Annotated in this window: 53 protein-coding genes and 1 riboswitch (2 of these 54 only partly in view); all 53 genes read left to right on the forward strand. The window is 42.9% G+C overall.

Annotation, left to right across the window (positions count from 1 at the left end; all coding sequences use genetic code 11):
• Positions 1 to 81: the 3' portion of a low molecular weight protein arginine phosphatase gene (locus ACWPWY_RS20810; RefSeq protein WP_454193502.1), read on the forward strand. Its footprint begins 489 nt before the window's first position; 81 of the gene's 570 nt are visible here — the last part of the coding sequence; its start codon lies off the left edge, out of view; its stop codon occupies positions 79 to 81.
• An 89-nt stretch (positions 82 to 170) separates the two neighbouring features.
• Positions 171 to 253: riboswitch (ZMP/ZTP riboswitch) on the forward strand.
• Positions 254 to 424: 171 nt separating this feature from the next.
• On the forward strand, positions 425 to 1021 hold the full coding sequence (locus ACWPWY_RS20815) for a TIGR01440 family protein (protein ID WP_454193503.1): 597 nt from the start codon (positions 425 to 427) through the stop codon (positions 1019 to 1021).
• Positions 1022 to 1059: 38 nt separating this feature from the next.
• A complete protein-coding gene (locus tag ACWPWY_RS20820) occupies positions 1060 to 2310 on the forward strand; it encodes a serine hydroxymethyltransferase (RefSeq protein ID WP_454193908.1) in 1251 nt (416 codons plus the stop codon).
• 242 nt (positions 2311 to 2552) lie between these two features.
• Positions 2553 to 3182 (forward strand): uracil phosphoribosyltransferase, encoded by a 630-nt coding sequence (upp, locus tag ACWPWY_RS20825; RefSeq protein ID WP_160032709.1) that lies wholly within the window; start codon positions 2553 to 2555, stop codon positions 3180 to 3182.
• Between the two features lie 30 nt (positions 3183 to 3212).
• A complete protein-coding gene (wecB, locus tag ACWPWY_RS20830; RefSeq protein ID WP_454193504.1) occupies positions 3213 to 4367 on the forward strand; it encodes a non-hydrolyzing UDP-N-acetylglucosamine 2-epimerase in 1155 nt (384 codons plus the stop codon).
• A gap of 283 nt (positions 4368 to 4650) precedes the next feature.
• Entirely contained in the window at positions 4651 to 4872 is a 222-nt protein-coding gene (locus tag ACWPWY_RS20835) for an AtpZ/AtpI family protein (RefSeq protein ID WP_454193505.1), read from the forward strand.
• Positions 4865 to 5242: an ATP synthase subunit I gene (locus ACWPWY_RS20840; RefSeq protein WP_454193506.1), complete on the forward strand. Its 378-nt coding sequence runs from the start codon at positions 4865 to 4867 to the stop codon at positions 5240 to 5242. Before ACWPWY_RS20835 ends, ACWPWY_RS20840 begins: the two co-directional genes overlap by 8 nt.
• 33 nt (positions 5243 to 5275) lie before the next feature.
• A complete protein-coding gene (gene atpB, locus ACWPWY_RS20845; RefSeq protein WP_191800563.1) occupies positions 5276 to 6037 on the forward strand; it encodes a F0F1 ATP synthase subunit A in 762 nt (253 codons plus the stop codon).
• 113 nt (positions 6038 to 6150) lie between these two features.
• Positions 6151 to 6363, forward strand: coding sequence for a F0F1 ATP synthase subunit C (gene atpE / locus ACWPWY_RS20850; RefSeq protein ID WP_091160819.1), 213 nt, complete (start codon positions 6151 to 6153; stop codon positions 6361 to 6363).
• 91 nt (positions 6364 to 6454) lie between these two features.
• Entirely contained in the window at positions 6455 to 6943 is a 489-nt protein-coding gene (atpF, locus tag ACWPWY_RS20855; RefSeq protein WP_454193507.1) for a F0F1 ATP synthase subunit B, read from the forward strand.
• The gene (locus tag ACWPWY_RS20860) at positions 6940 to 7488 is read left to right on the forward strand and encodes a F0F1 ATP synthase subunit delta (protein ID WP_454193508.1); all 549 of its coding nucleotides are present in this window, start codon (positions 6940 to 6942) and stop codon (positions 7486 to 7488) included. Before atpF ends, ACWPWY_RS20860 begins: the two co-directional genes overlap by 4 nt.
• A gap of 16 nt (positions 7489 to 7504) precedes the next feature.
• Complete coding sequence (gene atpA, locus ACWPWY_RS20865) at positions 7505 to 9022, forward strand: F0F1 ATP synthase subunit alpha (RefSeq protein WP_191800557.1); 1518 nt, start codon at positions 7505 to 7507, stop codon at positions 9020 to 9022.
• A gap of 222 nt (positions 9023 to 9244) precedes the next feature.
• Positions 9245 to 10111: an ATP synthase F1 subunit gamma gene (atpG, locus tag ACWPWY_RS20870; RefSeq protein WP_191800555.1), complete on the forward strand. Its 867-nt coding sequence runs from the start codon at positions 9245 to 9247 to the stop codon at positions 10109 to 10111.
• A gap of 112 nt (positions 10112 to 10223) precedes the next feature.
• Complete coding sequence (gene atpD, locus ACWPWY_RS20875; protein WP_454193509.1) at positions 10224 to 11627, forward strand: F0F1 ATP synthase subunit beta; 1404 nt, start codon at positions 10224 to 10226, stop codon at positions 11625 to 11627.
• 74 nt (positions 11628 to 11701) lie between these two features.
• The gene (locus ACWPWY_RS20880; protein WP_454193510.1) at positions 11702 to 12109 is read left to right on the forward strand and encodes a F0F1 ATP synthase subunit epsilon; all 408 of its coding nucleotides are present in this window, start codon (positions 11702 to 11704) and stop codon (positions 12107 to 12109) included.
• Positions 12110 to 12341: 232 nt separating this feature from the next.
• Complete coding sequence (locus tag ACWPWY_RS20885) at positions 12342 to 12599, forward strand: DUF1146 family protein (protein WP_454193511.1); 258 nt, start codon at positions 12342 to 12344, stop codon at positions 12597 to 12599.
• Positions 12600 to 13089: 490 nt separating this feature from the next.
• Complete coding sequence (gene murA, locus ACWPWY_RS20890) at positions 13090 to 14436, forward strand: UDP-N-acetylglucosamine 1-carboxyvinyltransferase (RefSeq protein ID WP_454193512.1); 1347 nt, start codon at positions 13090 to 13092, stop codon at positions 14434 to 14436.
• A gap of 385 nt (positions 14437 to 14821) precedes the next feature.
• Complete coding sequence (spoIID, locus tag ACWPWY_RS20895) at positions 14822 to 16336, forward strand: stage II sporulation protein D (RefSeq protein ID WP_454193513.1); 1515 nt, start codon at positions 14822 to 14824, stop codon at positions 16334 to 16336.
• A gap of 86 nt (positions 16337 to 16422) precedes the next feature.
• Entirely contained in the window at positions 16423 to 17157 is a 735-nt protein-coding gene (locus tag ACWPWY_RS20900; protein WP_454193514.1) for a peptidoglycan DD-metalloendopeptidase family protein, read from the forward strand.
• A gap of 204 nt (positions 17158 to 17361) precedes the next feature.
• Entirely contained in the window at positions 17362 to 17649 is a 288-nt protein-coding gene (gene spoIIID / locus ACWPWY_RS20905; protein WP_160032722.1) for a sporulation transcriptional regulator SpoIIID, read from the forward strand.
• A 217-nt stretch (positions 17650 to 17866) separates the two neighbouring features.
• On the forward strand, positions 17867 to 18865 hold the full coding sequence (mreB, locus tag ACWPWY_RS20910) for a rod shape-determining protein MreB (RefSeq protein WP_454193515.1): 999 nt from the start codon (positions 17867 to 17869) through the stop codon (positions 18863 to 18865).
• A gap of 45 nt (positions 18866 to 18910) precedes the next feature.
• Complete coding sequence (locus ACWPWY_RS20915) at positions 18911 to 19792, forward strand: flagellar hook-basal body protein (protein WP_454193516.1); 882 nt, start codon at positions 18911 to 18913, stop codon at positions 19790 to 19792.
• A gap of 34 nt (positions 19793 to 19826) precedes the next feature.
• On the forward strand, positions 19827 to 20663 hold the full coding sequence (locus ACWPWY_RS20920; RefSeq protein WP_454193517.1) for a flagellar hook-basal body protein: 837 nt from the start codon (positions 19827 to 19829) through the stop codon (positions 20661 to 20663).
• Between the two features lie 9 nt (positions 20664 to 20672).
• Complete coding sequence (locus ACWPWY_RS20925) at positions 20673 to 20873, forward strand: DNA-directed RNA polymerase subunit beta (protein ID WP_454193909.1); 201 nt, start codon at positions 20673 to 20675, stop codon at positions 20871 to 20873.
• Positions 20874 to 21157: 284 nt separating this feature from the next.
• Positions 21158 to 21589, forward strand: coding sequence for a 3-hydroxyacyl-ACP dehydratase FabZ (gene fabZ, locus ACWPWY_RS20930; protein WP_160032726.1), 432 nt, complete (start codon positions 21158 to 21160; stop codon positions 21587 to 21589).
• Between the two features lie 101 nt (positions 21590 to 21690).
• Positions 21691 to 23400, forward strand: a complete 1710-nt coding sequence (locus tag ACWPWY_RS20935; protein WP_454193518.1) for a phospho-sugar mutase — start codon at positions 21691 to 21693, stop codon at positions 23398 to 23400.
• A gap of 201 nt (positions 23401 to 23601) precedes the next feature.
• Positions 23602 to 25617, forward strand: coding sequence for a DUF5693 family protein (locus tag ACWPWY_RS20940; RefSeq protein ID WP_454193519.1), 2016 nt, complete (start codon positions 23602 to 23604; stop codon positions 25615 to 25617).
• Entirely contained in the window at positions 25593 to 26762 is a 1170-nt protein-coding gene (gene csaB, locus ACWPWY_RS20945; protein WP_454193520.1) for a polysaccharide pyruvyl transferase CsaB, read from the forward strand. Before ACWPWY_RS20940 ends, csaB begins: the two co-directional genes overlap by 25 nt.
• Before the next feature lie 7 nt (positions 26763 to 26769).
• On the forward strand, positions 26770 to 27546 hold the full coding sequence (locus ACWPWY_RS20950) for a WecB/TagA/CpsF family glycosyltransferase (RefSeq protein ID WP_454193521.1): 777 nt from the start codon (positions 26770 to 26772) through the stop codon (positions 27544 to 27546).
• 118 nt (positions 27547 to 27664) lie between these two features.
• On the forward strand, positions 27665 to 28789 hold the full coding sequence (locus ACWPWY_RS20955) for a glycosyltransferase family 4 protein (protein ID WP_454193910.1): 1125 nt from the start codon (positions 27665 to 27667) through the stop codon (positions 28787 to 28789).
• A gap of 161 nt (positions 28790 to 28950) precedes the next feature.
• Positions 28951 to 32844, forward strand: a complete 3894-nt coding sequence (locus ACWPWY_RS20960; protein ID WP_454193522.1) for an S-layer homology domain-containing protein — start codon at positions 28951 to 28953, stop codon at positions 32842 to 32844.
• 145 nt (positions 32845 to 32989) lie between these two features.
• On the forward strand, positions 32990 to 33331 hold the full coding sequence (locus ACWPWY_RS20965) for a hypothetical protein (protein ID WP_454193523.1): 342 nt from the start codon (positions 32990 to 32992) through the stop codon (positions 33329 to 33331).
• A 494-nt stretch (positions 33332 to 33825) separates the two neighbouring features.
• A complete protein-coding gene (locus ACWPWY_RS20970) occupies positions 33826 to 36867 on the forward strand; it encodes a hypothetical protein (RefSeq protein ID WP_454193524.1) in 3042 nt (1013 codons plus the stop codon).
• Positions 36868 to 37424: 557 nt separating this feature from the next.
• Positions 37425 to 39797, forward strand: coding sequence for a hypothetical protein (locus ACWPWY_RS20975; RefSeq protein WP_454193525.1), 2373 nt, complete (start codon positions 37425 to 37427; stop codon positions 39795 to 39797).
• A gap of 134 nt (positions 39798 to 39931) precedes the next feature.
• Complete coding sequence (locus ACWPWY_RS20980) at positions 39932 to 40441, forward strand: hypothetical protein (RefSeq protein ID WP_454193526.1); 510 nt, start codon at positions 39932 to 39934, stop codon at positions 40439 to 40441.
• Between the two features lie 327 nt (positions 40442 to 40768).
• Positions 40769 to 41044: a small, acid-soluble spore protein, alpha/beta type gene (locus tag ACWPWY_RS20985; RefSeq protein WP_454193527.1), complete on the forward strand. Its 276-nt coding sequence runs from the start codon at positions 40769 to 40771 to the stop codon at positions 41042 to 41044.
• 237 nt (positions 41045 to 41281) lie between these two features.
• Complete coding sequence (gene metK, locus ACWPWY_RS20990; RefSeq protein WP_454193528.1) at positions 41282 to 42484, forward strand: methionine adenosyltransferase; 1203 nt, start codon at positions 41282 to 41284, stop codon at positions 42482 to 42484.
• Between the two features lie 302 nt (positions 42485 to 42786).
• Positions 42787 to 45498: a stalk domain-containing protein gene (locus ACWPWY_RS20995; RefSeq protein WP_454193529.1), complete on the forward strand. Its 2712-nt coding sequence runs from the start codon at positions 42787 to 42789 to the stop codon at positions 45496 to 45498.
• A gap of 47 nt (positions 45499 to 45545) precedes the next feature.
• A complete protein-coding gene (locus ACWPWY_RS21000; protein ID WP_191800518.1) occupies positions 45546 to 46706 on the forward strand; it encodes a sensor histidine kinase in 1161 nt (386 codons plus the stop codon).
• 4 nt (positions 46707 to 46710) lie between these two features.
• A complete protein-coding gene (locus ACWPWY_RS21005; protein ID WP_454193530.1) occupies positions 46711 to 47433 on the forward strand; it encodes a response regulator in 723 nt (240 codons plus the stop codon).
• Between the two features lie 284 nt (positions 47434 to 47717).
• The gene (locus ACWPWY_RS21010) at positions 47718 to 48134 is read left to right on the forward strand and encodes a hypothetical protein (RefSeq protein ID WP_454193531.1); all 417 of its coding nucleotides are present in this window, start codon (positions 47718 to 47720) and stop codon (positions 48132 to 48134) included.
• A gap of 168 nt (positions 48135 to 48302) precedes the next feature.
• On the forward strand, positions 48303 to 50219 hold the full coding sequence (locus ACWPWY_RS21015) for a DEAD/DEAH box helicase (protein ID WP_454193532.1): 1917 nt from the start codon (positions 48303 to 48305) through the stop codon (positions 50217 to 50219).
• On the forward strand, positions 50212 to 51015 hold the full coding sequence (locus ACWPWY_RS21020; RefSeq protein WP_454193533.1) for a ComF family protein: 804 nt from the start codon (positions 50212 to 50214) through the stop codon (positions 51013 to 51015). The genes ACWPWY_RS21015 and ACWPWY_RS21020 overlap by 8 nt, the downstream gene beginning before the upstream one ends.
• A gap of 216 nt (positions 51016 to 51231) precedes the next feature.
• A complete protein-coding gene (locus ACWPWY_RS21025; protein ID WP_454193534.1) occupies positions 51232 to 51639 on the forward strand; it encodes a flagellar protein in 408 nt (135 codons plus the stop codon).
• A 148-nt stretch (positions 51640 to 51787) separates the two neighbouring features.
• On the forward strand, positions 51788 to 52072 hold the full coding sequence (gene flgM / locus ACWPWY_RS21030; RefSeq protein ID WP_454193535.1) for a flagellar biosynthesis anti-sigma factor FlgM: 285 nt from the start codon (positions 51788 to 51790) through the stop codon (positions 52070 to 52072).
• A 9-nt stretch (positions 52073 to 52081) separates the two neighbouring features.
• A complete protein-coding gene (locus ACWPWY_RS21035; protein WP_454193536.1) occupies positions 52082 to 52582 on the forward strand; it encodes a flagellar protein FlgN in 501 nt (166 codons plus the stop codon).
• An 18-nt stretch (positions 52583 to 52600) separates the two neighbouring features.
• Complete coding sequence (gene flgK, locus ACWPWY_RS21040) at positions 52601 to 54184, forward strand: flagellar hook-associated protein FlgK (RefSeq protein WP_454193537.1); 1584 nt, start codon at positions 52601 to 52603, stop codon at positions 54182 to 54184.
• A gap of 21 nt (positions 54185 to 54205) precedes the next feature.
• Positions 54206 to 55129, forward strand: coding sequence for a flagellar hook-associated protein FlgL (gene flgL, locus ACWPWY_RS21045; protein ID WP_454193538.1), 924 nt, complete (start codon positions 54206 to 54208; stop codon positions 55127 to 55129).
• Positions 55130 to 55153: 24 nt separating this feature from the next.
• A complete protein-coding gene (locus ACWPWY_RS21050) occupies positions 55154 to 55723 on the forward strand; it encodes a DUF6470 family protein (RefSeq protein ID WP_454193539.1) in 570 nt (189 codons plus the stop codon).
• 86 nt (positions 55724 to 55809) lie between these two features.
• Complete coding sequence (fliW, locus tag ACWPWY_RS21055) at positions 55810 to 56262, forward strand: flagellar assembly protein FliW (protein ID WP_454193540.1); 453 nt, start codon at positions 55810 to 55812, stop codon at positions 56260 to 56262.
• Between the two features lie 2 nt (positions 56263 to 56264).
• Positions 56265 to 56510 carry a carbon storage regulator CsrA gene (gene csrA / locus ACWPWY_RS21060; RefSeq protein ID WP_454193541.1) on the forward strand — a complete coding sequence of 82 codons (246 nt, stop codon included), beginning with the start codon at positions 56265 to 56267 and terminating at the stop codon, positions 56508 to 56510.
• 148 nt (positions 56511 to 56658) lie between these two features.
• Positions 56659 to 57501 (forward strand): flagellin Hag, encoded by an 843-nt coding sequence (hag, locus tag ACWPWY_RS21065; protein WP_454193542.1) that lies wholly within the window; start codon positions 56659 to 56661, stop codon positions 57499 to 57501.
• 167 nt (positions 57502 to 57668) lie between these two features.
• Positions 57669 to 57671 carry the start of a flagellar protein FlaG gene (locus ACWPWY_RS21070; RefSeq protein ID WP_454193543.1) on the forward strand. Its footprint extends 345 nt past the window's final position, so only the first 3 of its 348 coding nucleotides appear in the window; it begins with the start codon at positions 57669 to 57671; its stop codon lies beyond the right edge, outside the window.

Consider the following 57671-nt stretch of genomic DNA (forward strand, 5'->3'; position numbering starts at 1 on the left):
TTTGGCGGCAGTAAGGAAGATTATGATGTTACAGCGGCAGAAATTCGTTTAGCAGTAGAGCGACTTCTGGATAAGCTGTGATGTACAATATATAAATTTTTTACAGTAAGCAATCATAAATGGTTGATTTCTGCCATCTGATGCTCTATGATGAGATGGAATGTAAGAATAGATTCCAGTGTAACTGGCGACAAGTGTGGATTAAACCACGATGGAGCACTGGAAATATCGGCCGGTCGCCTGGGCAAAAGAGCATTTCTGTGCGTATCTTTACGTACAGACTGCTCTTTTTTCGTCTTTCGTCATTTTTTTCGCTATAATAAATGAAAAAAGGGCGAGGCGAACACATCATTAGTGTTTGTTCACTTGAGTTATGCCCTTACCTTTTGGTTATGCTCGTCATAGAAGGGAAGGATGGAAGGCAATGGAACAACATAAGTCTGCTTCAGAATGGCATGAGCTTGTCCAGCATACTGCAGAGATTCTAAGAGAACTTGCTGAAGCTGGGGATTTAGGTCCTGGAAAAGTCGTTGTTGTCGGAACGAGCACAAGCGAAGTAGCTGGCAAACATATTGGTACAGGCGGTGCTTTAGAAATTGCCCAGTCCTTGCTTAATGGGATCAACGAGATAAAGGAATCTTTTGGTTTTGAAGTTGTATTTCAATGTTGTGAGCACCTTAACCGGGCACTCGTAATGGAAAGGCATTTACTCGAACGCTTAGGTCTTACCGAGGTTTCTGCAGTACCGATTCCAACAGCCGGCGGCTCTATGGCAGCAGCAGCTTATCGTTCTTTGGCAGAGCCTTGCCTCGCGGAGACGGTCGAAGCTCATGCAGGGATGGATATTGGAGAGACGCTCATAGGAATGCATCTTCGCAGAGTGGCCGTACCCTATCGTACAAAAAGACGGTATATTGGCGAGGCTCGTGTGACAACAGCGATAACAAGACCGAAACTTATCGGGGGTCAGCGCGCAGTGTATCAGATGGAGACATCAAGTAATACCTCAAACTGTGATTAACTTTTTTTATATTATATTATTACTTAGGAGGAATTATCATTATGGAACAATTGCGTAAAAGTGACCCTGCAGTACTGGAAGCTATGAATTTGGAACTGAAACGTCAGCAAAATAACATCGAATTAATTGCATCCGAGAATATCGTATCTGAAGCGGTTATCGAAGCTATGGGTTCTGTTCTGACGAACAAATATGCAGAAGGATACCCAGGCAAACGCTATTATGGCGGTTGTGAACATGTGGATATCGTAGAAGATATCGCTCGTGATCGTGCAAAAGAATTGTTCGGAGCAGAACACGTGAATGTTCAGCCTCACTCTGGTGCACAAGCAAACATGGCGGTTTATCTTGCAGCGCTAAAACCAGGCGATACTGTTCTTGGTATGAACCTTGCACATGGCGGTCATTTAACGCACGGCAGCCCGGTGAATGCTTCCGGTCTTTTGTACAACTTTGTTTCTTACGGTGTACAAGAAGATACGTTCCGTATTGATTATGATGATCTCCGTAAAGCAGCATTTAAACATCGCCCTAAAATGATTGTAGCAGGTGCGAGTGCTTACCCGCGTACGATTGATTTTGAAGCGATTGCTAAAATTGCACATGATGTTGGTGCGTTGTTCATGGTAGATATGGCTCACATCGCGGGTCTAGTAGCTGCTGGCCTTCATCCAAGTCCTGTTCCTCATGCACACTTTGTTACTACAACAACACACAAAACGCTTCGCGGACCACGTGGTGGTATGATTATGACCACAAAAGCATGGGCAGCAGCGATTGATAAAGCAGTATTCCCTGGTTCACAAGGCGGTCCTTTGATGCATGTGATCGCGGCAAAAGCAGTAGCTTTGGGTGAGGCATTACAACCATCATTCAAAACTTATGCCGAGAACGTCGTGAAAAATGCGCAAGTATTAGCAGAAACGCTGATCGCTGAAGGTCTCAATATCATATCTGGCGGAACAGATAACCACTTGATGCTTATTGATACACGTAGTGTAAACATTACGGGAAAAGAGGCAGAACATGTCCTTGATTCCATCGGGATCACAGTAAACAAAAATGCAATTCCATTTGATCCTACCAGTCCTTTTGTAACGAGCGGTATTCGTATCGGTACACCTGCAGCTACTTCCCGCGGTATGGATGAAGCGGCTATGGTCGAGATTGGTAAGATCATCGCTAAGACACTGAAAAACACGAAAGATGCGGCTGTTCTTGAAGAAGCAAAACGTCAAGTTACAGAGCTTACAGATAAATTCCCACTTTATCCTGATTTGAAGTACTAAAATCGAGTATGATTACCCATACTAATAAATAGCTTTCGCAAGCTATTTATTTCAAGTAGACCGAAGCTGCTTTATGTAGTTTCGGTCTTTTTTGATTGATGTCCGGAAGCTGTCACGGTTTATAGTGTAATTTGCGGATAGGGAATGATATAATATACAGGATTTATCGACAGGTTTTGTTTCTGTGAGCAGGAACTGCCCGGAGTTGATAATGGAAGATGAAACTACCGGAGGGACAAACAATGGGAAAATTGGTGGTATGTGATCACCCGTTGATTCAACACAAATTGACAATTATTCGTGACATGCGCACGAACACAAAGGATTTTCGCGAACTTGTAGATGAAGTAGCAACTTTAATGGCTTACGAAATTACACGTGATATTCCACTCGAAACAATAACAGTACAAACTCCTGTTGCAGAGACAGAAGGAAAAGTGATTTCGGGCCGTATGCTCGGACTTATTCCGATTCTTCGTGCAGGACTGGGTATGCTTGATGGCGTAGTGAAACTCATTCCGGCAGCAAAAGTAGGACACGTAGGACTTTTCCGTGATCCTGAAACATTGCAGCCTGTTGAATACTATACGAAGCTTCCAACCGATGTAACAGAGCGTGAGCTCATCGTAATTGACCCGATGCTCGCAACGGGCGGATCTGCTATTGAAGCGATCAATGTACTTAAGAAACGCGGCTGTACTCAGATTAAAATGATGAACCTGATTGCTGCGCCAGAAGGTGTGAAAGCAGTTCAAGAGGCACATCCTGACGTAGACATTTATGTTGCGGCAATGGACGAGCGTCTTGATGAGCATGGTTACATCATTCCGGGTCTTGGAGATGCGGGAGACAGACTGTACGGCACCAAATAAACAAAATTGGTATAAAAGGGGCTCTTGGCAATGTCTAAAATTAAAGTGATGACGGTATTCGGAGTGCGCCCTGAAGCAATCAAGATGGCTCCACTCATTTTGGAGCTGGAACGTCACTCCGAAGAAATCGAATCCATAGTATGTGTAACGGCCCAGCATCGTCAGATGCTGGACCAAGTACTTGAAGTTTTTAACATTACACCGGATTACGATCTGGATGTCATGAAAGAGCGTCAAACTCTGAATGAAGTTACCGTTCGTGTACTGGAAGGACTGGAACCCGTTCTGCGGGAAGCGAAGCCTGACATCGTTCTGGTTCATGGAGATACCCTGACAACGTTCCTGGCAAGTTATGCTGCCTTCTTACAGCAGATCAAGGTAGGTCATGTGGAAGCGGGGCTCCGTACCTGGAATAAACTCTCTCCATACCCAGAAGAAATGAACAGACAACTGACAGGAGTTTTGGCAGATTTACACTTTGCTCCAACAGATATGTCCGGAAGCAATTTACTACGAGAAAATAAATCAGAATCAAGTGTATTTGTCACAGGCAACACCGTTACAGATGTGTTTCAATATACAGTACGCGAAGATTATACCCACCCTGTGCTGGAGTTTGCTAAAGGAAAAAGATTGATTTTGATGACGGCGCATCGCAGAGAATCACAAGGTGAACCGCATCGAAATATATTCAAGGCGGTAAAACGCATTGCGGATGAATTCGAGGATATTGCAATTGTTTATCCAGTACATCCAAGCCCAGCCGTTAAAGAACCAGCTTATGAGCTGCTAGGAAACCATCCGCGCATTAAGCTGATTGATCCACTTGACGTGGTAGATTTCCATAACATATATCCACACACGCATCTGATCCTAACGGATTCCGGTGGAATGCAGGAAGAGGCTCCTTCCTTCGGAGTACCTGTTCTTGTTCTTCGTGATACAACGGAAAGACCAGAAGGGATTGAGGCAGGAACACTGGAGCTAGTTGGTACAGATGAGGAAAATGTATATGCAAGAACAAAAGCATTATTGACTGATTCAGAACTGTACGCTTCGATGAGTGAAGCAGCTAATCCTTACGGTGATGGACATGCTTCAGAGCGTATTGTCAGTGCGATTTTGCACTATTTCGGTAAAAAAAGCGAACGTCCTGAGACTTTTCACAGAAAGTTCAAAAAATAATTCAACACTTCAACTTCTAGTATAGACAGTAGAGCGTACAGTTAAACTGTACGGTTTATAAGGGTTTGAAAGATTTTCTGATTTTCTTTCAGGATTTTTCAGTGTTTCTTACAGCCAGAACAGGTTGTTCTACCGATTGACAAACGCTTTAACCATTCAGTAAGATAATTGGGATTGGACAAACTTGACACATTTTTCATCTTTTTCTCTCGAACTCAGGGGGAAAAGAATATTAACTCATTTTCCATATACAGCGCTTTCTAGGGATGGGTTGTGTCTTATTATGAATCAGGATAAACCGTGGTTGATTGCTTTGAGTATCGGTGGTTCAGGCATCCTGCTGGCTGCTTACATAACGATCGGATACTTTATAGGAAAGTGGCTCATGAATGCTGTGAACGGACCGAATTACTGGATTGCTATTGGCTGTCTAATAGGTCTCGTTTTAGGTGTTCTAAATATAGCCCTTTTTATTAAGAAGTTTTTGGGGGAACAAAATGAATGATTTGTCTTCCATTGTAAATGCTGTTACAAGAGTGACGTTCTTCCTTTTATCTGGATCACTTCTCGTATGGGTGATATTCCCTGAACAACGTCCTTTGTTTTTAGGCCTCATCATCGGTCTGGCAGCAGGGTTGTTTAATTTTAGATATCTGTACATCAAAATTCACCAGGTTTCAGAGAGTGTGGTAACTCCTGGAAGCAAATATGTGAGTTTTGGTTTCTTGTCACGGATGTGTATCTCTCTTCTGGCTATCATGCTGGCTGTGAGATTTGACCAGATATCAGTGGGTTTTACAGTGATGGGTCTTTTCACGGTACAGATTTTGGCAATTCCAATTAGTATATTGGTGAACGCTAGATCAAGAAAATAACATTACTATGGGGAAAGGGGTGAATAAATCAATATGCATGACTCACCGATTATCGAACTCGGAGGATTGAACATTGACCTTTCCGCTGTTTTAATGCTCACAGTGACGGTGCTATTCGTGTTCATACTTGTTCGTTTGTGTGTTCGGAATCTATCTGTAGAGAATCCTTCGAAAGTACAAAATTTCATGGAATGGGTCGTTGAATTCGTTCAGAACATTGTGGCAAGTGCCATGCCTTTAAGTAAAGGTAAGCCTTACATAACTTTGGGATTGACACTGATTCTGTTTATTTTCGTATCCAACATGCTTGGTTTGCCGTTCTCTATTATCTCGGAACATCATGAGCCAGCAAGTATATTTGGACACGTAATTGAAGCGACCAGAACTCTTGGTAATGGAGAACATTCAGAAATTCTATGGTGGAAATCTCCTACCGCAGACATTTCAATCACAGCAGGACTTGCGATTATTATCTTCATTCTGATGAATTATCTTGGATTGAGATACAACCGTAAGCATTACCTGAGACACTACATCGAACCGTTTCCAGTGTTTCTGCCGCTGAATATTATTGAGAACTTGGCGAAGCCGATCGCCCTTGCGATTCGTTTGTTTGCCAATATTTTTGCGGGAGAGATTCTGATCTCTACCATTCTCAAAATGGGATGGATTGGTATACCAGCCATGATGGCATGGCAAGGATTCAGTATTTTCGTAGGTGCATTGCAGGCCTTCATCTTCACGATCTTGTCGATGGTGTACATCGCTCAGACGACAATTCACGAAGAACACTAGGTTTATTGTCACAATAATAGTAACTCCAAAACTGTTTGTAAGTAGAAGGAGATTATTATATTAAGTTAGATCAACAAAAAAATGTATATATATTTCGAGGAGGAAATTTAAAAATGGAAATGTTAGCAGCAGCTATCGCAGTAGGTTTGGGTGCACTTGGTGCAGGTCTTGGTAACGGTATGATCGTAAGTAGAACAGTTGAGTCCATCGCTCGTCAACCAGAAGCTCGTGGACCATTGCAAACAACAATGTTTATCGGTGTGGGTATCGTAGAGGTAGTACCTTTGGCAGCTACAGTTATCGCGTTCTTGATTATGTTTTCATAATATCAGAAGTAACGGTTTGGCGGGGAGGGCGATGCCATCCGCGCCTTCGTTTTTGTTACGATACAGGAATGAACGGAAAGGAGTGACGTGAGTGCACATTTTATGGGAAAACATTGCTATTACCATTGTTGCGTTCTTGATCCTTTATTGGCTTTTGTCCAAGTATGCATTTAACAAATTGTTCGCTATTATGGAGCAGCGTCGTGAGCTTGTTGCTTCACAACTTAATGAAGCAAAACAAACTCGTGAGCAGGCTATCCAATATGTAGAAGAGCAAAAAGCAGCTTTGCAAGAAGCGCGTAATGAAGCTCAAAGTATTATTGAACAATCTCGCAAAACAAGTGTAAACCAAACAGAGCAAATGCTGAGTGAAGCAAAACAAGAAGCAGAGCGTCTGAAAGTGGAAGCTGTTCGTGCGATTGAGAGCGAGAAAAATAAAGCGGTTGAATCCCTCCGCAGTGAACTTGGAGCGGTATCTGTACAAATCGCATCCAAAATTTTGGATAAAGAAGTTAAGCAAGACAACGTTCAGGAAGAGCTTGTTGAAAAGTATCTGAATGAAGTAGGAGGCAGACCATGAGTAAGGATTCGGTAATCGCCAAGAGATATGCAAAAGCGTTGTTTGAAGTGGCGATCAAAAATCAATCCGTACTGGAAGTCGAAGCCGAGCTTCACGCGGTTGCAACCTCTATTACAGGAGATCGCGACATCGTTAAATTTATCTCTTCTCCAAACGTCAGTGTTGCTTCGAAACTGAGTGTTGTAGACAACAGTCTGCAAGGCAAAGTATCGGAGCCGGTCTTAAATACAATTAAACTGCTTATCGAACGTAACCGAATCCATGCACTGGAATCCGTCGTGGAAAGTTACATGAAATTCGAATCCGATTCACTTGGAATGGTTACTGCGCGTGTGTATTCGACATATGAGCTTAGCCAGGAAGAGAAAGATACAGTTGCTAAAGATTTTAGTGCTCGTATTAGTAAACAAATTCGCATTGAAAATGTGATTGATAAAAGCTTGATTGGCGGACTTAAAGTTGCCATCGGCGATACAATTTATGACGGAAGTCTGGCAGGCCAGCTGAAACGTCTAGAACAGTCTTTTACAAGACGAGTAAAGTAGTGAGGGGTGAGGACGCTTGAGTATCAGACCTGAGGAAATTAGTACTATTATTAAAAATCAGATCGAACAATACAAAACGGACATCGAAGTCAGCGAAGTTGGTTCTGTAATCGAAGTCGGTGACGGGATTGCCCGTGTTTATGGACTCGAGAACGTAATGTCCGGTGAGCTCGTAGAGTTTTCTACAGGCGTTTTGGGCCTAGCGCTCAACGTTGAAGAAAGCAACGTAGGTATCGTTATCATGGGACCTTACACAGACATTCGTGAAGGAGACCAAGTAAAACGTACTGGACAAATCATGCAAGTTCCTGTAGGGGAAGCTTTGATCGGCCGTGTCGTTAATGCAATGGGACAACCCGTTGATGGCAAGGGTCCGCTTGCAACAGATGAATTCCGCCCGGTAGAGAACCAGGCACCTGGCGTTATGGCCCGTAAATCGGTTCATGAGCCAATGCAAACCGGAATTAAAGCGATTGACGCCATGGTACCGATTGGCCGCGGACAACGTGAGCTTATCATCGGTGACCGTCAAACAGGTAAAACAGCGATTGCGATTGATGCGATCCTTAACCAAAAAGGCAGCGGAATGAAATGTATCTACGTTGCTATTGGACAAAAACAATCTACCGTTGCACAAGTAGTTGAAACACTTCGCCGTAATGGTGCGATGGAGTATACAACGGTTGTAACTGCATCTGCTTCTGAGCCTTCACCACTTCTCTACATAGCTCCTTATGCTGGTTGTGCAATGGGTGAGTACTTTATGTACAAAGGTGAGCATGTGCTCGTAGTGTATGATGACTTGACTAAACAAGCATCTGCATACCGTGAACTTTCCTTGCTGCTTCGTCGTCCTCCGGGCCGGGAAGCTTACCCGGGTGACGTTTTCTATCTGCATTCCCGTTTGCTCGAACGTGCAGCGAAACTGAATGACGAACTTGGTGGTGGTTCATTAACCGCACTGCCATTTATTGAAACGCAGGCATCTGACGTTTCTGCATACATCCCAACGAACGTAATCTCGATTACCGATGGTCAGATCTTCTTGGAAGCAGACTTGTTTAACTCAGGTCAACGTCCAGCGATCAACGTAGGTATCTCGGTATCCCGTGTTGGTGGTTCCGCTCAGATTAAAGCAATGAAAAAGGTAGCAGGTTCCCTGCGTCTGGATCTTGCTCAATATCGTGAGCTTCAAGCGTTCTCCCAATTCGGATCCGATCTTGATAAATCAACACAAGCTCGTCTGAATCGTGGTGCGCGGATGATGGAAATTCTGAAGCAAGATGTGCATAAGCCACTTCCTGTTGAACAACAGGTTGTCAGCTTGTACACAGCGACTAAAGGATATCTGGATGAAATCCCAGTAGGTGATGTGACCCGTTTTGAGAGAGAATATCTTTCATTCATGGAAAGTAATCACCCTGAGATTCTTGAATCCATCCGTACAACGAAAGAGCTTACTGCAGATAATGAAGCCGCTCTGAAAAACTCAATCGAGAAATTCAGAAACAGCTTCTCTAGATCATCGAACTAAGCCGCATCGTATTCCATATCAAAGAACCAAAGAAGGGCTGCGCGAACACAACGTACGCCGCAGTCCCTCTTTCTTATATGAAGTAAATGCTTTCGAAGATCGTTTTGACTTCGTCAAAACTTTAAGTAAATGCTTTCGAAGTTAGTTTTGACTTCGTCAAAACTTTAAGTAACGCTTTCGAAGTTAGTTTTGACTTCGTCAAAACTTTAAGGTGGTGAAAACATGGCAAAAGGTATGCGCGAAATCAAGCGTCAAATCAAAAGTGTTCAGAGCACGAAGCAAATTACCAAGGCAATGGAGATGGTTGCTGCCTCCAAGCTTAGAAAAGCGCAGGAGAAAGCAGAAGCTGCTAAACCATATTCCGAGAAGTTGAAGGAAGTGGTAACTAGCATCGCATCCTCTTCTTCTGAGGTTACTCATCCCATGCTGGTGACTCGTCCTGTCAAAAAGACGGCTTACCTCGTAATTACTTCAGATCGTGGTCTTGCAGGTGGATACAATGCCAACGTTCTTCGTCAGGTAACCCTGACACTTAAGGAACGCCACACCTCTAAAGACGAATATGTTCTGTTTGTAATTGGACGGAAAGGTCGCGATTTCTTCAGACGCCGTGAGCAACCGATTGGTATGGATGTTACAGATTTGTCGGACTCCCCAACATTTGCTGATATTAAATCCATTGCGAACGAAACCGTTTCGGGGTTTGAAGCAGGAAAGTATGATGAGATCTATATCTGTTACAGCCAATTTGTAAATGCAATTACCCAAATTCCTACGGTTGAAAAACTTCTTCCAATGGAGAGACCGGAGAATAAAAAGACGGAAGCTTCTGCTCAATATGAGTACGAACCTTCAGCAGAGGCAGTACTGGAAGCTCTTTTGCCTCGCTATGCCGAGACTTTGATCTATGGTGCACTTCTGAACGGTAAAGCAAGTGAACTTGGAGCGAAAATGACAGCAATGGGCAGTGCAACGAAAAATGCATCGAAGCTCATTGGAGAATTGTCGCTTACTTATAACAGAGCACGTCAAGCTGCGATTACGCAGGAAATCACAGAAATTGTGGCTGGAGCAAGCGCACAGTCTTAATTTAATTAAGTACGGATAAACAATGAAGCTGGTCAGAATAATGCTCGCTCACATTTATATGAAATGGTGACAGGAGGTTATTACTGCTATAGCTTGTAGGAGGGAACTGAAGATGAACAAAGGACGCGTTGTCAGCATTACGGGTGCGGTTGTTGACGTTGAGTTCGACCGTGACGGACTTCCCGATATTAATAATGCAGTTACAATCAACACAAAGACAAGCGGTGGTAAAGAAATCAACCTTACGCTTGAAACAGCGAAACATCTAGGCGATAACCGTGTACGCTGTATTGCAATGTCTTCTACAGATGGTCTCGTTCGTGGTGCAGAAGCAATCAATACAGGTGCACCTATTTCTGTACCTGTAGGGGAAGCAACTTTGGGCCGGGTATTTAACGTACTGGGTAACCCAATCGATAATGGCGGTGCAATTGAAACGGCTGTTCGTAATCCGATTCACCGTTTGGCACCTACTTTCGATGAGTTGTCTACACAAGCAGAAATGCTAGAGACAGGAATCAAAGTTATTGACTTGCTTGCTCCATACGCAAAAGGCGGTAAAATCGGTCTTTTCGGTGGTGCGGGTGTAGGTAAAACAGTAACGATTCAGGAACTTATCAACAACATCGCTCAAGAACATGGCGGTATCTCTGTATTTGCCGGTGTTGGTGAGCGTACTCGTGAAGGTAATGACTTGTACCATGAGATGACGGATTCCGGCGTTATTAAAAAGACAGCAATGGTGTTCGGTCAAATGAATGAACCTCCAGGTGCACGTCTTCGCGTAGCCCTGACAGGTCTTACTATGGCTGAGTATTTCCGTGATCAAGAAGGGAAAGACGTTCTTCTCTTCATCGATAACATCTTCCGCTTTACTCAAGCAGGTTCTGAGGTTTCTGCTCTTATGGGACGTATGCCATCAGCGGTAGGTTACCAGCCTACGCTTGCAACGGAGATGGGTCAACTTCAAGAACGTATTACTTCTACGAAAACAGGCTCAGTAACTTCCATTCAGGCGATCTATGTACCTGCGGATGACTACACTGACCCTGCGCCGGCAACTACATTTGCTCACTTGGATGCAACAACGAACCTTGAGCGTAAAATCTCTGAAATGGGTATCTACCCTGCGGTAGATCCACTTGCATCCAGTTCCCGTATCCTTACTCCAGATGTAGTAGGGGAAGAGCATTATAACGTAGCTCAAGGGGTTAAACGTATCCTTGCTCGTTACAATGAACTTCAAGATATTATTGCGATCTTGGGTATGGATGAGCTGAGCGAAGAAGATAAAATGCTCGTAGCTCGTGCTCGTAAAATCCAACGTTTCTTATCCCAACCGTTCCACGTAGCAGAAGCATTTAACGGATTCCCGGGTAAATATGTTCCTGTTAAAGATACAGTTCGCAGTTTCAGAGAAATTCTAGATGGTAAGTATGATCATCTTCCAGAAGCAGCATTCCTGTACGTAGGAACCATTGAAGAAGCGGTAGAAAAAGCAAAATCAATGGAATAGTCAATTAATCCTAAGGATTACTGACCCAAAGATGAGTTGAACTATCCTTCGGATAGAGTTCAGGAGGGATGACAATGAGTACCTTTTTATTGGAAATTGTAACTCCGGAGCGACTCATCTTCTCTGAACAGGTAAATAGCTTGGTTGTACGTGGATTGGAAGGTGAACTGGGAATTCTCCCTGGTCACGTTCCGTTCGTAACTCCCTTGCAAATTGCACCTGTATCCATTAAAGCCGATGGAAAGGAACTGAAAATCGCTGTTGCAGGCGGTTTTGTAGAGGTTCGCAAAGAGAAGGTAGTCATTTTGGCTGAGAGTGCTGAACTTGCTTCTGAGATCGATGTAATTCGTGCCAAAGCAGCTCTCGAGCGTGCAGAGACTCGTCTAACATCTAGCGGAAGCCGAGATCAATACGATCACCGTCGTGCTGAAATTGCATTACAAAAAGCAATGAACCGACTTAAAGTATCCGGCAACCTATAGAAAAAAGAACCTGACCCTTCGTCAGGTTCTTTTTGTTTTCGAGATTATTTCCGAGGAAATGACAGAAGAAAGACGGATTAGATATGTTTTTGTCTAAAATATAACAATTCCGAGCTAAATTAAGGATTAGGTGTTCCAATATTGTAAGATTTGGTTGACAATAAAGGGCGATCCGAATATGATTTCACAGTATGTGAAATAAATCGTTAATGAAGAAAGACGGAGGCTGGACATGGATCAACTGTTGAATGATCAAGTTAATCAGGCCATTAGTACAAATAGTCTTGTAGCTATGATTATCTCACTTTCCTGTATCGCTATCGCTTGGTGGTCCTTACAGCACTTGAAAATCGACTTGATTGTGAAGCATCCAAAGAGTGCTCAAGCAAGAATGCTACAGCTGCTTTTGGCTATTGTTCTGGGACATTTTGTGTCTAAATTCGTACTTGAATATCTCTCTTGGGCACAAATGCTTAAATATCTGTTTTAAAGCTTTCCAGGCTGGTTATATCACTCTTAGGCTAAAATAGGTTAAGACAGCTTTTGTCGAATAACATTATGTTTTTATGTGAACAATGGAATTAAAGATGTTCATTTGATAACAATGTAATATCGTTCGTTTTATACGTTGATCCGTATGAAATTGTAAAAAACAATGTAAAATGAAAAATCGCTTGTCTCCCATGAACTTTTAATGTTATGATGGAAGTTAGGGGATTAGCAGAATGACTGCTATTTCTTTGTTTTTAATCACAGTTTCAAATGATTTCGAATAGAAATGGTCTTATATGATGGAAATCATGGTTTAAATCACTAACTAATTCAAAAATGAAAAGTGCAAACTATTCTTTTCTGAAATACGGCATCTTGACGAATGTTGAATAATGATGTCGAATTTTCCGACGGGATCGGACGACAAGTGAAAGAGGAATCTCCACTCGTAAGCAGAAAAAGAAAAATAACGCGCGGAGGGAAACAAGATGAGCAAATTTATCGTCCGCGGAGGCAAGAGATTGACCGGAAGTGTCAAAGTCAGCGGCGCTAAAAATTCAGTTCTTCCGATCATCGCCGCCTCTCTCTTAGGGGAAGAAGGAGTAAGCATTATTACAGATGCACCTCCTTTAGACGATGTGATGACAATTAACAAAGTACTGGAATCGCTAGGAGCGGAAGTTACATACCAAAATGAAGTAATTACCGTAGACGCAACGAATCTTACTTCGTGCGAAGCCCCTTACGAATGGGTTACAAAAATGCGGGCGTCTTTCTTGGTTATGGGTCCTCTGCTAACACGTATGGGTTATACAAAAATATCTCTTCCAGGCGGATGTGCGATTGGTACACGCCCGATTGATCAACACCTTAAAGGTTTTGAAGCAATGGGTGCAGAAATCAGCCTAGGACATGGTTATATAGAAGCACGGTCAAATGGAAAATTGCGCGGAGCTAAAATATATTTGGATGTTGCGAGTGTTGGTGCAACTGAAAATATTATGATGGCTGCTGTACTAGCAGAAGGAACAACGACTCTTGAGAATGCAGCAAAAGAACCGGAAATTGTGGATCTTGCAAACTACCTGAATGGGATGGGTGCAAAAGTACGCGGTGCTGGCACTGGCGTGATTCGAATTGAAGGAGTGGAAAAACTTCACGGTGTACAACATGCTGTCATTCCAGATCGAATTGAAGCAGGGACGTATATGGCTGCTGCAGCTATTACAGGTGGAGACGTTTATGTCGAAGGTGCAATTTCCGATCACCTTGGCCCTGTTATCTCCAAGATGGAAGAAATGGGAGTAAAGATCATCCCAGACGAAAATGGAGTACGTGTCATTGCTGAAGGTCCTCTGAAAGCTGTGGATATCAAGACACTTCCATACCCAGGATTCCCGACAGACATGCAATCGCAAATGATGGCATTGTTGCTCAAATCCGAAGGTACAAGTGTTGTAACGGAAACGGTATTCGAGAATCGATTTATGCATGTGGATGAGTTCAACCTGATGAATGCAGAAATCAAAGTAGAAGGTCGTTCCTCGATTATTACTGGAGGGGCTAAACTTACCGGAGCAAAAGTAACAGCTACGGACTTGCGTGCAGGTGCTGCTTTGATTCTTGCTGGTTTGATCGCTGACGGCACAACAGAAGTAGGCGGTGTTCATCATATTGACCGCGGTTATGTGCACCTTGCAGAGAAGCTGAACGGTCTGGGAGCAGACATCTATCGTGTATCGGTAGAAGAGCCTAAGCGTGAAGCGAAATCGACAGAATCAGTTGTAACGGAAACAGAAACAGCAAGATTTAAGGTTCAGCCTACCTTAGCTTAAGCTAAAGGATAGAATTGAACCCTAGGCAACATTGTGTAAGAAAGAATAAAAAACACAGCTGCTCGAGGCTGTGTTTAGACTGAAGACAAATTAGCTTAGGCTAGTTTGTCTTCAGTCTTTTTTTGTTTTACATAAATAATCTTATATTGCAGGGCATTCAATGGAGATGATAGAAAGGCTATCTCCTATCTTTATATCTTATATATAGAGAGAAAATACATCATTAGTTACTACTATAGTGTGGTCTTAATACTAGGCATCCTCTCATTTATATTCTCTTAATTTGGTTCTATCAGAAGCGAGATCTCCATATGTATGACATATAAGGTCTATCTGATCTACCGAGCTAGAGCAGCTACCAAATGAGATGTTGGGAGGAGTATAAATGAAGGCGACACGAGGTTCTTCCATACCAAAAGAAGAGCTTAAGAATAGAAGAGTCCGAATGAAAAGGAAGAAGATTGTCAACATTCCTTGGGATGAGGTAACTGAGACTTCCTATGGTCCAGCGGAAATTTTAATAGAGCGGGATGAACAGGGAATCTTGAAAGTTAGAAACTCAAAACAAACGTCTCTTTCTATAGTAAATGGAGTCGGCAGCAAGGAGCAGCTGGGCGGTGAAAATGAAAGATACGGGCGGGGAGAGGCTCCGCTTTCTCCCGCGGCTGAACCCGCTGTGCCTCATACCGGGCACAGCCAGCCCGTGCATGCACCACAGCTGCATGCACAAAACCCAGCGGGCGGCGCCTACAAAGCCGCCCGATCCTGGGGCCGCGGCTCTGCACCGCGGCGCCCCCGGCGGCCTGGCCCTGCCGCCGCCCTCGCGGGACTAGCCATTGCGGCACTGCTGATTCCAGCAGTGCTTGCCTGGCCCCGCGAGGAAGCACCGCCGAGCTCTGCGCCGGCGGTGCAAGGGCAGACCGCTCCCGCTGCGCAGAATCCTGCCGCAGCAGAACCGCCTGCCCTTGTCCCTGACACCACACCGGCACCAAAGCCGGCAGTGGTGTATCCCGAGCCCGAGGTGCGCGTCTATCTGTCGAAGACCGGCACCATTGATACGGTGACGATGGAACAATACGTCACCGGGGTTGTCGCAGCCGAGATGCCTTCGGACTTCGGCATCGAAGCACTCAAAGCGCAGGCCATTGCCGCGCGCACTTTTGTAACGAAGCGGATGGCTGCAGGTGATCAAAGCGGAATACCGGTGGACGGTGCGGATGTGAAGGATACGGTCGAGCATCAAGTATACATTCCTTACGATAAGCTCGAAGCTCATTTTAAAGAAGCAGGTAAAGAAAAAGAATGGGCCAAGCTTAAGCAGGCGGTGCGGGAGAGTAAGGATACCATTATGACCTATAAAGGACAGCCGATCACAGCGGCGTTTTTCTCCACCAGTAACGGGTATACCGAGAACTCGGAAGATGTATGGCAGCAGGCTGTACCGTATTTACGAAGTGTAGAAAGTCCGTGGGATGCCAAGATTGCTCCGGGTTATGAGGGAAGCGTAACGATGTCCCGAATTGATTTTCTGAATAAACTGAATGTAACATCTGATGCGATTCCCGTATCTGTTGGTGGCAAGACGGCAAAGCCTTTTATTCAGATTCTGTCTAAAACAGCAGGAAACCGGATTAAAGAGATTCAGATCGGAAAGAAAGTATTTTCGGGAATAGAGATAAGAGAGAAACTTGGACTGCGATCTAGTGAATTTACGTGGGAAACAAGCGGGGATGAGATTACGATTACAACCCATGGATTCGGTCATGGAGTAGGAATGAGTCAGTATGGAGCCAATGGAATGGCGCAAGAAGGTTATACCGCAACCCAGATTCTAAAACACTACTATAATGGAGTCGCGTTTGGTCAAGCTTCCAAGTTACTATATAAAGGTAAATCATAGTCTCCTTAAAAATCTTTCAAATAATTTTAATAGTACGAGTATAAAAGAGTTGCACTCGGTAACACTTGTTACTGAGGTGATAGAAAATGAATGAACAAAACAAAAATCAAAACCAAGAAAATGCTCCAAAAACAAGTAATGGAGCACCTGAATCACAATCTTCATCCTGGAAGAAGCTGTTGTCTAAACGGTGGGTATACCCGGCAGCTTACATCGCCGCAGCAGCTATTATACTAACTTTAGTGTGGGCCTACCAGGACGCTAGCATGCAGTCTGCTGTGAAAGAAACAACAAAGCAAGTGTCTGAGAAGGGTGAAGCTGTTCCTACCACTGGAGTTTTGGAAGAAGGACCTGTTGCAAGTGAAGTAGAAGGCAAGTCTGAAAATCTAGCATGGCCGGTAGCTGTTGCATCTGAAGTAAATGTAGTGAAACCTTTTTATGACTCTGCAGCAACTACAGATGAAAAAGCACTTGCTTTACTAGAGTACGATCAAACTTTTATTGCCAACGCCGGGATTGATTTAGCAAGAGCTGATGACCAAACGTTTGAAGTTCAAGCTGCACTGAGTGGTAAAGTGACTCGTGTAGAGCAACATCCGCTGAATGGAATGGTTGTAGAAATTACGCATGACAATGATCTCAAAACGGTATACCAAAGTGTCGCTGATGTAAAAGTAAAACAAAGCGATGAAGTAAAACAAGGTGACATCATTGCGATCTCAGGCAAGAGTGAACTTGGCAAGGATCTTGGCAACCACGTACATTTTGAAGTGTACGAAGCAGGGAAGCCTGTAAATCCAGAGCAATTCCTGAAAAAATAAAATAGGTAGGTAAAACAAAGAAGCAGTGGGACATGCCCGCTGTTTCTTTTATTTTATAGAAGGAATTCGTTTTGGGACAAACCTGTGGATAACAAAATAGAAAATAATTGATCGTTGCAAAGCTTGTCACCCCGTGAAACCGTGAATATCTAAGCATGCCTCTCATATAATGTACCAAACTATCCACAGTAGGGAGGCGGGAGCGTGCACGATTACATTAAAGAACGGACCATAAAAATCGGACGCTGTATCGTTGAGACGAGGAATACAGTCCGTACCATCGCTAAGGAATTTGGGGTTTCAAAGAGCACGGTGCATAAGGATTTGACCGAACGACTGCCGGAAATCAATCCTGATCTTGCAGATCAGGTAAAACACATTCTCGAGTACCATAAATCGATTCGCCATTTAAGGGGAGGCGAGGCAACCAAGATTAAATATAAAAAAACGAATGGAAAAAATCGAGAGGTACTCGCTTCCGGAAAGTCGTAATTCCCATAAAGCTCACGTAGGCCAATAAGCATACAAATACGTTGAAGACCTCCCCTGAAGTATGATATGTTAAAAGATGGTATAAGCTTAAACACAAGACTTCTTATCTGCAGGATCCGACAGAGAATGTAGCTAATAGCGAGCAATGTATGAAGTACATAGGTAAGAAATAAGAAATAATTATACGATCAAAAATATCTCTTTGGGGGCTCTTTATATGCTAAGCAAGGACATCGGAATTGATCTTGGTACGGCCAACGTGTTGATTCATGTAAAAGGGAGTGGCGTTGTTCTCGACGAACCTTCGGTAGTTGCGATTGAGAGTGGATCAAAGAAAGTTCTTGCTGTGGGAGAAGATGCACGCCGTATGGTCGGCAGAACGCCAGGTAACATTATTGCAATTAGACCTTTGCGCGACGGTGTCATTGCCGACTTTGATATTACAGAAGTGATGCTGAAGTATTTTATTAACCGGGTTGGCGGCAAAAGTTGGTACAGCCGTCCCCGTATTTTAATTTGTGCACCGACAAATATCACCTCTGTAGAACAGAAAGCCATTCGTGAAGCAGCGGAACGCAGTGGTGCCAAAGAGGTATTTCTTGAAGAAGAGCCCAAAGCCGCAGCGATTGGAGCGGGAATGGATATTTATGAACCTAGTGGGAATATGGTCATTGATATTGGCGGAGGAACGACCGATGTGGCCGTACTATCTATGGGCGAGATTGTTACCGCTTCTTCTATTAAAATGGCAGGGGATAAGTTTGACCAAGCGATTTTGAAATATATAAAAAATAAGTACAAGCTATTGATTGGGGAACGGACTTCGGAAAATATTAAAGTAGCGATCGGAACCGTAAAACCGGGAGGTCAGCAGGAAGAACTCGATATTCGTGGACGTGATATGGTAAGCGGCTTACCTAAAACAGTGACGGTCACTTCAAGTGAAGTGCAAGAGGCACTCGCTGATTCGGTAGCTTCGATTGTAGCTTCGGCTAAGTTTGTCCTCGAACAGACACCGCCGGAATTATCCGCGGATATTATTGATCGGGGTGTTATTTTAACAGGTGGGGGCGCTTTGCTTAAAGGATTGGACGAGCTTTTAACAGAAGAACTTCGGGTACCTGTACTCGTCGCGGATGATCCGATGCACTGTGTTGTCAAGGGAACGGGACTGATGCTTAATCATTTGGATCGTTCCCTTAAGAAAAAGTTCTAAGGTACCGATATAGGTAGTAGTTGTAATAATAAGGAGGGACCTAGTGTGATTCGAGGTCTTTATACGGCAGCAGCGGGAATGGTTGCTCAACAGCGTAAACATGATACGGTAACACAGAATATGGCTAATCTTAATACGAACGGTTACAAGCAGGTGGAGAGTCTGGTTCGTTCCTTTCCGGAAATGCAGCTTAGCAGAAGTGGTGACTCATCTTCCGGTAGTAAGTTGATTGGCAGCTTAAATACAGGTGTGTTTGCAGAAGAAAGCATGTCTATGAATGTGCAGGGAGATCTTACACCCTCAGATAAAATAACAGATTTTGCGTTATATTCAGATCTTAGCGTTATTAATCCCAATACAGGCGAAGCTATTCCCTTTGATGCTTCTGGTAAGTTTATTAGTGATAATGGTGATGTAATTTATAAGCCGCAGGCTTATTTTACCGTACAGGATAATGAAGGAAACGTTAAATATACCCGGGACGGTAGTTTTCAAGTGGATGCGGAAGGCAGGCTGCTAAGTTCAACGGGCTATGAGGTATTGTCAGATAATGGTGAACCTATTCGATTGACAGGGGCCATGAATCAATTTAAAGTGGACGAGCAAGGACAGCTAGTGAATCCTCTGACAGGAGAAATCACAGGTGAGAGACTTGGAATTACCATCGTGGATGACCCTTATCAGTTAGTCAGAGAGGGTAATGGGAATTATATACTAAACTCGGAAAGTGCGGGATCAGTGCGATTGCTTGGTGCAGAAGACCGGGTTCAAGTGAAGCAGGGATTCTTGGAACGTTCGACAGTGGATTCAGCTCAGTCGATGGTTGATTTAACTGCAGCTCTTCGAGCCTATGAAGCCAATCAGAAAGTAATTCAATTTTACGATAAAAGTTTGGAAAAAGCCGTAAATGAAATCGGGCGTGTGTAGAGGTACTACATAATTTTGAAGTTTGGGGGATTATATGAACAATTCAATGATCAGTGCTCTCGTTTCCATGACGAGTTTGCAGCAACGATTAGATGTAATCGCAAATAACGTTGCGAATGTAGATACGGCAGGTTACAAGAGCAAACAAGCTTCATTTGAAGATGTACTGACAGGTGTTCAGCAGCAGGCTTCCTCATTGTCGCGGGATGGCAGAGCAACTCCGCTCGGTTTTAATGTAGGCTATGGTGTGAAGATGACATCGATTACTCAAGATATGGCTCAAGGTGAACTGAACGAGACAGGGAATCCTACAGATTTGGCTATTGAAGGAAATGCACTGTTTACTGTAGAAGTGAATGGTCAAAAAGCATGGACAAGAGCAGGTGATTTCCGTTTTGTACCGGATGAGTCGGTTCAGGACCCAAATGCAGCACCTCGGGTGAGACTCGTAACGAGTGATGGTTATGCTGTGCTTGGAAGAGATAATCAGCCTATTACTGCACCGGCAAATGCTATCGTAGCATTTGATTCAAGCGGTAACTTATTAGTGCGCGACAGTAACTCTTCTGATGCTAGGATTGCGGGACAACTTCAACTTGTTGAACCGATGCGTCCTGAAGGACTCGCTGCTAGCTCAGATAACATGTTCAGCTTAATTTCTGGAGCCAGCGAAGACATGGTTTTTGGAGAAAATGCGGCAACTACCATTCCTGAGGCAACCATCCGGGCAGGATATGTAGAGAATTCCAATGTAGATCTAACGAGTGAAATGACGAAAATGCTTGAAGTACAGCGCACTTACCAGCTGGCTGCCCGCGCACTGAGTTCAAGTGACACGATGATGAATCTTGCGAATACAATGAGGGCATAGGTGAAAGTTATGAATGAAGAAGAAAAAGTAGAGAAGAAGAAGGGATCTTCACGGAAGATCTTACGCCGGCTTCTGATTCCGCTGCTTTTGATAGTTGCTTTAATCGGAGGTATGTTAGTCGGTTATGTTGTCGTTGGTGGACGAGATATCGGATCTGCCTTTGATTACCGGACATGGAAACATATATTTGATCTTGTTTTTGCACCTTAACTTGGATAGGTAGAGCATAGTAATGTGGATCATTTGAAAAACGAAACTCCTGTGAAGCAGGAGTTTTCTTTTTGTTCCCGAAAAATGTATAATGATGGGGGACTTTGCGGTGTAAACTGCAAACACAAAAAGGGCTGATTCCCTTAGACCGTCAGTACGAACTGTGCGGCACAAAGGAACAAGCCCCTTATCTTAACCTTCACTACTGCAGATGATGAAGGATATAATCAGTATGGACAAAGAATGAGTTGTTTATGCATCGTAAGGAAGGGGTTTATAAACATATGTTAGATATTAATCAAATTCAAGAAATCATTCCTCACCGACCTCCCTTTTTATTGGTCGATAAGATCGTGGAGATCGAGGAAGGTAAACGGGCAGTTGGAATTAAGAATGTAACCATCAATGAACCGTTCTTCACAGGTCATTTTCCAGGCTATCCGGTTATGCCGGGCGTACTGATCACAGAGGCACTCGCTCAAGTAGGTGCGGTCGCTATTCTTAAAGTGGAAAGTAACCGGGGAAAGATTGGTTTCCTTGCGGGTCTTGATAATTTCCGTTTCCGCGGACAGGTTGTACCTGGTGATACCCTAGAGCTGGAAGTGGAGATCACACGTCTGAAAGGTTCTATTGGAAAAGGAAAAGCAACAGCTCGTGTCGGCGATAAAGTAGTAGCAGAAGGCGAGATTATGTTTGCTCTATCTGATCCGCAGTAGGACAAATGGTACGGAACGAGATGAATGGATTAGCTTACAATCATGAAATAACCACATAGAGAACCCTAATTACATATGGGATAAAGGAGAATGGTGACGACATGTTAAGTGAAACTGCGAAACAAGCTTTGGAACAATGGCTTAAGGATCCATCTATTGATGAGGAAACAAAACAGGAACTGACGAGCTTGTCTGGAGATACGAACGAGCTTGAAGATCGTTTTTACCGGGAGCTTGAGTTCGGTACAGGTGGTCTGCGCGGAGTCATTGGAGCTGGCAGCAACCGGATCAACCGTTATACGGTAGGAAAAGCAACACAAGGTTTTGCACGCTACATTATTGAAGGCCATAACGGAGAAGGCAAGCCTTCTGTTGTTATTGCTCATGATTCTCGCCATTTTTCGCCGGAGTTTGCCCTCGAGGCTGCTTTAGTACTGGCTGCGAACGGTATTGTGGCTAAACTGTTTACCTCCCTGCGTACTACACCTCAGTTGTCCTTTAGTGTACGTCATTTGCAGGCAACAGGTGGAATCGTTATCACGGCAAGTCATAACCCTCCAGAATATAATGGATACAAAGTATATAATGCTTCTGGCGGACAACTTGTGCCGGATGAAGCAGAACGCGTAATTTCGTATATTCAGGATGTGGCTTCTCTTGCTGACGTGAAGAAGCTTACACAGGCTGATGCAGAAGCACAAGGACTGCTGGTATGGCTTGGTGAAGCAGAGGATGAAGCATTCATTGAAACCGTTGCTGCAGAAAGTTTGAACCGGGACCGTATCGTTGCTGAGTATAGCAAAGATTTCAATATCGTCTATACACCGCTGCACGGTACAGGAAACATACCTGTAACAAAAGTGCTGGAGCGTATTGGTTTTAGTAATCTGCATGTTGTTCCTGAACAAGCAGAGCCGGATGCGAATTTCACTACAGTGAAGTCACCTAATCCAGAAGAGCGTGAAGCTTTCACACTTGCCATGAAACTCGGTGAAAAAGTGAATGCAGATATTATCATTGGTACAGATCCGGATGCGGATCGTATGGGTGCAGTTGTAAAAGATAAAGAAGGTAAGTATTTTGTACTCTCAGGTAACCAGTCCGGTGCGATTATGACGAATTATCTCCTCGGTCAGTTAAAAGAGCGCGGACAGCTTCCTACGAACGGCGCAGTGGTAAAAACCATTGTAACCAGTGAAATGGGTGCCGTGATTGCCAAACATTATGGAGCGGAAGTGTTTAATACACTAACGGGCTTTAAATATATTGGCGAGAAGATGAATGCTTTTGAAGAGACAGGAAGTCATACCTATCTATTTGGATACGAAGAAAGCTACGGCTATCTCGCAGGTAATTATGCAAGAGATAAAGATGCCGTACTCGCTGCTATGCTGATTTGTGAAGCGGCTGCTTATTATAAGAGTGTAGGCAAAACCTTATATGATGTTCTTCAAGAACTGTATGAGCAGTTTGGTTATTTCTTAGAGAACTTGCAGTCCCGCACATTAAAAGGGAAAGATGGCGTGGCACAAATTCAGGGCATTATGACCGAGTGGCGTACTTCTGCTCCAGAAGAGATCGCTGGCATTAAGATTCAAGAAGTGCTGGATTATTCCACAGGTATTGATGATCTTCCTAAAGAGAATGTGCTTAAATTTATTCTTGAAGATGGTTCTTGGTTCTGCTTGCGCCCTTCAGGTACGGAACCGAAGATTAAAATTTACTTTGCCGTTCAAGGCGAAAATAATGAAGATGCTCATATAAGAATTCAGCGTCTGACGGATGCGGTTATGGGCCATATTGATCGCTAGTTAAGAGCTTGTTTGATTTCTTTTTATAAGAAATGTTAAGTTAAATTCAGGAGCCTTTCCGCACCGTTTCGGGTTGTTTGGCGGAAAGGCTTTTGTGTTGGAATGAAGTTACAGAATCGTTTATATGCTGAGCTGTTAAATATTTGCGTGCTGGGCATGATATGGCTTGAAAAAGGTATAAAATTTAGGAGGTACACATCGGTGCGTCAAAAATGGCAATATTGGAACACGGTTTCTCGTAAGTGGCTATGGATTATTGTAATTATTGGACTTATTGCTACTATTCCTGTCATCTACGACCGTGTCACAACAGAATCCAGTTCCAAAAATGTAGAATTGGTATTCGATTATCGGGATCTTGTGGATGTCGCTGCATATCAGGTTCACCCGCAGGACTTTATTGATGAAAAATTAACGGAACTTAAAAATGCAGGCGTTACTACAATGGCGTTGTATGAGAGTACGCTGGATGAATTCCGTAAATCTCGTCGTATCATGATCTATAACAGTCTTGATGTGGCAAATATGTCCGGTGAAATTTTACCGGAGAATGAGAACTATACCTATATTCTGTTTACGAATGAAGAGAATAAAGAAGTCTTATCTCCCGTTATTGAGGACACATTCCGTAGACTGGAAATTCCAGTACGTACATGGACTCATGAGGATAAAGAAGGGTTGGTTATTGAAACACCTGTAGAAAATGCCAACCTTAAGCCGATGACGCCGGATCCAATTACGATGAGTGATCTAGTGGATCGTGGTTTTAGCATTATGCCCCGGTTAGGTGATTCACTTCCTTATGATCAGCAGTCTGTAGCTCAGTTAATGGATGTGTTTGAACAGTTCGGTGTCAAACGAATTCTGTTTGAGGGAGACAAGGTTAAGGGATATAACGATAATGAAGAGCTGAGAAGTGTGTCATCCTTTGCAGAGCTTCTGAATCAGCATGGTATTGGACTTGCTTCCATCGAGAATTTGAAAGTACCACAGCATGGTTTCAGTACCCTTGCTTATCTTACAGACTACAATGTAGTTCGTCTTATTTCCCTAAGTGAACACGATGCAAATCTTTCTCCGAAAGTAATTGCAGATCGATTTACACTGGCTACGAAAGATCGTAATATCCGCATGATCTACTTGAATGCATCACCTTCACGCAGTGCGCTGCAAGCAGCAGTTACAGATCCTTTGGATAACTTGCTGGATGCTCTAGGGGAAGAAGGACATGCAGTAGAACGAATGAAAGAGAATGGCTTTACAATGGGTCAAGCCGAGCCATTCAAAGTACATGAAACGCCAGGTCAGAAATATTACAAAGCAGTAGCCGTGGTCGGCAGCATTGCTATGATCGCATTAATGGTTTCCTACTTCATTCCATTCCTGACTTTGCCGGCTTTTGTGTTAGGGATTCTCGGCAGTGCGGGATTATATATACTCAGACCGTCTCTTATGGAGCAAGGTGTCGCTCTACTCGTTGCGATTAGTGCTCCAACCATTGCGATGGTGCTTGCCGTACGCCGTATCAATGCAATGCAGCTGAGGAATTCTGATCTTTCGGTGAAGGATCGCGTGATACAAGCGCTTGTTTTATTTGTTCGAACATCGCTGTTGTCCTTCCTGGCTGTTCCGTTTATGATTGCTCTGCTGAATAACATTACGTATGCACTTGTAATCGAGCAATTTAGAGGCGTAAGTCTATTGCACCTAGCTCCAATTGCACTAACAGCGTTCTATGTTCTGTTCTACCGCAAAGCTCTGAGTATGGCTTTTGTTCGCAAACTACTGAATGAGCCGATCACTCTTTTGTGGATACTGGCAGCCGGTATCATAGGTGTGGTAGGCTATTATTATCTGACCCGTACAGGGAACTCGGGCAGTGTGACTCCAATTGAAATGGTACTTAGGACATTCTTGGAGGATACCTTTGGCGTTCGTCCTCGTAACAAGGAATTTTTACTCGGGCACCCGATGTTTATCGTAGGAGCATTTATTGCTCTTAAATATCGAAATGGAATTTATTTAATGATTATTGCATCGATTGCTCAATTGTCTATGGTGGATACGTTCGCTCATATTCATACACCAGTGCATCTTTCTCTTATTCGTGGGGTGTTAGGTCTCGGACTTGGTCTCATCGTTGGATTGATTGCAATTGTGGTGTGGCAAGTTTTGGAAGGATGTTGGAAAAGATGGTCACCACTACTAAGAAAATAGTTATCTCAGGATATTATGGTTTTAATAACAGCGGGGATGAAGCAGTACTTAAATCGATACTGACTGCACTTGAGTCAGAAAGTCAGCGAACGAAAGTACAGGTAGAACCCATCGTACTCTCAGGCGATCCCGAGTGGACACAACGAAACTATGGTGTTCGTGCCGTGCATCGTATGAAACTTGGCGAGATCCGCCAAGCTATCAAAGAGAGTGATGGACTGATTAGCGGAGGAGGCAGCTTGCTGCAAGATGCAACAGGCTGGAAATCCATCCCTTATTACCTCGGTGTTATTAAACTGGCACAGAACATGAAAAAACCAACATTTATTTATGCACAGGGGATTGGGCCTGTCAAACGTGGTATTTTCAAAACGATGATTCGCGGGATATTTAAACACTGTGAATATATCTCGGTTCGTGATGAAGAATCAGCTAAGCTGATTCAGGATTTAGGGGTAAGATGGAATGATGTGCGCATCGTTCCTGATCCTGTTATGGGATTGCCTCTCCCGGAACTAACGAAGGTACAAAAGACAACTTTCGGGGGAGGAAGCGCAAGAAGAACAACTCCAAAGTCAGAACAAGAAGAAGAGCTGAAGGTGATTGGAGTTTCGGTGCGTTTTTGGGAGAAAGATCGTACGGAACTGGATCAGATTGCGGAAGGGCTCAAACAATTTGCTTCCAAACATAAAGTGCATATTCGTCTGCTTCCGTTCCATCTGCCTTCTGATGAAGAAGCATCCACGTATGTGAAACAGAAAATAGGGCATCTAAATGAAACAGGCAGTAAAGTAAGTATTTGTTCGAACGTAACGGATCCGCAAATGATGCTCCTAGAAGTATCCCGCTGTGAACTCGTTCTCGGCATGAGATTGCACAGTTTGATTTATGCAGCTTCTCAGCGTGTACCCGTGATCGGTGTTTCGTATGATCCGAAGATTGATGCTTTTCTGGATCGACTGGACTCAGAAGCGATCGGAACAACTGCTTCGCTGCAAGCAGGCAAGCTGGCAGAAGAGCTCGAAAAAATACTAACGAACCGTAAAGAATGGCTTGAGGCTAGGGAAGAAACAATTACTTCGCTTAAAGAACAAGCTCAGGAACCTGCGGTCCATATTTTAAAATTTCTAAGCGACAAAGGATGAATGAGTCATGAATGAGCATATGGAGCAAGTACAGACCTTGTCTGTACCGACCGTGCCCATCTTTGGAATTCCGTTTTCACGCATGGATATGAAAGACACGGTAGCCTATCTAGAAGAAGTCGTACGTACAGGGCAGATCCACCAAGTGATCACCGGTAATCCAATAATGGTGATGACAGCGCTGGAGGATCCAAAGTATATGGAGGTCATGAAATCGGCTGAGCTGGTTGTTCCTGATGGTACGGGAGTGGTATGGGCAGCGAACTACTGCGGCACTCCTGTTGCAGAACGAGTAGCGGGTTTTGATCTACTACATGAATTAATGCGGGTTGGTGAAATCCACAGATGGAGAGTATTTCTTTTGGGATCTACACCTGAGGTGATTCAAGAGACAGCAAACAGGTTACAAAAACAGTATCCTGGTGTCGTGATCTGTGGATATCGCGATGGCTTTTTTGATTCGGATCAAGATGATGAAGTGATTGCCGAGATACGGGAATCAGCTCCAGATCTATTGTTCGTAGCGCGTGCTGTCAATAACCAAGAGCCGTGGATCGGTGAACACAAACATAGATTAGGAGTACCACTTGTTATGGGCGTCGGCGGCAGTTTTGATGTCATTTCAGGAAAATCAAAGAGAGCTCCCGCTGTTTTTCAAAAAATGCGAGCGGAATGGCTCTATCGTTTACTGCGTGAACCGACCCGGGCAAAAAGAATGCTGGCTCTACCACAGTTTGTTACGAAAGTTGTGCGTGAAAAAGAAAACGTGACAAAATTGGTGTAAATGGAGGAAGAATTGCTAATATCTTTGATTTTTGCTAGAAAACAGGGATAGTAATTCATGAATCTAGGGAGTATAATGCATGGAGTTAGTTTTGATAAATTGGGGGTCGAATGAGCACATGTTAATGTTCTATATCTTGGGATTTATCGTAGCTCTTGGACTAGCGGTTCTACTTACTCCGCTCGTTAAGAAGTTTGCGATAAAGGTGGGAGTCGTTGACGTGCCTGATGCACGTAAGGTCCACACCAAGATTATGCCAAGACTTGGCGGTCTCGGGATATTTCTTGCTTTTATGGTCACATTGCTGGCATTACTTCCGTTTGTTTCGGAGTACTTCACTGCTCGGGATAACCGCTTCATCTATGCTTTCATCATTGGAGGAACAATGATTGCCCTCATTGGTGCTATGGATGATAAATTTCAGTTATCGGCCAAAGTTAAATTTTTAGCTCAAATTATTACGGCGTGTGTAGTAGTATTTGCCTTTGATATTCGAATAGATTTTGTTAATATTCCATTTGTTGATGCATATTCTTCACTAGAACTGTGGATTTCGATTCCAGTCACGATCTTCTGGATTGTGGGCGTAACCAATGCAATTAACCTGATTGATGGACTAGATGGTCTTGCAGCAGGGGTATCCGCGATTGCTATTGGTACCATTGCGGTGATGTCCTTCATCATGGGGAATATCGTTACAGCTATGATCTGCATGGTACTTTTGGGCAGCATCATTGGATTCTTGTTCTTTAACTTTCACCCTGCGAAAATCTTTATGGGAGATACAGGATCGCTGTTCCTCGGATTCAGTCTTGCCATGTTATCTCTACTTGGATTTAAGCAGATTGCTGTAGTAACCTTGATCACACCGCTGATTATTATCGCGGTTCCACTCTCGGATACACTGTTTGCCATCATTCGTCGTTTCCTGAATAAGAAACCGATCTTTGCACCGGATAAAGGTCACTTGCATCATCGCTTGCGTGATCTTGGGTTCAGTCATCGTCAAACCGTACTTATTATTTACGGAATTGCTGCATTTTTCGGAGTGCTGGCTGTCATCCAGTCCGCTGCTGCGATTCATGAGGCCAACTGGGTAACCTTTGTGGTAATCTGTGTAATGATGTTCTTCCTGCAGATTGGGGCGGAAGTCATTGGTCTGATTGATAAGACAAAACGTCCGGTTCTGAACTTCTTTAACAAGCTTCGAATGAAAGCAGCAGAGGCCAAAACAAAATCATAATCTATACTCATGTTATACTATGAAACTGCTATTATCTTATTTTTCAATATTTCATAAACCTTATTCTCTTTTACGGGAATAAGGTTTTTTTGTGTTCTTGGGTTCATATTTCTACATAGCTATCCGATATAGAAGGTAATTAAAAATAAAGGAGCGATTTTATGCAGCGCATCAAACGGCCGATGGTATGGCTGCTGTTAGTCACGTTAGTTATTTCATTATTTCCACCAGGTTTGGTAAGAACAGCACAAGCTGCTGATTTTATATCAACCAGCTATTTTACACCGGATATTACAACATTGAAAAACACGGTTCTTTTGAAACTAGAGGGTGATACAACTAACCTGATTACTAGAGAGAACGTATATCAGGTGACAGATTCCAAACTGGCGGTTACGGGAACATATACCAAAGTGACAGGTTCCACGCTTAATGCTAAAGTGCAGCAGCTTACCTGGAATCCGCAAAAGGGAAAATGGGAACGAGAGGATTCCAAAACAACTCCAGGAACCATTCAATTGGATTTGGATAGCCCAGACAATCGCTTTACATCAACGATTTCCTTATATCCTGGAATGAATGAAGTTACGTTTTCAGGAACTCAAGGGAGTATGACTCGTTCTGAAAGTTTTTATGTTCTTTTTGATCAAGTGCCTTATGTAGAAAGTTTAAAGGTACTTGGATTATCTCAACCGGTAACTCTTAATGAAGGTACACAAGTGGTTATTCCTAAAAAAGAGATTACGTTAGAAGGTAAAATTCAAAATGCAACGAAAGCTACTGTCTCTCTAAACGGAGCAGCTGCACTCGCAACAACGCTTTTATCAGACGGAACCTTTTTTTCTCCACAACTACAATTAAATCCCGGACTCAATTCACTATCTTTAGTTATTGAGAATGGATCAGATAAAATTACCGTAAAACATTCGCTCTATTATTATGACACCAGCAATCCTATTGTTAGCATGTATTTAGCAGATGCAAATGGAAACGCAAATGATATGCTCACGGGGAAACCAACATGGACTGGGAATGAAGATGTAGCCTATCTTTATGTACAAGCCCTTGTCCCTGATCAAGGTAGCTCCGTAAATAAAAAAGTCGAATTAAATGGTAACGATATGAGTGGTAACCTTGAATATTTTGAATCACTATCTGTTAATGCGTCTGGTGAACTTTCTACTCAACCGGGAAGTGATGTTGTCATTCAAGGAATGGATGGTACAAACTCTGCCTATAGACTAGTGACCTTTGCCATTAAGAACTTTGAATTCATTAAACAAAATGGTGAAGCAGTAAGTGAACAGGATTATAATCTTCAATTTACTTATGGCTCTACAACAGTAAGCAAAACAGCCGATTTTATTTATGCTAAAGACCAAGTGGTAATTAATCAACTTTACTATTTAAAAGGATATGATGACTCAGGTAAGTATTCTAAAGAAAACTTGAATGGTGCAAAGGTAGATTCGGGTGATTTTTATATATCTGTGAAAACAAATTCAAGCATAAAAGAAAATTCCATACTGACAGCGAAGTATCTGCCGATTGGTAGTGCGATTACAACGGAATATATCGGGAAAATATCAGAAACAGAAACAGAATATATTTATAAAGTATCTGGCTTTCAAAATGGGAATCAGACGGTTCGTTTCCAATATAGTGGTTCTTCACAGTATAAAGATGCAGTGATCTCTTTTATATCAAAAACGTATATCTATATTTCAAATCTGTCAGATGGACAGACAGTGACCATAGATTCAAATGAAACTTCATCTTTGCAGATAGAAGGTCAGTATATTGGGTTTGATTTGAAGAACGGTGCATTTAATGGAGAGATGTTTGTTAATGGTGTGAAACCGGAAGGGCTAGATGAAAATTGGCTTAAAACAGGCACAGGTAGATTTGACGTAGAACTAAAGGTATCCGCGGAAAAGGGTCCCTTGGTTTATGGTGAGAACCGAATTATTTTTACAGGAACAGTAGCGGACAGTAACAACCAAGTAAGAGAAGTGCGGAAAGAAATCCGGATCTATATTCTAGATGAAAATGTATCTAATATAGATAAGTTTCAACCAGCAGTAGGTAAGAATCGTGTACTATTTCCTATCGAATATACCGATGATGTACAGTGGGCCAAAATTTTCAACTTAACACCTGATTTTATTTATAACAATGGGAAATACACAACGAGTCTGCAAAGTCATGATATTGTTATCCGAGGTAATGGAGCTAGCAAAGTAAATTTCAATTTGGGATCTCAAAATCTATTTTCTTTAGATATCTCGAACAGCAACTCAAAAGATACAGGGGAATTCACTTTCAATAATACGAAGTATGCGTATGAGTATTTTGGAAGTCAAACTGCTTTTGCTATTCGAGTTCAAAACCTGCCAGCAACAACAGCTGGCACATATGTGTATAATCTTGAGCTTATTAATAGCACAGGTGCTAAAACAAGTCAGCAACTCGAACTTGTGCGTGAAGTAAAACCATATCGCCTGCTTGCACCACAGCCAACTGTAGATGGCGGATATGTGGTTAATAAAAACTTTGTCCGCTTTGATATCGAGGCCGAAGGCGCTACTCAAGTTCTAATTGATAAAGTACCTGCGACCAAAAGAACAGATCTTGGTAATGACCGTTTCTTGCTGGATTATGTAGGTTTGAAACAGGATAAAGCGAATACAATAAAAATTGATATTGTGCGTGGCAGTACAACTACATCCGATACGATTTCGGTATTTTATACGGGCGCTGTAGCAGTAGACTCACAATATATGGCTCCAAAAGTAGCTACTAAATACAGTGTATTCAACAAAGGACTTGAATTAGAGTTCCCTAAAGGTACCATTATGCAATCAACCGATTCACGAGGTATTAATAAGTATTATCCGAACACACAGTTGCTCTTTGGAATCGCAGATCCGAAGGATGGTGTAGTAGAACGTAAAAATGATTATGGAAACATCATCGGTTTCCCTAATAATGGATTAACATCCGAGGAGACAGGACTCCCTTCTTGGAGTATCCCAGATGAGTACTTCTTGAGATTTAATTCCTCTTCAGCAAAACAGAATTTCTCTACCGTATCTAAAGTGTATTGGATCAGTGGCGGTCTTGGTGAAAAAGGAAATCAAGGGTCAGCAGACTATCTGTCACCAACGAACGGTCTTGCACCTTACTCAATTGAAGGGTTGTATGGAGATCCAGCTATCCCGGTAGAAAGACAAGTTACTCCATCACAAAGAGGAGAATTAACGCTTACTTTTAACAACAATGTTGTGGATGAAGTGGGTTCAACGATTACGGTATTTAAGTATACAACCAGCCGAGAATGGGTAAATATCGGAGGAATAGTAGATAGCAAGAAACATACGGTTACCGTACCTTTTGATGAATTTGGTTATTATGTAGTTATGAAACTTAGTCGCAGCTACACAGATATTACGAACCATAACTGGGCACGTAATGTACTGAATGGAATGTATGCTAAGGGACTTATGAATAATGTTCGTTTTGATCAGTTCGGAACAGATGATCAAACATCTCGTGGAGAATTTGCCACATTACTTGTAAAAGGACTCAATATCCCGCTGAATTATGATAATAATCAGACTTTTGTAGATCTCGTTCCAGGTGCTCGAAGCACAACATGGGATTATGCTCATATTGAAACTGCAGCAAGAGCAGGGATTGTTACGGGTCTGACAGAAGGTGTGTTTGCGGCAAGTCAGCCGCTCACCAGAGAGCAGGCCGCAGTAATGATAGCTCGTGCTATGAAGTTGAAGCTCACCGCGAATGACAGCAAGCTTACGGACAACTTAGCTAAACTGTATGTAGACTCTGGTCGTATTAACTTATATGCAAGACCAGCTGTACTCGCTGTTAATAAGGCGAAAATTATGACAGGAAATGCCATTACAATTCCTGGGCAAAAGAAACCGCAGTATAACTTTAATGCAACCGGTCTTCTGACACGCGCAGAAGCAGCCAAAATAGCGGTAGAATTGTTTAAGAAAAGCACAAAATTATTCCCGAATAATTTGAGTTAGTAGCGTATAACAACTTTGGACTGCTCCTATATGGGGGCAGTTTCTTCTTTTTGGTAATTACATGTTTCGCTAGTTTTTGTAATTTGGTAGTATTTGATATACAATAACTTAAAATACACATTTTTCTAAAGGGTGAAATTATCTAATGAAACCGATTTATTCGAAGGCTCAACTTGGCTATATGAAAACGAAGACACAATTTGAAAAACAAGCTGCTATTTTGGAAATGGAAATTGAGAAGACAAAGAAAACTCAAGAAATCACACAGGAAGTAATGGAAGAGCTTGTGATGAAAACAGGTTTCCACGATGCATATAATAATTTAGTTGCGTCAGAGAATGAACTTATTGATTGGTCTCATGTTACGATTAAGCACGAAAAAACATACAAAGAGAATAAGGAGCCCATCGAACAAATGTATGCGAACCTGAATACAGATCCTCAGATGCGAGCTCGTATTATTGATCTGGCAATGAAGATTAAGTAATAAGAAACGAAGAAGATACCCATGCGGTGTCTTCTTTTTTTGTTCTATTTTCTGAGAAAAGAAGAGATTTTCAAGAAAGTTTATTTCGCATGATGCAAACTTGAAAGTTATGGTTAATTTCTCATGAATCTAAACATGCACTAAACCTTTGTTAAAAGCCGTTTGCATTCAAATATAAAGCTTGGTTTCCACTATTTTAAAAATAAAGGAAAATTTTTTTTGTGTAACTCGCAACTTTTTTGAAACTAATGCGTTTAGTATGTCTAGCCAAAAACAAAGAGGAAGAAAATCAAAATCAATGGAGAAAATTGTCTATTAATTAGAAAAATTCCCTTTACGGCTTAATTATCACAATGTATAATACGAAAGGTAAGATTAGGTAACTACTCTATTTTTCTTTATACTTGGCTTAATTTACAAGTTTCTGTGAAATTTCACAGACATCATTTTATATGGAATACTTGCTCTAACTCTGGGAAGGGGGTGTAACAAATATGAGTAACACGAGCAACCCGATAACGAACAACAGCAATTATAAAAATAAAAATACTAATCATATGATGATTTCAGGAGGAGAAAAAAAGTTTATGAAGAAAATTTTATCCGTGGCTTTGTCTACAGCAATGGCATTCTCAATGTTTGCATCTGTAGCATTCGGTCAAGCAGGTCTTACTGATGTAAATGCACAATACAGTTATTTGAAAGATAAAGGTATTTTCTCTGGATTCCCAGACGGTCAAGCTCACCTTGACAGACAAATGACTCGCGCTGAGTTCGCGAAAGTAATCACGAAAACACTGGGTCTGAAAGAGATCAATGGCGTATATTCTTTCAAAGACAAAAACTACGGTGCTAAACACTGGGCAGCTCCTTTCGTAGAAGCTGTATCTGCTGCGGGTATCATGGAAGGTAAAAACACAACTAAGAAAATTTTTGACCTTTCCGGTCCTGTAACAGTTCAAGAAATGGCAACTGTACTTGTACGTGCGCTTGATCTTGAAGTACCAACTGAAACTAACAACTCTGCAACACAATGGGCTAAAGGTTATGTTCAAGCAGCAATCAACGCTGGTTTAGTAGATGCGAAAGCTAACTTCCAATCCAATGCTAGCCGTTCTCTTCTTGTAGGCGCTGCTTACGCAGTTGATCAAGAGCTTAGCCTTCAAGTTAAGGAAGCTAAAGTTATCGATTCCAAAACAGTTGAAGTGACTATGACTGATGGTGAAGTACTTAAAGTAACTCCTGACAAAGAGCTTGTACCTAACACAGAAACTGAAGTTAAATTCAAACACCAAGACAGAGATTTCTCTGTAAAAGTAACTTATGTAGTGACTACAGCAAATAAACTTGATGCAGTATCTGCTGATAACTTAAAAGAAGTAACTGTTAAGTTTGATGGCGAAGTTGATAAAGCAACTGCAGAACTAAAAGATAACTACAGATTGAATTCTAATCTGAAAGTTAAATCAGCTGTACTGAACGATGCTAAAAATGCAGTAACACTTACACTTGAAGAAGATCAAGCTTTTAGAAACCAACAAAAATATACTATTACTGTAACAGGTGTTAAAGCTGGTACTAAAACAATTGAAGGAAGTAACATCGAATTTACTCCGGTAGATAACAAACTTCCTGAAGTTGTTAGCGTAACGGGTCTGGGAACTAAAGCAATTAAAATAGTTTTCAGTGAGCCAGTTAAACAATCCTACACAAATAACTTCCAAGTAGATGGCCAAGGATTCTACAGTTCTCCAAATGTTGAAGGACGCGAAGTTATTCTGAAGTCTTCATCTGCACTTACAGTTGGTGAACACACACTGACAGTAACAGGAGTAGAGGATTTTGCAGGATTCAAATCTCTGAAATCTGACACTAAATTTACTGTAACTGAAGATAATACAGCTCCAACTATTGCAGAAGCTACAGCAACTTTGGAAAAATTAACAGTTACTTTCAGCGAAGATATTGACGACTCTACATTGGATAAAGCTAATGTTTACCATAAACGTGGAGACTCTAAGATCAATCCTGAAAGAATCGTAAGACTGTCTGCTAACAAATATGAATTCTACTTTGCTACAGATAAAGCGCTACCTTCTTACGAAACAACTATCTACGTAGAGAAAGTTAAAGATTTCTCTGGTAATGAAATCACTCAAACTTCTAAGCTGATTAAAGCTGAAATCGATACAGAGCGTCCACAAGTTCTAGACGCACGTGTAACAGCTGGCAATAAGAAACAATTGGCTTTGACTTTCAGTAAACCACTTGCTTCTGGCCAAGAGTGGACTAAATTGATTACAGTAAAAGATAAAGATGGTAAAGTTCGTCAAATCGAAACTGCTGGCTTCAAAGATGCTGATACAAGAAACATTCTCTTGGTTGATTTCTTCTCTGAACTTCCAGAGGGTACTAATACATTGACCGTTTCTGGTATCAAGGATAACACAGTACTTGGAAATGTAATGCTTGAGTACACAACTTCATTTAATGTAGGAGATACTAAGGCACCTGAAGTTGGTTCAGTATCCTTTAATGTATCAGACAATGCACGTCGTGCGGTTATCGTATTCAATGAAAAAATGGATCCAGCATCTCTGTTGAATCGTGCAAACTACTCAATTACTTTCGATGGTAGAGAAATTGGGTTGCCAAGTGATGCTTACCTATCAGTAACTCAAGATGGTAAAGCAGTTGTGATTGAATTGCCTGTAACTATCAATAATACAGATGTGACGAGTGCTTTGTTGACTCAAATTAGAGTTCAAGGTGTTAAAGATGTGGCAGGGAACTACCTTGCTGGATTTAATCAAGTCTTGAAATTGGCAGACTATCGTTATATCAGCTTGGTTGATTATAATGATCAAGGAAATGAAGCATCTCTTACTGGTAAGAGAGAAGTCAAAGTGAAATTGAATCAAAGTGTTTCACGTGTTATTAACAAGAACTCAGTTAAAGTATCTACTTATGGAGTAACTGATGTTGTAGCTAATGACAGCGAGACAATTACTATTAAATTGGATCGTGATGTTTACTCTCCAGCTGATCTAGACATCGAATTCGATGGAACTAGATTCATCGGTGCTGCTCAAAACGAAATCGGATTTGATTCAGCAGTATCAAAACCATCTATTGATGGAGCAAAAGTTAAAGATGAAGTTGCACCAGAAGTAGCTTCAAATCAAAGTGTTTATGCTACAACAGTTTCTGATGCTACTTATTCTGTGAAGGTTAATGTAACAGAAAACTTGAAAGCTGATGCGGCTCTTGTTTCACTGTATGCTCAAGATTTGACTGTAACACGTTTATCTGATAACAAAGTAGTTCCAGCTAAGACAACTCAAACTGATTTCTACTACACAGTTAAAAATGTTACAGTTGGTAACGCAACTGATCGTCCATACTTTGTAGTTGAAATTGTAGATCAAAAAGGAAGCCTAGCTGGTTACTCCATTGAAGTTAAAGGTGATGCTAAATACATCCAAGATCTTGGTGGAAATGTAATCAAAGGAAAAGATGCTGTTAGAACTAACTAATACTAATTGGTTTTAAAGGCAGGGATTCGGAGTTAAACTCCGAATCCTTTTTTTATATTATAGAAACTTTCCTATTAAAAATTGCGTCTATATAATATCTTTATAAAAAGGGATTAATTGGAGGTGCTACGTGAATCATAAATATAACCAAAAAACAATATTATGGATTGTCATTTTGCTGCTGAGCTCTCATTCTGGGACAAGGCACCTCAGTAGGTGCAGAACCTGAAGAAACAAAATCAATACAAGCCATCCAAGATCTACAATCGAACAGTAAACAGGCACTTACTTCTATCTTGCAAAACGCTTCAATATCCACCCCATCAGATGTGTTATACAATGGACAAGGAGCTCGAACACAAATATTCGGCGCAGGTTCGAATATAGAATCCAGTCTTCAAACTATTGCTGCTTCAACAGGTAACACTACTTCTAAGACAACCACTACCAAGAAAGCCTCAACTACTCAGAGCACCAAATCCACCACGACAAACAATAATAAAACCCTACATACTCTGTCTAACCTAAAATCAGTTAAATTAACCTCAAAAAGCATAGTGAAATTAACCGACCTCAACGTACTCACACAAGAAGATGGCAAGACCATCTCGTATACCCTCACATATCAGAACAATGACAGCAAGAATCTCATGCTCATCGACTACTGGACAAAGGTAAAAACAAAAGGCGGAACGCTATATTCTCCGAGCCTAATTACACGTGACAAGGACAAGAAGAGCGTAGCCGCAGGGTCTACTCTTGATGTGACGTATCTTGTAAAGGTTGGAAAGAGCGTGAACGTTAGCGATCTTTTATTTCAAATCGTGAAGTGGGATTTCAGTAAACCGAACTATGAAAACAACCTTGGTCATTTTAATGTACCGACATCCTATACGTTATCTACACCTGTAAATAAGTCCAAATCCATTCGTTTGGGAGACACGCCTGTTAAAGTCAAAGTAACCAAGCTAGAAGTACATCCTGTGAATGAATATAACTATGCAGAAGTAACGGTGAATCTGCATAATGTCGGTTACAAAATGCTAGAGAATCCAACGGCGAAATGGGTGCTGAGAACAGCAGGTGGCAGTAATTATCCGCTTATAGCTGAAACGGTAAGTACTGAAGCGGCGCCATTTAATATTCAGCCACAGGAGAACAAGACGATAAAACTGCTCGCAACCATTCCTAAAGCCGTAAAACTGACGGGAGCAGAGTTAGTGCTCGTGGAGGAAGAAGGCGAGGCGAAGACGGTACTGCCTCTAGCCACGTTAGAGCTGCCTAAAGCAAGTACAACGAAGATCGTTGCGACGGCACCTTTTAAAGCAAGAGAGATCGATGTGGACGGTCAAAAACTGCAAACCACGCTCGAAGGAGCAACAGTGAACCAAAGTTATGACAAGAACGATCTGTCCATTCGATTTCATTTAAAAAATACTGCGAAACAAACGATCACTGTACCTAAGTATGAGTTCATACTGCTGAGCGGAACGGGTAAATCATATCCCATCACTACAAAGGCACTTGAGAATGTGACGCTGAAACCGGATGAAGAGAAGACAATTAAGCTGGATATCTCGGTATCCTATGCCGTTGCCCAAGGTGCACTTAAACTGCAAATGAATGTACCTAAAGATCCGGAGAAAAAGGAACCTTCCTTCAGCTACCCAGCAGGGGTCTACATCTTACCTAAGCCATCATCGTTGCAGAATACATTAGGATCTGAAACAACCGTGAAAAGCGATAATGGCACGTATGGAGTGACCTGGTCATCCATTCAGCGTTTGCCTTGGACAGATGGTGATCTTTTATCTGCGAAGCTGACGGTGAAGAATACTTCTGTCAAAACAATGCGTCTTCCTGAACTGCAGGGAGCCTTTACTGTGGATTCAGCCAAAGACCTAACAAGTACGAAACTGATTAAAAGCCAGGCCGCATCCTTAATCGGTCCAGGTCAGTCGATTGACTTGTATCTATTAACTAAAGTACCGACAGCACTTGATATTGCCCAGCTACAAGTATCTTTAGAAGAGAAGGTAGGAGAAGAGTCTTTTGAATGGCTAAAGCTGACGAATATTGGAGCCATCCCTGACGTACTGAAGATTGAGAAAAACAAAGTATTTACCCTCACTACACTTGGTAAAAAGGCAGAAGTCAAAACAAGGAAAACAGTAGTATACCCAGGTACGAGTACAGACCTTGTATATACCGAGCTTGAAGTGACTAATCTGGAAAACCGCCAGACAGAACTATCTCAGCTCAGCGGATATTATCAGTCTTCGAGCGGGCTTTATTTTAAAACAAACGTGAAACAGATTGAATATCCTGCAGGTCCGGAAGATAAGAGTATTGTGACCATGTGGGCGAAAATACCGAAACGTGTCACCGTCTCAGATATGAGGTTAATTGTCGGAGAAGGTGTAACGGAAGATAAACTGACTTCCATTAAGGAAGAGCCTACCGGTTATGTGAATGCAGCCTCACTCGAAATTGCACCAGAACAGCTCACTGCGCTCACGAAGATTGAACAAGTGGAACTGTACCCATATCAGATCAAAACACACACCTTCGATGCTTATTTATCAGGCGGCAGCAGTGTAGCGGTTGAGTGGTATTATACGTTAACTGTAGATGATGCATATGATTTGCCGGAAAGTGAGCATAAATTAGTCGTGGAAATGACAGATGTAACAGGACGTGTGTTCACGAAGGAACTGGTACCTGCTACAGATCTTAAGCTTGAACCGAATCAGTTACTATCATGGGCTATCGATGATAAGGTATTTGAAGATCGCAGAGGAGGAACCTATCAAATCTCGATCTATGATCTTTTCCAAGGAGAGAAGTACAAAATAGCAGGTCAATCGATGTACTATAATCCAAATCGAATCCCGGTGGAACTGCCAACAGATGAGTGGGATAGCAAATAACAAGGGTAGCTGCAGGTAAAGATCCAATATCATGATTATATTAATTTTGGTAACTTTTTCTTGTCTACTAGCATGATACCCTCTATCATTAGAGTTATAGAAACAGGGTTTGAAAGATTTAAAGGAGGAACATCATGAAACGCATGTGGAAAATAGGTATGGCAACAATCGCCGTAGGCAGTGGCATATGGATTGGTTCTATCATGAATATCTCAGCTGAAGGAGCTTCTGTTACGTCCCAGCCGGGTACAGCGGATGACCCTGTCGTTACGAAGAGTTATGTTGATCAAGCCATTAAAAATGCAGGTAAAGGCAGCGGAGGCACAACTACGACTCCTTCTGTCCCTACTACACCAAGTACAAACGCTGGAGATGAGCTAAAGATCGTTGTCGTGAAACCAGGACAGCGTCTAATTGCCGGTGCAGGTACCGAGTTTATTGTACGTAGTGGTAAAGCAGTCATTTACTCTGCAGACAGCAACGGTGTGGCAGATTTAACTCAAGGTGCAGACCTTGGTAATGGAACAGCGATCACGAATAACCACTTATTATCATTCCCTCGTGAAGGTCGTGGGATTGAAGTCGTGCAAGGGAATAAGTATAACCTGACCGTAATGGTACGCGGATCTTATAACCTTAAGTAGTAACAAACAGGACTCATAAAAAAGGATACTTTCTTCCTAATAAGTTTAGTATGTGATGTTTCGCTTCATATTATATATATGAAGTGAAACATTTTTTTGTTTTCATGAAACGGTTTCTGATCATTAGAAAAACAAACGTAAACACTCCCTATATAATATGAAGCGATTTTTTTACATCTTCGCATAAATGTAATCCATCTTATATTTATACTCCCAAGAACAATTCGCTTCATTTTCCCAAAAGTAACAATACTTCACCAGTCTATATTTATCCCGAATGCAGACACTATACCTGCAAGATCATAATGCAGGAGGTGCAATCATATTATGCCAAGAAATAATCGCAAGCTTGTTCCGGAGAGCCGACAGATGCTGGACCAGATGAAATATGAGATTGCTGCAGAGTTTGGCATCCAAGTAGGTGGATACACCGGAAAAGATCTAGACGCAGAGTTTGGTGAGGAGCTGGGATCAACGAGTGGGAACCGCTCTTACTCCGGATGGGGACATGTAACTTCCCGCGAGAATGGCTCCATTGGTGGAGAAATGACAAAACGATTAGTTCGTTCTGCAGAGTTGCATGCAGCCGGACTCCGACTGTGAGGTGAATGAATAATGAGCAGAATAAATAAAATCACCAAGAAAATTCAAAAATTCTTTAGAAAATTGCGGAAATAATTCGATTTCATCATTGATTGACACCGATTGACAAATACGTTAATATGTCGTATGAGGATGTATTGCAACCTTTTCCGTTTCGGGAAAGGTTCATTTTTTGTATTGGATAAAAGTGATGGCTTATACCATACAAATCCATATACGTGGGAGGTTGAAACTACTATGTCTGTTAAAGGGCGCCACTTATTCACATCTGAGTCCGTAACTGAAGGACATCCAGATAAAATCTGTGACCAAATTTCCGACGCCGTTCTTGATGCGTTTCTTGAAGCTGATCCTAATGCACGTGTTGCGTGTGAAGTATCTGTAGCTACTGGACTCGTACTTGTCATCGGAGAAATCAGCTCCTCTGCTGATTATATCGACATTCCGTCGATTGTACGTAATACCGTGAAAGAAATCGGTTATACTCGTGCAAAATATGGTTTCGACTATCAAACGTCTGCAGTACTAACATCTCTGAATGAGCAATCGAAAGATATCGCTCAAGGCGTTAACGCAGCACTTGAGAACCGTGATCCAGATCAAATGGATAAAGAGACTGAAAATATTGGTGCAGGGGATCAAGGACTCATGTTTGGTTTTGCAACCAACGAGACTGAAGAACTGATGCCGCTTCCGATTGCTTTGTCTCACCGTATTGCTCGTCGTTTGGCAGAAGTACGTAAGAATGGTACGCTTGAATACCTTCGTCCAGACGGTAAAACACAAGTTACCATTGAATATGATGGAGACAAGCCTGTTCGTGTTGATACGATCGTTGTATCCACACAGCATGCGGAAGAAATCACACTTGAGCAAATTCAAGCTGACATTAAAGAGAAGGTTATCCTTCCTGTAGTTCCAGCAAATCTGCTTGACGATGAAACCAAGTACTTCATTAACCCAACAGGTCGTTTCGTTATCGGTGGACCTCAAGGTGATGCAGGTCTTACAGGACGTAAAATTATTGTAGATACGTATGGCGGTTATGCTCGTCATGGCGGCGGTGCTTTCTCCGGTAAGGATCCTACAAAAGTGGACCGTTCTGCAGCTTATGCAGCACGTTATGTGGCTAAAAACCTCGTAGCTGCTGGACTTGCAGACAAAGTAGAAATTCAGCTTGCTTACGCAATTGGTGTAGCAAACCCAGTATCGATCAATGTCGATACATACGGCACTGGTAAAGTTAGTGAAGAGAAGCTTGTAGAACTCGTTCGCAATAACTTCGATCTTCGCCCAGCGGGCATCATTCGTATGCTGGACTTGCGTCGTCCGATTTACAAACAAACAGCTGCTTACGGACATTTTGGCCGTACAGATTTGGATGTACCTTGGGAACGCGTGGACAAAGTGGAAGCTTTGCAATCGCAAGCAGGCATCTAATAGATCAGAACTTCATTCTATGAAGTTTCTACACATCAAACCTTCGATGATTGTGATCATCGAAGGTTTTTTTGATGTTCCGCTTTATTTTCCCCAGAAAGGCGTTGAATATCCTTCTTCTGGAGAAGCAGGATGCTGACAATGGGTAATCGATATAAGGAATCTGAAAAAGAGCGTAACTTTTTCCATTTTTTGCAGTCTATTAAGTAGAGGATAAAAATGTCTTTAGCTCCGTACTCTTTAAGAGTTTCGGGGCTGAATCTATTAGATACTGCAAAACAAGATGGGAGAGTCGCTTTTCTATGGAAACAAACCGAATGCAAACGGGGAAACAACAGAAGGATAGCAGGAAGAAGAAATGGTTTATTATTACGATCGCAGGCGTTCTGTGGGTTACTCCGGTTCTTGGATCGAGTGGAGTCTGGAATATGGGACTTCCTATAACGAGTATAGCGCAAGCAGCAGTGAGTACAACAAAGCTATCGGAAGAGATGATCACGTCCGGTGCTAAAATGATAAATTATCAGTTCACCATAACACGCTCAAATGTCAAAACAAACATTCTTGCGAATGTCATTGAGGTGGATCTGAATAATCCATATGTGAAACTTGATGTGATGACAGGCAAGGGAGGTACATTTAATAGTAAGCAAAGTACAGGTGGTATGGTAAAGGAAACAGGGGCCGTAGCAGGTGTGAACGGTGATTATTTTAATGTGAGCGGCGAACTTGTACCGATCGGTGGTCAGATTGCAAGTGGTGCCCTGATGTCTACCCCTTCCGAGCTAACCGGGATGTATGCGATGACGGTAAGCAAAGAGGGTAAGCCGATGATAGATGAATACAGCTTTGAAGGTTCTGTCCAGGCATCTAGTGGAGTTACTTATCCTTTACGGGGTATGAATAAGGAAGATTATTATCTGGAATCAGGAAGTGTTAAATACAGCCATGCCAATTCGATATACATATATACCTCGGCATGGACTTCGCCTAAGCGCCCTAACGACCCTTCTACAACCCCGACCGAAGTGCTTGTACAGAATGGTGTTGTCAAAGAAATATCTGACAAGAGTGCGTTAAGCACATCGATTCCGGCAGATGGTTATATTTTACGTGCTCATGGCAAAGCGGCAGATTGGTTGGTTGCGAACCTTACGGTAGGACAGGCAGTGCATACGGATTACAAGTTAGTAGCGAAGACGACGGGTCAAAAAGTGAATCCTGATACGCTGCAAATGATGATCGGTGGACACACAATTCTAGTGAACAGCGGGAAAGCAACTTCCTTCTCCCGTGATACATCAAGCATCGGAGGTTACCGAGCACGGACGGCTGTAGGTTATTCGAAGGATGGTCGGTATGCTTATCTGATCGCTGTACAAGATAATCGTGCAAGTAGCGGTATGTCCTTAAAAGAAATGCAATCCTTTATGACCAGTATCGGGATATGGAAAGGGATGAACCTCGATGGTGGGGGCTCTACTACTATGATTACAAGACCGCTTGGAATGACGGCTACCGGTCTTGCGTTTCCAACAGAATATGGGACTGAACAGCGTGCTGTTGTAAGTGGCCTTGGTGTATACTCTCTCGCTCCCGCAGGGAAGTTAAAGGGGCTTGCCATCAGTGGTTCTTCTTCTCTTCTTGTAGGTCAGGAGGCAGAGTACAGCCTGAAAGGTTATGACACGTACTACAACCCTTACGATGTGGGGACATCTTCTGTTACTTGGAAATCAAGTAATGGGAAGGTAATCAGCACAAGCGGCGGGAAGATCAAAGCAGTGGGCGGCGGCACAGCTACACTTACAGCGGTAAGTGGATCAGCGAACAGTAAGATTAAAGTGACGGTAGTAGGCGGAAGCAATCTGACTGCACTGAAAGCCGGTTCGGGTACGGGCTCATTACAAGCAGGAACCAGCATCGATATCCCGGTGACGGCAACGACGAAAGATGGACAAACCGTTTCGCTTAGCGCGGATGCACTGAAATGGGAGTTTATTGGCTTTAAAGGCAGTGTGAAGGGTGATAAATTAACCGTTTCTTCTATTAATACAGGGGCAACTGTCGGTTATGCGATTGGTCGTTATGATGGATTTAGTACCGTAGTCGTTCTGTCTGCAGCAGGAGAAAGTATATGGGAAGATTTTGAGAATGTAAGTTATGGAGTTCAGTTTACAACGAACGCAGCAGGCGTAACGGGAACAGCGGGAGTAGTGAGTGGAACCGGGGAAAAAGCAGGTTCCAAAGTGCTTCAGCTCAGCTATGATATGACCGGCGGAAGTGGTAAAATGTATGCTTACGCTCAGCTGAATGGGACATCCGGCAAAACGATTGATTCTGCAGCCACTGCTTTATCGGTAGATGTTCTTGGAGATCACAGCCTGAACTGGCTGCGGGCAGAACTTACCGATGCGAAGGGGAAAACAGTGTATGTGGATCTGGCAAGAAATATAGACTGGTCGGGATGGAAGAAGCTGAATGTGGACTTAAGTAGTTCGGATATCTCATATCCGGCCAAATTAAAACGGGTTTATGTTGTGAATTTGGATGAAGGACAGGACGAGCGAGCCATGACAGGAACCGTTGCATTTGATAATATAGCATTTACAATGCCATCTCTATCAAGTGAGGCTGGTCTGCCTGAGGGAGTCGCCAAGCTTGTTTTAGGACAAAAATCGATGTTATTTAACGGTCAAAAGAGAACCATTGATGCAGCGCCCGTACTGAAAAATAATGCTACCTACATTCCTATTAAGCATGTGCTTGATGTGTTTGGGGGACAGGCAACCTGGGATAGTAAAAACCAGCGAGTGACCATTCTACGCGGTGGTAAATTAATAGATCTGACGGTTGGCCAGAAAGAATTTGTAATCAATGGGCAACGTCAAAACGCGAGTGTGGCACCTTATATATCAGGTGGTAGGACTTTAGTCCCTCTAAGACTTGTTTCTGAACAGCTTGGACTGACTGTAAAATGGGAACAGAAAACGAAGACCGTCACCATCGACTCGTGATATGGTATGATATATCCTGGAAACGTTAGGAATGGAGTCGAAAATACGTGGACTTTCAAGCAGATGCTCTCGATCGCGTTATAAAAAACGCCATGCAGGTCATGGAAAGTAGTAAATATCAAATTTTTGAAATCATGGACTCGTCTCGTACCGAGCTTAAAGCACTTAATCAGGAAGTACAATCTATCCTGAAAGAGACGGCCGAAACGATAGAAAAGGTAGATCAACTGGAACTCAATTTCCGCAGGTCTCGAATCCGACTGACCGAAGTCAGCCGAGATTTTGTCCGATTCTCTGAACATGATATCAAGCAAGCCTATGAAAAGGCTACGCAGTTGCAGCTGGATTTGATGATTTACAGAGAAAAAGAAATGTACCTCAAAGCACGCCGTGATGATTTGCAAAAACGTGCGCGCAGTATCGAGGCATCTGTAGAAAGAGCCGAGACAATTGGTTCTCAGATGAATGTTGTTATGGAATATCTGTCTGGTGAATTGGGTCAGGTGACACGGATTATTGAGTCCGCTAAAAACAGACAAATGATTGGTCTCAAGATCATCTTGGCCCAGGAGGAAGAGCGGAAAAGAATCGCTCGTGAAATTCACGATGGACCCGCACAAATGCTTGCTAACCTAGTGCTTAGGACGGAAATTGTAGAAAGAATGCTGGCTAAGCAGGATTTTAAGATGGTACAGGCCGAAATAGTAGATTTGAAAAAACAAGTTCGTTCTAGCCTTGGGGAAATGCGAAAAGTAATTTTCAATTTACGTCCAATGGCCCTAGATGACCTGGGCTTAATTCCCACACTTCGTAAATACGTGCAGGATTTTGAGGAAAAAACCAAAATTCGTTCACTGTTTGAAACTAGAGGGAAAGAACACCGTTTGTCTTCCGCTATGGAGGCAGCGATTTATCGATTAGTGCAAGAAGGTTTGTCGAATGCAGCCAAGCATGCTTATCCCACTTATGTGGTCGTCGAGATTACTTTTCAGGCTCAGCTGGTCAAGATCGTCGTGCAGGATAACGGTCTTGGATTTAAACCAGAGAAATTAGAAGAGAGAAGTAAGGATCACTCTCATTTTGGGTTAATAGGGATGCGAGAAAGGGTAGAACTGCTCGAAGGCCGAATGGAGATTGAATCAGGAGAAAATCAAGGCACTAAGATCGTGATTCATATCCCGACAAACGTGGAGAAGGGAAAGGAGTAACAGGATGGAAAACCAGAACATGAATAAGGCAGATATCAAAGTATTACTAGCTGACGACCATCAGCTGTTTCGTGAAGGATTGAAACGCATACTGAACATGGAGGACGATATTGAGGTCATCGGCGAATGCGGCGATGGAATCCAGGTACTTGAATTCTGTAATCAGATCAAGCCGGATATCGTTCTTATGGACATCAACATGCCGATTGAAAACGGTGTGGAAGCGACAGAAAAGCTGAGAGAGATGTTCCCAGATGTGAAAGTTATTATTTTGTCTATTCATGATGATGAAAGTTATGTGTTTGAAACGCTTCGTAAAGGAGCAAATGGATATTTGCTGAAGGATATGGAGGCAGAGTCTCTGATCAACGCAATTCGTTCCGTGCACGAAGGGTACGCATTTATTCATCCAAAAGTTACAGGGAAACTGATTATGCAGCTTCGCCGTATGACTTATCTGAATGAAACAGGTGCGATGAATGATGGCGGCGTAAAAGAAGCAGGCGTGAAGTTTGTTGCTGGAGATAATAATCCACTGACACGTCGTGAAGCAGAAGTGCTCCGTTTAATGGCAGAAGGTAAGAGCAACAAAATGATCGGCGAATTCTTGTTCATCAGTGAGAAAACCGTGAAGAACCATGTGAGTAGCATTTTACAGAAGATGGAAGTTGATGACCGGACGCAAGCCGTAATTAATTCCATTAAATATGGTTGGGTCACTCTATAACGTAGGATCAACTTTAGCATGAGAAGAAAATAGGGGTGTAACTTTTCGGGGGAAATGCTGGAGTGAGAACGTACAAGCTATCGTAAGCAGCCTTTTGCCGCCCCATAGGCATACATATGGCGCAAGTCGGCTTCTTGTAATGAAGTATAAATATGACTAGAGTTTGTGATATTCGGAGTTTTTTGATGCGAATCAGCAGCTAAATAAATAAACTTTTATAAACGTTCATTGTGTCAACGTCCCTATTTACGGCATATATTGTCGTAAAGGGAGGTGCAGTCGCCATGATCGAACATTTGTTATGGATTGCGCTTGTTTATGGCCTATCTGCTGCAACCGTACGTTTTGTTTATCGAAGGCTGCAATCAAATCAGAAACAAGCCGAGCAAACGCGTTATGTTTTGATTACAAGTAACCATGGATTTATACTGGAGTGGATTATCCGAGCACTATCTTTAGATGCATCTTTGCGAGGGAAAACCCATCAAGTTACCGTAGTGGATTATGACTCAAGCGATGAAACGATGCTTTTGCTAAATCGGCTGTTCGACATGGCTGGAATCGAACTAGATATCATTGCTGGCGACGAATCCTTGTCTTATGTTAACGTAAGCGGTATACAGGAATGGGAAGATATGAAATATATCGATCTTCGTCAAGAAGGCACGCTTCAAGGAATTCCATTCGTAAGCAAACTGTAGATATATTATAAAACGAATGAGCTTCGAAAAAGTTGCGGTATTGTCATTAATATTGTATATATAGAACTTATATGGTACTTTTTTCTATATTTTTATTAAGTATGAAGCACATACTTCGGTAGATTACCGAGGTATGTGCTTTTTTGCGTTATTTAGGGGGGGAAGGATTTGAGAGTAGCTGTATATTTGGCAAGGGAAGAAGAAGGATATCATACAAAATCAGATGAGCTGAATTTATATATATCGATCTGCCCTGAAGCCGACCAGTTATGGTGGGAAGCTAGAAGGCGGAAGACTAAGGAATCTTGGTCCATGATCTGGATTTCATCCAAGATGCCTTTTTCTTGGGCATGTCATCTGAGAGAGAATTTCCGCAAGCAGAATGTAGTGATTAGAGGAAAGACATCAATTGAGGGGTGGAGAAGATGGACGGAGTCCATTTTACAAGAGAAGGTATCGCAGGAACCTGGTAAGGATGGCATGAAGTTACTTCGTGATTGCTTAGATATTAAAATGGTGCGGCTTAGGGGAACCGATCAAGCAGAAGAGGCGATTCATTCAATTTATAATGATGCAGTAGAGGCCGCCGAGCAGCTGGCAGGCAGACAGCTGCTCCTCCCGGAAGCGGAAGCATTGCTAGCGGAGAACGTTCCGAGTATGCAAACTGAATATAAAGCTGCAGTACAGCTTGCGTATTTGTCGGGACGGATTGCTTATGAAGCAGCTGTAGCTGAACAGTCGCTAGATAAGAAGCGGCGTGGTTTGGGACAGTGGCTTCTTGGCAGGCGCGTGCAACTGCACTGCCGGCGCTGTGGTAGTGTCGCTGCCGAGCAAAGTCCGTGCGCGGCATGCGGTAGTTCGGCATGCGCCTACTGCGAGGCTTGCCTCGCGCTCGGGCGCAGCCGGGCTTGTGCTATGCTGCTGCGAGGGGCAGCGTCCCCGGCCGTAAAGGAGGATGCGGCCGGGAGTTTCCCCACCGTGGCAGACAGCCGGTGGGGACTTAGCCCAGCGCAAAGCGCAGCCACAGGCGCGGCGCTTGCGTACTTGGCGGAGCAGAGCCATGCCAGCTCCGCTGCGGCCAAAGGCCGGTTCTTGCTATGGGCCGTAACCGGCGCTGGCAAGACCGAGATGACCTTCCCGCTGCTGGATGCCATCCTCGCAAGCGGAGGGAGCGTGCTTGTAGCCACACCGCGGCGCGATGTGGTGCTGGAGCTCGCTCCCCGGGTGGCCCGCGCGTTTCCTGAGGTGACACGCGCCACCCTCTATGGCGGAAGCAGCGACCGCTGGCGGCGAGGAGAGCTTACGCTCGCCACAACGCACCAGCTGCTTCGCTTCCGCCACGCTTTTGACCTGGTCATCATCGATGAGCTCGATGCCTTCCCATACCACAACGATCCCATGCTCGCTTATGCAGCGGAAGCATGTTGTAAGCCGGGCGGCAGCTTTATTTATTTATCTGCCACCCCGCCAAGGGAACTGCAAAAGCAAGCAGCGAGCGGCAAGCTTGCCCATGCGAGAGTGCCGGTTCGTTTTCACCGGCATCCTCTGCCCGTACCGCTGATGCTCCAAGTTCCTTCTGTCCAGCAGTTATTGAAGCAACATAAGTTGCCTGCGGAATTACTCAGAAGACTCACGTTATCCATAGAGCGAGGTGCGCAAGTTTTTATGTTTGTCACACGGATCGCTCAGATTGATGCCTTATTACATTTGCTAAAACGCACGTTACCTGATCTAAGAATCGAAGGAACATCGTCTGAGGATCCATTACGTGCAGAGAAAGTCATGGCTTTTCGGGATCGGACTATTCGTTTACTCGTCACAACTACGATTCTCGAGCGCGGAGTCACTGTACCCAAAAGTGATGTGTATATTCTCGATGCGAACAACCGGCTTTTCGATGCAGCTTCTCTTGTACAGATGGCAGGACGAGCAGGGAGGTCGAAAGATGATCCTGATGGAAACGTCGTTTTTGCCGCACCCGAGCGCAGTCTCGGTCAGAAAGAAGCCGTAAAGCAAATCAAACGCATGAATACGATCGCAAGACGCCAAGGGTATTTGGTGGGAAAGGAGTCTGCAGATGATTAGTTTTGAGTGGGTACGATCCTTTTTGCATGGGCTGGCTGCGCCGCCGGGACAGATCTGCGTTGCATGTGGTAACCGGGGCGCTTTATCCACCACACTCCCTGGGTTATGCCCACGCTGTGTTTCTAGTATTCCTTGGATTCGAAGCATACGCTGCAATCGCTGCGGTAGAGCGATCGGCTGCCCAGACTGTGCAAGAGCTGAGAACCTCCGCCGTTCTTTTGAGATGAACCGAAGTGCGGTAAGGTATGATGCTCTCATGCGAGAGTGGCTGGCGGTATATAAATATCGGGGCAAAGAGCGGATGGCTCCACTTCTTGGTACCATGCTGGGTACAGCTTACCGTGCTTTGCAGCGTGAGATGACGCTTTCTCCTCATATGATATGGGAGGCACAGGCGGTCACGTTTGTTCCGGTGAGTGAGGAGCGGTATGTAGAGCGGGGGTTTAATCAAGCGGAAAGACTTGCTGAAGTACTTTGTCATGAGGTGCATCTTCCGGTCATTCCAATGCTGATGCGTATACAGCACACGGAGAAACAAAGTTATAAGTCTCGTAAAGAGCGGGTAGAATCAATGCGAAACATTTTCTCTGTTCACGAGGATGCTACTTTTTATATTAAGAAAGTACTGATGAATCAACCACACAACGAAAAGCATCAACCAATTCACCTAATTCTAGTAGATGATGTTTATACAACGGGCAGTACACTCGAAGCATGCAGCCAGGCGATTAAGCGTTGGGGTGAGTTGCATGGCATCCATTTTAAAATTTATACGCTCACTTGGGCGAGATCCTAGTAATCATAGTAAGATTTTGGTAGCGTTTCTCCGATATAGAGATATACTAGTCCAATCATTGTGTGAGAATAAGCAGATCAGTGCTCTATTTTTCACAGTTATGCAAGCACCACTTTCCACTGTTTCTCATAACTACCAAAGATGACAAGGCTAAATATCGTAGGTATAATGAGAAAAAGCACTCGGAAATGATCTACTTGAAGGAGGCTGAAGAGGATGAATGTAGGTAACTGTCCTCACTGCGGCAAGCTTTACGCTCTTAACGTAATGGGCTGTTGTCCAACTTGTCTCAGAGAAATCGAACAGCAATATGTTGACTGTGTCGAATATTTACGTAAACAGAGGGGCGCCAACGTCCAAGAGCTGTCCGACGAGACAGGTGTATCGATTAAGCAGATCACACGTTTCATTAAGGAAGGCCGGATCTCTGTAGTGGATGCGCCTAATCTTATGTTACCTTGTGAAGTTTGCGGTACTTTCATTCGTGAAGGACATATGTGCGAAAGCTGTCGTTCGCGTTTGACCAAGGATTTGAGCAGTGCAGCCCGGGAGGTTAGTCAGGGGGAAGGACGTTCTCTAGGAGCAGGTGCCTATCGTGCAATCGACAAAACAGGACGTTCCTAGGAGACAGGTCTTAATTCGTTATAACACTATAAACAATGTTTCAACCTCTACCGATAACTTTAGTAAAGATTATCGGTTTTTTTATTTTAGATGACTAGATGATACAATAGATCATTCCGATATAAGGGAAAGGGCAGGTGCTTCGTATATGAAAATTAATGAATCCGGACGCATAGGAGCAATTCATTCTTATTCCAAAAACATAGAGTCTGCTCAGCAGACCGAAGGAAAGAAAACAAACCGCAAGGATGAGATTACGATCTCTCCAGAGGCAATGGAAATGCTTCAAAAACAAGAACAAGTCAATAATAGCGAACGCACACAGCGTATTCAGGAACTGAAACAACAAGTTGCTTCAGGGACCTATAGAGTCGATACAGATAAGCTTGCCGAGAAAATGATGCCGTATTTTAAATCAAGTTCCGAGAAGTAGGAGAGAGTTATGTCCCTAAATCAATTAATTGATGCCATGTATGAACTTGAGATAACGCATCGTGAGATGCTTCGTACAGCGGAAGTGAAAAAAGAATCCATTATTAAGAACGATACGGATACTTTAATCCGTTTGTTAAACCAAGAGTCAGTCATATTGAAGCGTATTCAAAGTCAGGAAGCAATGAAAAATGAAGCGATCGTCTCCTTTTTACTCGAGCGTGGAATTAAGTCTAAATTGAATCTGACCATCACTGAAATCTCTCGTCTCGTGTTTGATGTAGAGGATAAGGAAAGATTACAACAAGCTCAGATGGCGCTAAGCACAACCTTATTGCAACTTAAAGAAATGAATGAATTGAATCAAAAATTGTTGGAGCAGTCACTCGCATTTATTGATTATTCATTGGATGTGCTGATTGATAAGCCAACACAGGAGCCGGTGTACAAACATCCAGATCAACGCCAGGGAGCGGTAGGTCAATTCGGATATTTCGACTCACGAGCTTAAGTTAGGAGGAGTAACACGATGGTTTCCACTTTTCATTCAATAGAGACTGCGAAGCGTAGTTTGTTTACACAATCGGCAGCGCTCAATACAACAGGACATAACATATCCAATGTCAATACGGAGGGTTACACGAGACAAACGGTGAAAATGACCGCTTCTTCTCCCATGGATCCGCTTGCTTACTTAAGATCTACTAACCCGGGCCAATTAGGTTCGGGGGTGGAGTTCTCCGCCATTGAACGAATCCGTCAGGGGTTCCTCGATAGTCAGTTCCGCAGCGAGAGTTCCAGTCTCGGTAATTGGGAGATTCAATATGAAACGCTAGATAAAATTCAGGGAATCATGACCGAACCTTCCGATACTGGTCTACAGACCGTATTAGATAATTTCTGGTCCTCCTGGTCTGATCTAAGTAAAGATCCGGAGAACCTCACAGCCCGTAATATTGTAAAAGAATCAGCACTTGCTCTAACGGATGCTATGAATCTTATGAGTAAACAGCTTGATGGATTAAATCAGGATCTTACAGCGAATATCGGTGTTAAGGCACAAGAGATGCAAACGTATCTTACGTCTATTGGCGATTTGAATAACACGATTTCAAGGATAGAAGCTTTGGGCGATAACGCAAATGATCTTCGTGATCAGCGTGATCTCCTTACCGATAAGTTATCCAGAATTGCGAACGTAACCGTGACGGAAAATGAACAAGGCTACAACATTTCCATTGGTGGACAGAATTTGGTGAATGGCACGGCAGTTACAGAAGTGACCAGTGCTCTCCTTACGGATGCTTATGCAGCGGGGGATCTTACGGGCGGCGAAGTGTATGGAATGGTCGTTTCGAGAGACAGCTTTGTAACCAGTTTTCAGAATGATCTCAATCAACTGGCAAATACCATTGCGAATGGCGATGTTACGATTAATTTACCTGCAGGTTCCTCAGTGCGGGAAGGTACGGTAGCAGACCAAGATACCGTGATTACGGTTAATGGTGCGGAGTCTACCGTTTTGGCAGGACAAGCTTTTCCAGCGGGAGCTGTCCTCAAGAATGAGACGCCTTTAACGGTGAAGGGCCTCAACGGACTTCATAGTCTTGGATTTTCCTTAGATGGTTCTGCAAGTGCGGGAATTCCTTTTTTCACAGGTGCAGATGGCGGAACGATTACAGCAGGTAACATTACGCTTAATAAAGAGATTCAACTCGATCCCAATAAGATTGCTTCTTCTTTACGACTTGATGCTTCGGGTAATGCGGTGAAAGGGAATAATACCCTTGCTTCACTCATGGGAAGTCTGAAAGGCATTTCCTTTACTACACCAGATGGAACAGATAAGACAACACTTAATGATTTATATAAATCGATGGTTGGAGAACTTGGGGTTCAGACACAAGAGGCATATCGTAAAATGACGAACTCTACCTCTTTGGTAACCCAGGTGGAGAACTCCCGGCAATCCGTCAGCGGAGTTTCGCTGGATGAAGAGATGAGCAACATGATTAAGTTCCAGCATGCTTATAGCGCAGCTGCTAGATTTATGACGACGTTTGATGAGCTATTAGAGAAATTAATTAATGGAACCGGGACTGTAGGAAGATAAGGTAGGCAGGAGGGTAATACGATGATCCGAGTAACCTCGAATATGATGAGTAACCAGCTCATGATGAACATTAACCGTAACGCGAAGCAGTTGAATGATACGCAGATTCAAATGTCCACGGGAATGAAGATTAATAAGCCTTCAGATGACCCAGTAGGTATTACATATGCATTACGATACCGTACGGAACTCAATTCAAATGCGGAATATCAGAGCAATGTAGATTCGGCTATTTCCTGGCTGGATTATTCGGATACCGTTGTATCACAGACCAATGAAGTTTTGCAGAGAATGCGAGAACTAACGGTTACTGCATCAAGCGGGACCAACCCACAAAGTGCACTGGACAGTATTCGTCTTGAAGTGAATCAGCTGAAAGAACAGTTCATCGATATCGGCAATAGCCAGCTTAATGGGAAATATGTCTTTAACGGTGAGAGTTATAATCAGAAGCCATACGATTTCGCAAAAAATGCTGAGAATGTATCAATTACTACCGGATTCACACAAGACATGATTGATACCGGAAATGTGAATTATGCTGTCGGCAGCGGGATACAGTTAGCTATTAATGTGAGCGGTAATGATGTTATGGGTTCCGCAGATGATACGGACAATGTATTTGCCATAGCAGATCGTTTGAGTAAAGCACTTGAAGATGGAGATTTTGATGCGATCTCTGCTGAACTGACTCAAATGGACACTCGTGTAGAGAAATTAACGGCTGCACAGGCGGGTATCGGTGCAAAGATGAACAGGATTGAACTAATGCAAAACAGACTTGGTGATATGGAATATAATTTAACGAGTCTGCAAGCCAAAATAGAAGATGCGAATTACGCAGAGCTTGCTGTTCAATCACAGATTCAAGAAAATATCTATAATGCAACGTTATCTGTTGGTGCGAAAATCATCTCTTCTTCCTTAGTAGACTTTCTAAGATAAGCAAGACAAGAGGGGGTACTTACCATGAGCACAATCCCTATGTTGCAGATCAGGCAACAGAATGGACGCATTGGCATTGATGCAGATTTAGGGCAGTATTCCATAAGACAAACCAAGGCGGATCTTCAGATCAAGAGTAACCCAGCTACGATTCGCATTGATCAGCATCAGCCTGAACTCAGTATAGATCAATCCCGTGCGCAAGCTGCAATTACGGGAGGGCCCCTGTTGGAGATGACAAGTAGGTTATACTCAAATGTAAAACAAATCTATCTCGAGGGAATTGCCAAGCGGGTAGAGCAAGGAAATCGAATGGCGGAGTTCTTCAAGCCAGGTAACACGATTGCTGAGGTATATGGGAAAGAGCAGGCTCTTCCGACCCTAGGGGAGCATAGAGGCGAAGCCTCCATAGATAATGTAGATATACACTTTAATGTTAGAAAGACGGACATTGAGATCGAAAGAGGTTCCGTAGATATCGATGTAAAAGTAAACAAACCCGAGATTGACTATCAGCGGGGCAAGCTGCAGATCTATATGATGCAGTATCCGTCCATCCAATTTATTCCCCCTGAAATAGATCAGACGGTGTAACATAGAAGCTATAGAGAGGCGATCGCCAAATCTGTAGCTTTTTTTATATAGAATAATAGACTCACAAGCATAAAGGAGAGATTACATTGATCATTGAAACCGCCTCTTGGGGCAGTATGGAAGTAGAGGACGATCAGATATTTCATTTTAATAGAGGAATTCCGGGATTTGAAGAGGAGAAGGAGTTTGCCATTCTTCCTTACGAGAATAGTCCATTTAGTATGATGCAGTCGCTAAGTGAGCCAAGTCTATCCTTTCTCTTAGCAGATCCGTTTTTATTTGAGCCGAGTTATGAATTTGAAATTGCGGATCACGAGACAATGGAACTGGGGATTAAAGAGAAGGTGCTCGTACGCTGTATCGTAACCCTTCAAGCATCGATTGAGGAATCAAGTATCAATTTATTAGCACCGATTGTCTTGAATCCAGATAATACGGAGGCGAAACAGATCGTGTTGCAACAATCCGGTTACCAGACACGGCATGCCATCAAGGAATTATCTGCAGCTAGAACCCTTTTTGAAAAGGATGGTGAATAAAGATGCTAGTACTATCCAGGAAAAAGGGAGAATCCATCGTTATCGATGATCATATTGAGATTACCGTGCTCGGTGTTGAAGGAGAGACGGTCCGAATTGGCATTTCCGCGCCGGCGGAAGTCGACATTTTTCGGAAAGAGGTTCATCTCGCGATACAGGAAGCGAACAAACAATCTGCCGCTTCAACGAAGGATCATATTGAGGCTTTAATGGCGAAATATCAACAGTCAGTAAAAAATGAAAAATAATAGAAAAACTTTTTGTGTTTGCTATAAATATTGAAGTGATTATGGTCGATATATGTTGTAGGCGCTGAAGGCAAGGGCGGCCGACCTTTCGCCTGAGGCGTTCCACAAGGACGTGGATATCAACTTATTTCAGGGAGGAAATTATAACATGATTATCAATCACAATATTGCGGCAATAAATACTTCTCGTTCACTGAACTCTGCTTCAGGTGCTCAAAGCAAATCTATGGAGAAACTATCTTCTGGTCTTCGCATCAACCGTGCTGGTGATGACGCTGCGGGCCTTGCAATCTCCGAAAAAATGCGCGGACAAATCCGTGGTCTGGATCAAGCTTCTCGTAATGCTCAAGACGGTATCTCTTTGATTCAAACTGCTGAGGGTGCACTTAGCGAAACACATTCAATTTTGCAACGTATGCGTGAATTGTCTGTTCAATCTTCTACTGATACGAATACAGACACCGACCGTGGAGAATTACAAAAAGAATTTACACAACTAGCAAAAGAAATTACACGTATCTCTTCTACAACAGAATTTAATACTCAAAAGTTACTAGACGGTTCAGATGTTGATGGTAAGACGTTCCAAATAGGTGCGAATGCTGGTCAAAGTATAACCCTTCAAGTTGGAGCAATGGATGCCACCACTTTAGGTGTTGCAACCGGTACAGATGAAGCAAGTACAGTGGGTATTGGTATATCAAGTCAAACTGACGCTGATGATGCGATTACTTTAGTAAATACCGCTATTCAAACGGTTTCTGCTGAGCGTTCTAAACTAGGTGCTACTCAAAACCGTCTAGAGCATACAATTAACAACTTAGGAACATCTTCCGAAAACCTGACTGCAGCTGAATCCCGTGTACGCGATGTAGACATGGCGAAGGAAATGGTTGAGCAAACGAAGAATTCTATTCTTTCTCAAGCAGCTCAAGCAATGCTTGCACAAGCTAACCAACAACCACAAGCAGTACTTCAACTGCTTCGTTAATCTATAATTTATAATTCTAACTAGCCATCTTTTGTGATGGCTAGTTTTTTTATGTATAAAGCACTGATTCTTTAGTGCTAAATTCAGAATTGTACCTTCAATGGAGTATGGAAGCTACCGATATAAATAGTACATAGCACAGATTGAAGGTTGGAGGGTTCTGCTAAATG

Source organism: Paenibacillus sp. Marseille-Q7038 (assembly GCF_965111595.1).

Bases quoted from the DNA above. Each gene is read 5' to 3' on its own strand.
- ACWPWY_RS20815 (WP_454193503.1), top strand. From the start codon at position 425: ATGGAACAACATAAGTCTGCTTCAGAATGGCATGAGCTTGTCCAGCAT.
- upp (WP_160032709.1), top strand. From the start codon at position 2,553: ATGGGAAAATTGGTGGTATGTGATCACCCGTTGATTCAACACAAATTG.
- wecB (WP_454193504.1), top strand. From the start codon at position 3,213: ATGTCTAAAATTAAAGTGATGACGGTATTCGGAGTGCGCCCTGAAGCA.
- ACWPWY_RS20835 (WP_454193505.1), top strand. From the start codon at position 4,651: ATGAATCAGGATAAACCGTGGTTGATTGCTTTGAGTATCGGTGGTTCA.
- ACWPWY_RS20840 (WP_454193506.1), top strand. From the start codon at position 4,865: ATGAATGATTTGTCTTCCATTGTAAATGCTGTTACAAGAGTGACGTTC.
- atpB (WP_191800563.1), top strand. From the start codon at position 5,276: ATGCATGACTCACCGATTATCGAACTCGGAGGATTGAACATTGACCTT.
- atpE (WP_091160819.1), top strand. From the start codon at position 6,151: ATGGAAATGTTAGCAGCAGCTATCGCAGTAGGTTTGGGTGCACTTGGT.
- ACWPWY_RS20860 (WP_454193508.1), top strand. From the start codon at position 6,940: ATGAGTAAGGATTCGGTAATCGCCAAGAGATATGCAAAAGCGTTGTTT.
- atpG (WP_191800555.1), top strand. From the start codon at position 9,245: ATGGCAAAAGGTATGCGCGAAATCAAGCGTCAAATCAAAAGTGTTCAG.
- atpD (WP_454193509.1), top strand. From the start codon at position 10,224: ATGAACAAAGGACGCGTTGTCAGCATTACGGGTGCGGTTGTTGACGTT.
- ACWPWY_RS20880 (WP_454193510.1), top strand. From the start codon at position 11,702: ATGAGTACCTTTTTATTGGAAATTGTAACTCCGGAGCGACTCATCTTC.
- ACWPWY_RS20885 (WP_454193511.1), top strand. From the start codon at position 12,342: ATGGATCAACTGTTGAATGATCAAGTTAATCAGGCCATTAGTACAAAT.
- murA (WP_454193512.1), top strand. From the start codon at position 13,090: ATGAGCAAATTTATCGTCCGCGGAGGCAAGAGATTGACCGGAAGTGTC.
- spoIID (WP_454193513.1), top strand. From the start codon at position 14,822: ATGAAGGCGACACGAGGTTCTTCCATACCAAAAGAAGAGCTTAAGAAT.
- ACWPWY_RS20900 (WP_454193514.1), top strand. From the start codon at position 16,423: ATGAATGAACAAAACAAAAATCAAAACCAAGAAAATGCTCCAAAAACA.
- mreB (WP_454193515.1), top strand. From the start codon at position 17,867: ATGCTAAGCAAGGACATCGGAATTGATCTTGGTACGGCCAACGTGTTG.
- ACWPWY_RS20920 (WP_454193517.1), top strand. From the start codon at position 19,827: ATGAACAATTCAATGATCAGTGCTCTCGTTTCCATGACGAGTTTGCAG.
- ACWPWY_RS20925 (WP_454193909.1), top strand. From the start codon at position 20,673: ATGAATGAAGAAGAAAAAGTAGAGAAGAAGAAGGGATCTTCACGGAAG.
- fabZ (WP_160032726.1), top strand. From the start codon at position 21,158: ATGTTAGATATTAATCAAATTCAAGAAATCATTCCTCACCGACCTCCC.
- ACWPWY_RS20935 (WP_454193518.1), top strand. From the start codon at position 21,691: ATGTTAAGTGAAACTGCGAAACAAGCTTTGGAACAATGGCTTAAGGAT.
- csaB (WP_454193520.1), top strand. From the start codon at position 25,593: ATGGTCACCACTACTAAGAAAATAGTTATCTCAGGATATTATGGTTTT.
- ACWPWY_RS20950 (WP_454193521.1), top strand. From the start codon at position 26,770: ATGAATGAGCATATGGAGCAAGTACAGACCTTGTCTGTACCGACCGTG.
- ACWPWY_RS20955 (WP_454193910.1), top strand. From the start codon at position 27,665: ATGTTAATGTTCTATATCTTGGGATTTATCGTAGCTCTTGGACTAGCG.
- ACWPWY_RS20960 (WP_454193522.1), top strand. From the start codon at position 28,951: ATGCAGCGCATCAAACGGCCGATGGTATGGCTGCTGTTAGTCACGTTA.
- ACWPWY_RS20965 (WP_454193523.1), top strand. From the start codon at position 32,990: ATGAAACCGATTTATTCGAAGGCTCAACTTGGCTATATGAAAACGAAG.
- ACWPWY_RS20970 (WP_454193524.1), top strand. From the start codon at position 33,826: ATGAGTAACACGAGCAACCCGATAACGAACAACAGCAATTATAAAAAT.
- ACWPWY_RS20980 (WP_454193526.1), top strand. From the start codon at position 39,932: ATGAAACGCATGTGGAAAATAGGTATGGCAACAATCGCCGTAGGCAGT.
- ACWPWY_RS20985 (WP_454193527.1), top strand. From the start codon at position 40,769: ATGCCAAGAAATAATCGCAAGCTTGTTCCGGAGAGCCGACAGATGCTG.
- metK (WP_454193528.1), top strand. From the start codon at position 41,282: ATGTCTGTTAAAGGGCGCCACTTATTCACATCTGAGTCCGTAACTGAA.
- ACWPWY_RS20995 (WP_454193529.1), top strand. From the start codon at position 42,787: ATGGAAACAAACCGAATGCAAACGGGGAAACAACAGAAGGATAGCAGG.
- ACWPWY_RS21005 (WP_454193530.1), top strand. From the start codon at position 46,711: ATGGAAAACCAGAACATGAATAAGGCAGATATCAAAGTATTACTAGCT.
- ACWPWY_RS21010 (WP_454193531.1), top strand. From the start codon at position 47,718: ATGATCGAACATTTGTTATGGATTGCGCTTGTTTATGGCCTATCTGCT.
- ACWPWY_RS21020 (WP_454193533.1), top strand. From the start codon at position 50,212: ATGATTAGTTTTGAGTGGGTACGATCCTTTTTGCATGGGCTGGCTGCG.
- ACWPWY_RS21025 (WP_454193534.1), top strand. From the start codon at position 51,232: ATGAATGTAGGTAACTGTCCTCACTGCGGCAAGCTTTACGCTCTTAAC.
- flgM (WP_454193535.1), top strand. From the start codon at position 51,788: ATGAAAATTAATGAATCCGGACGCATAGGAGCAATTCATTCTTATTCC.
- ACWPWY_RS21035 (WP_454193536.1), top strand. From the start codon at position 52,082: ATGTCCCTAAATCAATTAATTGATGCCATGTATGAACTTGAGATAACG.
- flgK (WP_454193537.1), top strand. From the start codon at position 52,601: ATGGTTTCCACTTTTCATTCAATAGAGACTGCGAAGCGTAGTTTGTTT.
- flgL (WP_454193538.1), top strand. From the start codon at position 54,206: ATGATCCGAGTAACCTCGAATATGATGAGTAACCAGCTCATGATGAAC.
- ACWPWY_RS21050 (WP_454193539.1), top strand. From the start codon at position 55,154: ATGAGCACAATCCCTATGTTGCAGATCAGGCAACAGAATGGACGCATT.
- csrA (WP_454193541.1), top strand. From the start codon at position 56,265: ATGCTAGTACTATCCAGGAAAAAGGGAGAATCCATCGTTATCGATGAT.
- hag (WP_454193542.1), top strand. From the start codon at position 56,659: ATGATTATCAATCACAATATTGCGGCAATAAATACTTCTCGTTCACTG.